The 55,724-nt window shown below is 72.8% G+C and carries 56 protein-coding genes and 1 tRNA gene (1 of these 57 running past the window's edge); 19 read left to right on the forward strand and 38 right to left on the reverse strand.

Annotated features, from left to right (window positions below):
• Both E1212_RS29295 and E1212_RS06505 read right to left on the reverse strand, forming a co-directional pair.
• Positions 1-1,277, reverse strand: a 1,277-nt coding sequence (locus E1212_RS29295) for a CapA family protein (protein WP_162605357.1), incomplete at its 3' end; no start/stop codon positions are given.
• Between the two features lie 46 nt (positions 1,278-1,323).
• Positions 1,324-1,397, reverse strand: a tRNA-Leu gene (locus E1212_RS06505).
• 131 nt (positions 1,398-1,528) lie between these two features.
• Here E1212_RS06505 and E1212_RS06510 point away from each other — a divergent pair.
• Positions 1,529-1,930, forward strand: coding sequence for a J domain-containing protein (locus E1212_RS06510; protein WP_131980534.1), 402 nt, complete (start codon positions 1,529-1,531; stop codon positions 1,928-1,930).
• A 17-nt stretch (positions 1,931-1,947) separates the two neighbouring features.
• Here the strand turns inward: E1212_RS06510 and E1212_RS06515 are convergent, their stop codons facing one another.
• From E1212_RS06515 to E1212_RS06535, 5 genes are all read right to left on the reverse strand, one after another.
• Positions 1,948-2,493, reverse strand: a complete 546-nt coding sequence (locus E1212_RS06515; protein ID WP_131980536.1) for a peptide deformylase — start codon at positions 2,491-2,493, stop codon at positions 1,948-1,950.
• A complete protein-coding gene (locus tag E1212_RS06520) occupies positions 2,490-3,011 on the reverse strand; it encodes a glycine cleavage system transcriptional repressor (RefSeq protein WP_131980538.1) in 522 nt (173 codons plus the stop codon). Before E1212_RS06520 ends, E1212_RS06515 begins: the two co-directional genes overlap by 4 nt.
• Positions 3,008-4,324 carry an SAM-dependent methyltransferase gene (locus E1212_RS06525; protein ID WP_131980540.1) on the reverse strand — a complete coding sequence of 439 codons (1,317 nt, stop codon included), beginning with the start codon at positions 4,322-4,324 and terminating at the stop codon, positions 3,008-3,010. The genes E1212_RS06520 and E1212_RS06525 overlap by 4 nt, the downstream gene beginning before the upstream one ends.
• Positions 4,325-4,454: 130 nt before the next feature.
• Positions 4,455-5,876: an NAD(P)/FAD-dependent oxidoreductase gene (locus E1212_RS06530; RefSeq protein ID WP_131980542.1), complete on the reverse strand. Its 1,422-nt coding sequence runs from the start codon at positions 5,874-5,876 to the stop codon at positions 4,455-4,457.
• A gap of 41 nt (positions 5,877-5,917) precedes the next feature.
• A complete protein-coding gene (locus E1212_RS06535; protein WP_131980544.1) occupies positions 5,918-6,163 on the reverse strand; it encodes a hypothetical protein in 246 nt (81 codons plus the stop codon).
• A 47-nt stretch (positions 6,164-6,210) separates the two neighbouring features.
• Between E1212_RS06535 and E1212_RS06540 the strand changes: the two genes are divergently transcribed.
• Entirely contained in the window at positions 6,211-6,951 is a 741-nt protein-coding gene (locus tag E1212_RS06540; protein ID WP_203416540.1) for an ArsR/SmtB family transcription factor, read from the forward strand.
• On the opposite strand, the gene E1212_RS06545 is transcribed toward E1212_RS06540, so the two are convergent.
• The 11 genes from E1212_RS06545 to E1212_RS06595 all read right to left on the reverse strand — a co-directional run bounded on the left by E1212_RS06545 (position 6,952) and on the right by E1212_RS06595 (position 18,962).
• Positions 6,952-7,800, reverse strand: a complete 849-nt coding sequence (locus E1212_RS06545) for a uracil-DNA glycosylase (protein ID WP_203416512.1) — start codon at positions 7,798-7,800, stop codon at positions 6,952-6,954.
• 144 nt (positions 7,801-7,944) lie between these two features.
• Positions 7,945-9,078, reverse strand: coding sequence for a hypothetical protein (locus E1212_RS06550; RefSeq protein WP_131980550.1), 1,134 nt, complete (start codon positions 9,076-9,078; stop codon positions 7,945-7,947).
• Between the two features lie 167 nt (positions 9,079-9,245).
• A complete protein-coding gene (locus E1212_RS06555; protein WP_131980552.1) occupies positions 9,246-10,175 on the reverse strand; it encodes a Ppx/GppA phosphatase family protein in 930 nt (309 codons plus the stop codon).
• A 10-nt stretch (positions 10,176-10,185) separates the two neighbouring features.
• Positions 10,186-10,698: a DUF501 domain-containing protein gene (locus tag E1212_RS06560; RefSeq protein WP_131980554.1), complete on the reverse strand. Its 513-nt coding sequence runs from the start codon at positions 10,696-10,698 to the stop codon at positions 10,186-10,188.
• On the reverse strand, positions 10,695-11,321 hold the full coding sequence (locus E1212_RS06565; protein WP_131980556.1) for an FtsB family cell division protein: 627 nt from the start codon (positions 11,319-11,321) through the stop codon (positions 10,695-10,697). The genes E1212_RS06560 and E1212_RS06565 overlap by 4 nt, the downstream gene beginning before the upstream one ends.
• Before the next feature lie 8 nt (positions 11,322-11,329).
• Positions 11,330-12,610 carry a phosphopyruvate hydratase gene (gene eno / locus E1212_RS06570; RefSeq protein WP_131980558.1) on the reverse strand — a complete coding sequence of 427 codons (1,281 nt, stop codon included), beginning with the start codon at positions 12,608-12,610 and terminating at the stop codon, positions 11,330-11,332.
• Positions 12,611-12,888: 278 nt separating this feature from the next.
• The gene (locus E1212_RS06575; protein ID WP_203416514.1) at positions 12,889-14,739 is read right to left on the reverse strand and encodes a GH39 family glycosyl hydrolase; all 1,851 of its coding nucleotides are present in this window, start codon (positions 14,737-14,739) and stop codon (positions 12,889-12,891) included.
• A 17-nt stretch (positions 14,740-14,756) separates the two neighbouring features.
• The gene (locus E1212_RS06580) at positions 14,757-15,653 is read right to left on the reverse strand and encodes a carbohydrate ABC transporter permease (protein WP_203416516.1); all 897 of its coding nucleotides are present in this window, start codon (positions 15,651-15,653) and stop codon (positions 14,757-14,759) included.
• A 10-nt stretch (positions 15,654-15,663) separates the two neighbouring features.
• Positions 15,664-16,617, reverse strand: coding sequence for a carbohydrate ABC transporter permease (locus tag E1212_RS06585; RefSeq protein ID WP_131980560.1), 954 nt, complete (start codon positions 16,615-16,617; stop codon positions 15,664-15,666).
• 12 nt (positions 16,618-16,629) lie between these two features.
• Positions 16,630-17,916 (reverse strand): sugar ABC transporter substrate-binding protein, encoded by a 1,287-nt coding sequence (locus E1212_RS06590; protein ID WP_131980562.1) that lies wholly within the window; start codon positions 17,914-17,916, stop codon positions 16,630-16,632.
• The gene (locus tag E1212_RS06595; protein WP_203416518.1) at positions 17,913-18,962 is read right to left on the reverse strand and encodes a LacI family DNA-binding transcriptional regulator; all 1,050 of its coding nucleotides are present in this window, start codon (positions 18,960-18,962) and stop codon (positions 17,913-17,915) included. The genes E1212_RS06590 and E1212_RS06595 overlap by 4 nt, the downstream gene beginning before the upstream one ends.
• Positions 18,963-19,024: 62 nt before the next feature.
• Between E1212_RS06595 and E1212_RS06600 the strand changes: the two genes are divergently transcribed.
• On the forward strand, positions 19,025-20,167 hold the full coding sequence (locus E1212_RS06600; RefSeq protein WP_131980564.1) for a glycoside hydrolase family 15 protein: 1,143 nt from the start codon (positions 19,025-19,027) through the stop codon (positions 20,165-20,167).
• On the opposite strand, the gene E1212_RS06605 is transcribed toward E1212_RS06600, so the two are convergent.
• Positions 20,108-20,479, reverse strand: coding sequence for a hypothetical protein (locus tag E1212_RS06605; RefSeq protein WP_131980566.1), 372 nt, complete (start codon positions 20,477-20,479; stop codon positions 20,108-20,110). The genes E1212_RS06600 and E1212_RS06605 overlap by 60 nt on opposite strands.
• A gap of 95 nt (positions 20,480-20,574) precedes the next feature.
• On the opposite strand from E1212_RS06605, the gene E1212_RS06610 reads away from it, so the two are divergent.
• Positions 20,575-21,195 carry a TetR/AcrR family transcriptional regulator gene (locus E1212_RS06610; protein ID WP_131980568.1) on the forward strand — a complete coding sequence of 207 codons (621 nt, stop codon included), beginning with the start codon at positions 20,575-20,577 and terminating at the stop codon, positions 21,193-21,195.
• On the opposite strand, the gene E1212_RS06615 is transcribed toward E1212_RS06610, so the two are convergent.
• Both E1212_RS06615 and E1212_RS06620 read right to left on the reverse strand, forming a co-directional pair.
• Positions 21,167-21,826 carry an AAA family ATPase gene (locus E1212_RS06615; protein ID WP_203416520.1) on the reverse strand — a complete coding sequence of 220 codons (660 nt, stop codon included), beginning with the start codon at positions 21,824-21,826 and terminating at the stop codon, positions 21,167-21,169. The genes E1212_RS06610 and E1212_RS06615 overlap by 29 nt on opposite strands.
• 7 nt (positions 21,827-21,833) lie before the next feature.
• Positions 21,834-22,169, reverse strand: coding sequence for a TFIIB-type zinc ribbon-containing protein (locus E1212_RS06620; protein WP_131980572.1), 336 nt, complete (start codon positions 22,167-22,169; stop codon positions 21,834-21,836).
• Positions 22,170-22,299: 130 nt separating this feature from the next.
• Between E1212_RS06620 and E1212_RS06625 the strand changes: the two genes are divergently transcribed.
• Together E1212_RS06625 and E1212_RS06630 are read left to right on the forward strand one after the other, a co-directional pair.
• Positions 22,300-23,442 carry a hypothetical protein gene (locus E1212_RS06625; RefSeq protein ID WP_131980574.1) on the forward strand — a complete coding sequence of 381 codons (1,143 nt, stop codon included), beginning with the start codon at positions 22,300-22,302 and terminating at the stop codon, positions 23,440-23,442.
• Positions 23,439-23,984, forward strand: coding sequence for a hypothetical protein (locus E1212_RS06630; RefSeq protein WP_131980576.1), 546 nt, complete (start codon positions 23,439-23,441; stop codon positions 23,982-23,984). The genes E1212_RS06625 and E1212_RS06630 overlap by 4 nt, the downstream gene beginning before the upstream one ends.
• Before the next feature lie 3 nt (positions 23,985-23,987).
• On the opposite strand, the gene E1212_RS06635 is transcribed toward E1212_RS06630, so the two are convergent.
• The 4 genes from E1212_RS06635 to mfd all read right to left on the reverse strand — a co-directional run bounded on the left by E1212_RS06635 (position 23,988) and on the right by mfd (position 29,752).
• Positions 23,988-24,482 (reverse strand): pyridoxamine 5'-phosphate oxidase family protein, encoded by a 495-nt coding sequence (locus tag E1212_RS06635; protein WP_131980578.1) that lies wholly within the window; start codon positions 24,480-24,482, stop codon positions 23,988-23,990.
• A 26-nt stretch (positions 24,483-24,508) separates the two neighbouring features.
• Entirely contained in the window at positions 24,509-25,438 is a 930-nt protein-coding gene (locus tag E1212_RS06640) for a nucleoside triphosphate pyrophosphohydrolase (RefSeq protein ID WP_131980580.1), read from the reverse strand.
• A complete protein-coding gene (locus E1212_RS06645) occupies positions 25,435-26,013 on the reverse strand; it encodes a SurA N-terminal domain-containing protein (RefSeq protein ID WP_162605358.1) in 579 nt (192 codons plus the stop codon). Before E1212_RS06645 ends, E1212_RS06640 begins: the two co-directional genes overlap by 4 nt.
• 64 nt (positions 26,014-26,077) lie before the next feature.
• Positions 26,078-29,752 (reverse strand): transcription-repair coupling factor, encoded by a 3,675-nt coding sequence (gene mfd, locus E1212_RS06650; protein WP_131980584.1) that lies wholly within the window; start codon positions 29,750-29,752, stop codon positions 26,078-26,080.
• Positions 29,753-29,954: 202 nt separating this feature from the next.
• Between mfd and E1212_RS06655 the strand changes: the two genes are divergently transcribed.
• Positions 29,955-30,449 (forward strand): hypothetical protein, encoded by a 495-nt coding sequence (locus E1212_RS06655; RefSeq protein ID WP_131980586.1) that lies wholly within the window; start codon positions 29,955-29,957, stop codon positions 30,447-30,449.
• Here E1212_RS06655 and E1212_RS31025 read toward each other — a convergent pair.
• The 5 genes from E1212_RS31025 to E1212_RS06680 all read right to left on the reverse strand — a co-directional run bounded on the left by E1212_RS31025 (position 30,446) and on the right by E1212_RS06680 (position 36,101).
• Positions 30,446-30,724 carry a hypothetical protein gene (locus E1212_RS31025; RefSeq protein WP_131980588.1) on the reverse strand — a complete coding sequence of 93 codons (279 nt, stop codon included), beginning with the start codon at positions 30,722-30,724 and terminating at the stop codon, positions 30,446-30,448. The genes E1212_RS06655 and E1212_RS31025 overlap by 4 nt on opposite strands.
• A gap of 251 nt (positions 30,725-30,975) precedes the next feature.
• Positions 30,976-33,204: an MMPL family transporter gene (locus E1212_RS06665; protein WP_131980590.1), complete on the reverse strand. Its 2,229-nt coding sequence runs from the start codon at positions 33,202-33,204 to the stop codon at positions 30,976-30,978.
• Positions 33,205-33,595: 391 nt separating this feature from the next.
• Positions 33,596-34,717, reverse strand: a complete 1,122-nt coding sequence (menC, locus tag E1212_RS06670) for an o-succinylbenzoate synthase (protein WP_131980592.1) — start codon at positions 34,715-34,717, stop codon at positions 33,596-33,598.
• Positions 34,718-34,719: 2 nt separating this feature from the next.
• Positions 34,720-35,361 carry an SIS domain-containing protein gene (locus E1212_RS06675; protein WP_131980594.1) on the reverse strand — a complete coding sequence of 214 codons (642 nt, stop codon included), beginning with the start codon at positions 35,359-35,361 and terminating at the stop codon, positions 34,720-34,722.
• On the reverse strand, positions 35,358-36,101 hold the full coding sequence (locus E1212_RS06680) for a GNAT family N-acetyltransferase (RefSeq protein WP_131980596.1): 744 nt from the start codon (positions 36,099-36,101) through the stop codon (positions 35,358-35,360). The genes E1212_RS06675 and E1212_RS06680 overlap by 4 nt, the downstream gene beginning before the upstream one ends.
• 57 nt (positions 36,102-36,158) lie before the next feature.
• On the opposite strand from E1212_RS06680, the gene E1212_RS06685 reads away from it, so the two are divergent.
• Positions 36,159-37,289 carry a M20/M25/M40 family metallo-hydrolase gene (locus E1212_RS06685; protein ID WP_131980598.1) on the forward strand — a complete coding sequence of 377 codons (1,131 nt, stop codon included), beginning with the start codon at positions 36,159-36,161 and terminating at the stop codon, positions 37,287-37,289.
• Here E1212_RS06685 and E1212_RS06690 read toward each other — a convergent pair.
• Entirely contained in the window at positions 37,286-37,735 is a 450-nt protein-coding gene (locus tag E1212_RS06690) for an iron chaperone (RefSeq protein WP_131980600.1), read from the reverse strand. The genes E1212_RS06685 and E1212_RS06690 overlap by 4 nt on opposite strands.
• A 165-nt stretch (positions 37,736-37,900) precedes the next feature.
• Here E1212_RS06690 and E1212_RS06695 point away from each other — a divergent pair, with 165 nt between their 5' ends.
• Positions 37,901-40,102 (forward strand): MMPL family transporter, encoded by a 2,202-nt coding sequence (locus tag E1212_RS06695; protein ID WP_131980602.1) that lies wholly within the window; start codon positions 37,901-37,903, stop codon positions 40,100-40,102.
• Here the strand turns inward: E1212_RS06695 and E1212_RS06700 are convergent.
• Together E1212_RS06700 and E1212_RS06705 are read right to left on the reverse strand one after the other, a co-directional pair.
• Entirely contained in the window at positions 40,060-40,575 is a 516-nt protein-coding gene (locus E1212_RS06700) for a pyridoxamine 5'-phosphate oxidase family protein (protein WP_131980604.1), read from the reverse strand. The genes E1212_RS06695 and E1212_RS06700 overlap by 43 nt on opposite strands.
• The gene (locus E1212_RS06705) at positions 40,572-41,240 is read right to left on the reverse strand and encodes a DUF899 domain-containing protein (protein WP_131980606.1); all 669 of its coding nucleotides are present in this window, start codon (positions 41,238-41,240) and stop codon (positions 40,572-40,574) included. The genes E1212_RS06700 and E1212_RS06705 overlap by 4 nt, the downstream gene beginning before the upstream one ends.
• An 89-nt stretch (positions 41,241-41,329) precedes the next feature.
• Between E1212_RS06705 and E1212_RS06710 the strand changes: the two genes are divergently transcribed.
• The gene (locus tag E1212_RS06710) at positions 41,330-41,785 is read left to right on the forward strand and encodes a winged helix-turn-helix transcriptional regulator (protein WP_131980608.1); all 456 of its coding nucleotides are present in this window, start codon (positions 41,330-41,332) and stop codon (positions 41,783-41,785) included.
• 224 nt (positions 41,786-42,009) lie between these two features.
• On the opposite strand, the gene E1212_RS06715 is transcribed toward E1212_RS06710, so the two are convergent.
• Positions 42,010-43,194 carry a glycine C-acetyltransferase gene (locus E1212_RS06715; protein WP_131980610.1) on the reverse strand — a complete coding sequence of 395 codons (1,185 nt, stop codon included), beginning with the start codon at positions 43,192-43,194 and terminating at the stop codon, positions 42,010-42,012.
• A gap of 13 nt (positions 43,195-43,207) precedes the next feature.
• Positions 43,208-44,239 carry an L-threonine 3-dehydrogenase gene (gene tdh, locus E1212_RS06720; protein ID WP_131980612.1) on the reverse strand — a complete coding sequence of 344 codons (1,032 nt, stop codon included), beginning with the start codon at positions 44,237-44,239 and terminating at the stop codon, positions 43,208-43,210.
• Between the two features lie 324 nt (positions 44,240-44,563).
• Here tdh and E1212_RS06725 point away from each other — a divergent pair, with 324 nt between their 5' ends.
• From E1212_RS06725 to E1212_RS06745, 5 genes are all read left to right on the forward strand, one after another.
• A complete protein-coding gene (locus E1212_RS06725; protein WP_131980614.1) occupies positions 44,564-45,220 on the forward strand; it encodes an NAD(P)H-binding protein in 657 nt (218 codons plus the stop codon).
• A 44-nt stretch (positions 45,221-45,264) separates the two neighbouring features.
• The gene (gene cysC, locus E1212_RS06730) at positions 45,265-46,560 is read left to right on the forward strand and encodes an adenylyl-sulfate kinase (RefSeq protein WP_203416524.1); all 1,296 of its coding nucleotides are present in this window, start codon (positions 45,265-45,267) and stop codon (positions 46,558-46,560) included.
• A 95-nt stretch (positions 46,561-46,655) separates the two neighbouring features.
• The gene (locus E1212_RS06735; RefSeq protein WP_131980618.1) at positions 46,656-47,531 is read left to right on the forward strand and encodes a hypothetical protein; all 876 of its coding nucleotides are present in this window, start codon (positions 46,656-46,658) and stop codon (positions 47,529-47,531) included.
• Between the two features lie 221 nt (positions 47,532-47,752).
• The gene (fdhA, locus tag E1212_RS06740; protein ID WP_131980620.1) at positions 47,753-48,967 is read left to right on the forward strand and encodes a formaldehyde dehydrogenase, glutathione-independent; all 1,215 of its coding nucleotides are present in this window, start codon (positions 47,753-47,755) and stop codon (positions 48,965-48,967) included.
• Positions 48,968-49,053: 86 nt separating this feature from the next.
• Positions 49,054-49,254: a hypothetical protein gene (locus E1212_RS06745; RefSeq protein WP_131980622.1), complete on the forward strand. Its 201-nt coding sequence runs from the start codon at positions 49,054-49,056 to the stop codon at positions 49,252-49,254.
• Here E1212_RS06745 and E1212_RS06750 read toward each other — a convergent pair.
• Positions 49,244-50,029, reverse strand: a complete 786-nt coding sequence (locus tag E1212_RS06750; RefSeq protein WP_131980624.1) for a TetR/AcrR family transcriptional regulator — start codon at positions 50,027-50,029, stop codon at positions 49,244-49,246. The two genes, E1212_RS06745 and E1212_RS06750, sit on opposite strands and share 11 nt — an antisense overlap.
• A gap of 86 nt (positions 50,030-50,115) precedes the next feature.
• On the opposite strand from E1212_RS06750, the gene E1212_RS06755 reads away from it, so the two are divergent.
• Both E1212_RS06755 and E1212_RS06760 read left to right on the forward strand, forming a co-directional pair.
• A complete protein-coding gene (locus E1212_RS06755; protein ID WP_131980626.1) occupies positions 50,116-51,108 on the forward strand; it encodes an ATP-binding cassette domain-containing protein in 993 nt (330 codons plus the stop codon).
• Entirely contained in the window at positions 51,105-51,929 is an 825-nt protein-coding gene (locus E1212_RS06760; protein ID WP_131980628.1) for an ABC transporter permease, read from the forward strand. Before E1212_RS06755 ends, E1212_RS06760 begins: the two co-directional genes overlap by 4 nt.
• Positions 51,930-52,010: 81 nt before the next feature.
• Here E1212_RS06760 and E1212_RS29300 read toward each other — a convergent pair whose 3' ends face one another.
• Positions 52,011-53,318 carry a hypothetical protein gene (locus E1212_RS29300; RefSeq protein WP_162605359.1) on the reverse strand — a complete coding sequence of 436 codons (1,308 nt, stop codon included), beginning with the start codon at positions 53,316-53,318 and terminating at the stop codon, positions 52,011-52,013.
• Positions 53,319-53,514: 196 nt separating this feature from the next.
• On the opposite strand from E1212_RS29300, the gene E1212_RS06770 reads away from it, so the two are divergent.
• Together E1212_RS06770 and E1212_RS06775 are read left to right on the forward strand one after the other, a co-directional pair.
• Positions 53,515-54,066, forward strand: a complete 552-nt coding sequence (locus E1212_RS06770; RefSeq protein WP_162605360.1) for an arsenate reductase/protein-tyrosine-phosphatase family protein — start codon at positions 53,515-53,517, stop codon at positions 54,064-54,066.
• Positions 54,067-54,528: 462 nt separating this feature from the next.
• The gene (locus E1212_RS06775; RefSeq protein ID WP_203416526.1) at positions 54,529-54,861 is read left to right on the forward strand and encodes a hypothetical protein; all 333 of its coding nucleotides are present in this window, start codon (positions 54,529-54,531) and stop codon (positions 54,859-54,861) included.
• Positions 54,862-55,231: 370 nt separating this feature from the next.
• Here E1212_RS06775 and E1212_RS06780 read toward each other — a convergent pair whose 3' ends face one another.
• Positions 55,232-55,724 carry the 3' portion of a MurR/RpiR family transcriptional regulator gene (locus E1212_RS06780; RefSeq protein WP_131980632.1) on the reverse strand. The gene runs 392 nt beyond the window's last position, so only the last 493 of its 885 coding nucleotides appear in the window; its start codon lies off the right edge, out of view — the gene reads right to left on this strand; it ends in the stop codon at positions 55,232-55,234.

A 55,724-nucleotide genomic window follows, 5' to 3' on the forward strand; every position in this document is an offset into this window, starting at 1 on the left:
GGCGGGCCGTCCCCGGGCGCCGCAGGCTCGGGCGCCGCAGGCTCGGGCGCCGCAGGCTCGGGCGCCGCAGGCTCGGGCGCCGCGGCCTCGGGACCGGGCCCGGGAGCCAGGCCGGTGCAGTCGCGCAGGCGTTCCCACTCGCCGTAGGCGGCCGACCCTGCCCTGCTGCCGGTGAGCGGCTCCGGGCCGCCGCCCCCGGGCGGGATGCGGCCCGGCAGCCACTCGTCGCCGACGACCTCGCCGCCGCGGACGGAGAGCCGCAGCACGCCGCTGTCGGGCTCGCGGCCGTGGTACCAGTAGAAGTTCCCAAGCCCGTAGCTGACGTAGGTGGAGCCCTGCAGGCCGGCCCCCAGCGGCGTGTGCGCATGGCTCCCGACGACGATGTCGGCGCCCGCCGTGGCGAGCGTCCGGGCCAGGTTCTGCTGCAGGGGCGTCGGGCAGGCGTTGAACTCCTCGCCCCAGTGCAGGTAGACGACGACCACGTCGTCGGTCTCGGCCGACCGGCGCACGGCGGCCGCGAGCGTCGCCTCGTCCGGCCCGCGCGCCGCCGCGATGCCGGCCCCGGTGCCGGGCGCCGCGGCCCAGATGGCGTCGGCGCTCTCGCGCGGCGAGGCGTCGGCGGCATGGATGGCGATGTCGGTGCCCTTCACCTTCACCCGGTGCGGCGCGAACGCCTGCCGGTCGTTGCGCCCCACGCCGACGACGGCGACGCCGCTGGTCTCAGCGGCCTGGATGGTCTCGCCGAGTCCGGTGGCGCCGTAGTCGGCCCCGTGGTTGTTCGCGATCGACACGACATCGACGCCGGACCGGCCCAGCAGGTCGAGCGCGGCCGGCCCGGTGCGGAACCAGTACCGGTTGGAGGGGTCCTCGAGCTCCTTGGCGGCCGGCTCGCCGCCCACCGCCAGCGCCGACTCGAGGTTGACCATCGCCAGGTCCGCCTGGCGCAGGACGTCCGACATCGGGCCCAGGGTGGAATCGGGGTCGGCCGGCGCATCGGCAAAGGCGCCGGCGAAGTGGACGTCGCCGGCGAACGCGAGCCGCACCGTCTCGCCGCCGGCACTCGGCGCCGCGGCCGGCGGCGGCGTGCTCGGCTCCGCCTCGCTGGTCGGCCCCGCCTCGCTGGTCGGCTCCGCCTCGCGGCTCGGCGCCGCGGGCGGGCGCTCGCGCAGGCCGGTCACCGGCACGGACTCCTCAGGGACGTCGGGCAGCGGCGCGCCGGCGATGACCGCGGCCGCGGCGATGCCTCCGAGGAGAAGGAGGCCGTGACGTCTCCGCATGATCACGATCATAAAAGGCGCGTATCAGAACTCTCTGATGTCGGAGTGCCCCCGGTCGGGTTCGAACCGACACTGTTCGGCTTTTAAGGCCGATGCCTCTGCCAGTTGGGCTACGGGGGCCGCCCATCAGTATCGCGCCCGGCCGGGCGGCTGTCTGCGGGTGACGAAGCCGACATTTGGCTGCCCGATGTCACGATTCGCCGCCGGCCGGGGTCGTATGAGTGTCCGACGCACCATGGAGGGGAGCCATCGTGACCGCCGATCTGAGGGCCCTGGGCGGGGCCGACCCGCACGACGTGCTCGGCGTGCGGCGGGGCGCGAGCCCGCAGCAGGTGACCCGGGCGTTCCATCGCGAGGCGCTGCGCGGGGGCCACCCGGACACCGGCGGCGACGCCCGCGCGTTCCGGCGGTTGGTCGTCGCCCGTGACGCGCTGCTCACCACGCCGGACCCGGGACCGGTCCAGGCCCCGGGCCCCTCGGCCCGCCCGGGTCCGTCCGCGCCGCCGTCGGCGTCTCCGGGGACCACTGCGCGGCCGGCGCCGCCGCCGGCGTCGGCCGACACGAACGTGCTGCCGCTGATCGTCCTGCTCATCCTGTTCCTCGTCGGCGTGCCGCACGTGCTGCTGGCGCTCGTGATCATGCTGGTGCCCTGAGCGCGACGACCCCGGCTCTACTGGTAGGTCTGTCGAGGGAAGACGGCGTGCGCGCCGGCCACGCGGTCGAGGAACAGGAAGCCGCCGCAGTGGTCGATCTCGTGCTGCAGCGCCCGGGCCTCGAAGGCGTCGGTCTCGACCATCAGCTCCTCGCCACTGCCGGGGAGCAGGCCGCGCACCGTCAGCCGGGTGGCGCGCTTGACGTCGCCGGTGAGGTCGGGGACGGACATGCAGCCCTCGCGGCCCTTCTCCTTGCGCGTCGCCTCGACGACCTCGGCGTTGCAGAGCACGAACGTGCCGTGCGACGTGCGGGTCTTGGGATGGGCGCTGACGTCGACGGCGAACACGTGCGCGGCGACGCCGACCTGGCAGGCGGCCAGCCCGACACAGCCGGGCGAGACCCGCATGGTGGCGACGAGGTCGGCGGCCAGCTGCACGATCTCGGGCGCGGCCGGATCGACCAGCGGCGACGGCGACGACAGCACCGCCGACGGGGCGCGGACGACGGGCAGGACGCGGCCCGGCACACCGAGGTCGGCCTCGGTCCAGTCGGCGATGCTCACAGGACGTCGGTCTCCTGCGGCCGCAGCGTGACGCCCACGCCGAGCTCGTCGCCCGCGGCACGCAGCCGGACGGCGACGGCGTCGGCATCGGCGTCGGCGGGGAGGTCGACCTCGGCGATGGCGACGTAGAGGTCGCCGGTCAGCCGGGTCGTGAGGTCGGTGATGTTCCCGCCGGCCGACGCCAGCACGCCGGTGACGGCGGACACGATGCCCGGGCGGTCGCCGCCGTGCACCGTCAGCACGTACGGCCGCAGCGAGCGGTCGCCGGCACCGTCCTCGTCGGGCACCGCGCGGGCCGACACCTGGAGCCGTCCGTCGGCGGTCAGCGACGCCAGGGCCGCCTCGACCTCGGACGGCGACCGGTCGCCGGAGCAGATCAGCATCATGGCGAAATGCCCGCGCAGCAGGGTCATGGTGGAGTCTTCGAGATTGAGGCCGAGCGCGGCGAGTCCGGCGGTGGCGTCGGCGATGATGCCGGGGCGGTCGTGCCCGATGACGGTGACGGCGATGAGGCTCACAGGCTCCATCCAACCGGACGCACCAGGGGCAGGTCACTCCGGCCGTCGCGATGCGGCCGAACGGCCAGCACCTGGTCCACTCCGATGCGCGCGGCGTCGAAGGACACCGCCGACGCGGCCATGTAGAGCCGCCACACCCGCGCCCGGCCCTCGCCGGCCAGCTCGACCGCCCGGTGCCAGCCGCGCTCGAGGTCGCGCACCCAGGCGCGCAGCGTGCGGGCGTAGTGCTCGCGCAGCGCCTGCACGTCGCGGACCTCGAAGCCGCCCGCCTCGAGCCGGGAGACGACGTCGCCGATCGGGATCAGCTCGCCGTCGGGGAACACGTAGGCGTCGATGAAGGTGCGCCGCGGCTTGGTCATCCCGCCGGCGCGCGGCCGCCCCGACCGCACGATCTGGTGGTTGAGCAGCCGCCCGCCCGGGCGCAGCAGGCCGTACAGCCGCGCGGCGTACTCCGGCCACATGGCCGCGCCCAGGTGCTCGGCCATGCCGACGCTGGCGACGGCGTCGAACGGGCCGTCGGTGACGTCGCGCCAGTCCTGCACCCGGATCTCGACCCGATCGGACAGCCCGGCGTCGGCGACGCGCTGCTTGGCGTACTCGGCCTGCGGCACGGAAAGCGTGACCCCGACCGCCTCGACGCCGTGCTCCTGGGCCGCGTGCAGGACCAGCGAGCCCCAGCCGGAACCGACGTCGAGCAGCCGCATGCCCGGCTCGAGGCCGAGCTTCTGGCAGATCAGCTCGTTCTTCGCCCGCTGCGCGTCCTCGAGGGTGCCGCCGCCACCGTCCTCGTCGCCACCGTCGTCGTCGGCCCAGTACGCGCAGGAGTAGACCATGGACGGGCCGAGCACGATCTCGTAGAACTCGTTGCCGACGTCGTAGTGGTGACTGATCGCGGCCTGGTCGCGCCCGCGCGAGTGGCGGTCGCCGGCGAGCACGACCTCTTCGGGCGGCGGCTTCAACGGCGGCCCGAGCGCCCCCAGCACGACGGCGAGGCGGATCACCTCGGTGCGGTCGGCGGCCGTGAACCGGCCGCGGTCACCGAGGTCGCGCAGCGCGGCGTCGAGGCGGACCAGCGCCTCGTCCAGGTCGCCCTCGATGTCGAGCTCGCCGGCCACCCACGCCCGCGCGAGCCCGATCTCGTCGGGCTGCCACAAGAGCCGGCGCAGCGCCCGCCGCGACCGGATGACCAGGACCGGGCCGTCGCCGGGGCCGGCCTGAGCGCCGTCCCAGGTGCGGATGGCCAGCGGCAGCGGCCGCCCCAGCAGCCGCTCGACCAGGCCGGCGATGCGTCCCGCCGCTCCCCCTGTGGACATGGCGACCTCCCGTCCGTTCCCCTGCCACGGTAGTGAGGCCGACGGGTGGCTGCCAGGCCTTCGGTCAGGACCGCACACGGCGGGCGGCGCCGGATCGACCCGGCGCTGCGCCGTACTCCCGCGCGGTGGCTCAGCCGCGCGGGAGCCGGCCGCCCGCCGTGCCGGCGTGCTCCTCCGGGCGCTCGGCCGCCGATCCCTCGACCGGCGGCTGGACCGGCCGTGGCGTGATCGGCTGGGCCGCCCGGCGGAAGTCCTCGCGCGGCATCCGCATGCGGCCGAGCGTGACCACCTCGCGCTTGAACACCAGCGCGAGCGTCCAGTCGACCACGACGCGGAACTTGCGGTTGAACGTCGGCATCTTGCTCATGTGGTACGTGCGGTGCATGAACCAGGCCGCGAAGCCGCGGACCTTGATGCCGTACGTGTGCGCCACGCCCTTGTAGAGGCCGAGGCTGGCGACCGAGCCGATGTACTTGTGCTTGTACGGCTTCGGCAGCCCGCCCTCGAGGTCGGCGATGATGTTCTTGGCCAGCAGCTTCGCCTGGCGGACGGCGTGCTGGGCGTTCGGTGCGGTGTACACGCCCGGCTGGCCGGCGCTGAGGTCCGGGACGGCGGCGTTGTCGCCGGCCGCCCACGCGTCGTCGAGCCCGTCGACGCGCAGCTCCGGCAGGCAGCGCAGCCGGCCCTTCTCGTCCAGCGGCAGGTCGCTGTTGGCCAGCACGGGGTTGGCCTTGACGCCCGCGGTCCAGACGATGGTGTCGGCGTCGAACGGCTTGCCCTTGGACAGCACGACGTGGCCGTCGACGCAGGACTGGAGCAGCGTCTCGAGCCGGATCTCGATGTCGCGCTTGCTCAGCTCGACGACGGTGTACTCACCCATCTCGGGGCCGACCTCGGGCAGGATGCGCCCGGCCGCCTCGACGAGGACCCAGCGCATGTCGCGGGGCTGCAGCTGCGGGTAGTAGCGCAGCGCGTAGCGGGCCATGTCCTCGAGCTCGCCGAGCGCCTCGACGCCGGCGAACCCGCCGCCGACGAAGACGAACGTGAGCGCGCGCTTGCGCACCTCGGGGTCGGTGGTCGAGGCGGCGACGTCGAGCCGGTCGAGCACGTGGTTGCGAAGGGCGATGGCCTCTTCGATCTGCTTGAAGCCGATGCCGACCTCGGCGAGGCCCGGGATGGGCAGCGTCCGCGAGATGGATCCGAGCGCGACGACGATGATGTCGTAGCCGAGCTCGTACTCGTCGCCGATCTCCGGCTTGACGGTGACGGACTTGGTCGCGTGGCTGATGGAGGTGACCTCGCCGGTGATGACGTTGCAGCGCTTCAACACCCGCCGGAGGGGCACGACGACGTGCCTCGGCTCCAGCGCGCCGGCTGCGGCTTCGGGCAGGAACGGCTGGTAAGTCATGTAGGACCGTGGGTCGATCACCGTGATGCGGGCCTGGCTCCGCTTGAGCGAGCGCTGCAACCCGAGCGCGGTGTACATGCCGACGTAACCCCCGCCGACAATGAGGATGTGCGGGGTTCCGGTGCGTCCAGCTCTCCCGTTCATGCTTCCAGCCTAGGTGCTTGTGAACGCATTCACAAGCCCTTTCACGGTGCGCTCGACCACACTCGCGGCGTCTCGGAGCCGAAGCCGTGCCCCAGCTCCTCACCGAGGCCGAAACCGTGCCCGACGTCGTGGACGAGCGGCCGCTCGACCGGCTGCCACTGTGACGGCTCCGGCAGGTTGATCGTCTGGTCCTGCAGGTCGCCCGAGCCGTCCGGGTTGTCGGTGACCGGCAGCACGACCGGCGTGCCGACGTAGCGGACGCCCGGGGCGATCGTCGCGTGGTTCATGCCCGCCGGCGCTGGTTCGGCGCCGGCCGAAGCGTCGCGAGGCGATGATGGTGGACATGACCGACACCGCAGCGACGGGAACCGACCTGGCCGGACTGGCCGGGCTGCTCGCCGACCGCACGCGGGCGACGGTGTGCCTGGCGCTCATGGACGGCCGGGCCTGGACGGCGACGGAGCTCGCGCGGCACGCGGGCGTGGCGCCCTCGACCGCGACGGAGCACCTGAACCTGCTGGTCGCCGGCGGCTTGCTGACCGACGTGCGGCAGGGCCGGCACCGCTACGTCCGGCTGGCCGGCACCCCGGCGGCCGAGCTGGTCGAACGCCTCGCGGCGGCAGCGGGCGAGCTGGCGCCCGCCGACGGCGGCGGTGCGGAGCGGCCGGCGCCGTCGTCACTGACGGCGGTGCACCGGCGCCACGCGCTGGCGGCCGCCCGGACCTGCTACGACCACCTGGCCGGCCGGCTCGGAGTGGCGGTGACGGACGCGCTGACGGCGCGTGGCTACCTCTCCTGGGACCGCGGCCTGACGCTCACCGACGACGGCGACGCCTGGTTCGCGGTGCTGCTCGACGGCGCCAGCTGGCCGCCGGCGTCGCGGCGCCCGGTCGTCCGCTCGTGCCTCGACTGGACGGAGCGCCGGCCCCATCTCGGCGGGGCCGCGGGCGCGGCGCTGTGCACGCACGCCGTCGAGGCGAGCTGGGTCGTGCGGGCGGGGCGGACCCGCGCGCTGCGGCTCACCGACGCCGGCCGCTCGGCCCTCCGCGACGTGCTGGGCCTGGATCTGACCTGATCACGCGGCCGCGGCACGGCGGACGACGTCGTCGAGCATGTCGACGGTGAGCTTGCCGGTGAAGGTGTTCTGCTGGCTCGGGTGGTAGCTGCCGATCAGCCGCACCGCTGCCGCCGTCGTTCCCGGGGGAGCCGACGGCGTCAGCGTCACCTCCGCGCCGTGCCCGAACACCGGCCGCGGCCGTGGCACCAGCAGACCGGCCCGGCCGAGCGTGCGCAGTGCGGCCGCCCAGGCGAACGACCCGAGCGCGACCGCGGCGCGCACCGTCGGCAGCACCAGCTCGACCTCACGGTCCAGCCAGGGCGAGCAGGCGTCGCGCTCCTGCGGAGTCGGCTTGTTGTCCGGCGGCGCGCACCGGACGGCGGCGATGATCCGGGCGCCGGTCAGCTCCAGGCCGTCGCCGGCATGCGTCGCCGTCGGCTGGTTCGCCAGGCCGGCGCGGTGCAGGGCGGCGTAGAGCCAGTCGCCGCTGCGGTCGCCGGTGAACACACGGCCGGTGCGGTTGCCGCCGTTGGCCGCCGGCGCCAATCCGAACACCAGGACGCGCGGGCGCGGATCGCCCCAGCCCGGAGTCGGGCGGCCCCAGTACGGCTGGCCGGCGAACGACTTGCGCTTCTCGCGGGCGACGTCCTCGCGCCAGGCCACCAGCCGCGGGCAGGCCCGGCAGACCGACGAGCGCGCTTCGATCTGCGGCAGCGTCGCGCCGGCCGCGAGCCGGGCCACGTCGTCCGGTGACGCCGCCACTGGTGTCCCCGCGTCTGCCGGGTCGCCGGGCCAGCCGGTCCCCGGCGGAACGGGGCTGGGGAACGGCCGGGCGGTGAGCGGATGGGGCAGCAGCACGTGGCTCATTCTGCCGGGCGGCCGCTTCGGGCCGCTGCGCGCCTCGGACGCTGGAGCTCTGCCGTCGCTTCCGACCGCAAAGCGCCAACGCGCGCGCGAGAGCTCTGCCGTCATTCCCGACCGCAAAGCTCCAGCGCGGCCAGGCGGTCTCGGTCAGCGCCTGATGACGCCGGTCAGCCGGTCGTAGCGGATCACCGTCGAGACACTCTCGCGCGGGTCGGCCAGGCCGGTCACCTCGAAGGCGGTGACGCCGTGGCGCACCCGGTCGATGGTGGCGATGCGCAGCCACTGAACGTTGTCGCGCAGCACCGTGACCTCGTCCAGCAGCGTGCCGTCGCGGCCCGCGGCGATGGCGAAGGTCGGCCCGTCGGGCGCGGCGATGTCGATGCCCCCGTCCTCGCGCAGCGTCATCGTGCAGGTGAGGTTGCCGCGGCCGCCGTTCGCCGTCCCGATGAAGTCGTACATCGGGGCCGGGTCGCCGACGTAGTAGCGCAGCCGGCCGAGGCCGGTCACGTCCATGCCGTTGTAGAAGTTCTTGCCCTCGCGGTCGAGCCAGAAGTGCGGGTTGTGCGTCTTGGCGTTGAAGTTCGGACCGGAGTTGTACGAGATGTGCCAGTGCGGCGGGTTGTCCGCGTGCAGGGTGTTGTTGGTCTCGAAGCCCATCAGCACCCACCGGTGGCCCTTCGCGGCCGCCGTCGCGACCAGGCCCGACGCGTGGCAGATGTAGTTGGCGGCGACCAGCTGGTGCACCACGGACCTCACCTCGCCCGCCGGCCACGGCACCGACGTCCACGGCCCGGCGACGCGGTCGGCGTCGTTGTGCTCGATGCGCCAGTTCATGCCCGGCACGTTCTCGGGGAAGCTCCACACCTGCAACGTCGGCTGGTTGGCATCGGCGGATGTCTGGGTCACCGGGAGCGTGAAGCTGAAGCGGTCGCCGTCGGCGGGGTCGGGCCGCAGCGCCAGGCGGGTGTCCTGGTGCACGACCGTCTCGACGGCGACGTCCGGCCAGCGCACGGCGATCTCGATGCCGGTGCTGCGCGGGCCGACGACGAACGTGTAGTACTCGGCCCGGCTGGCCACCGAGTAGCGGGTGCCGGCCAGGATGCTGTAGCCCGGCGGCAGCGTGATCTCCGGGACGCTCGGCGTGTCGGGCCGGGTGCGCACGATGCGGAAGGCGGCGTACGCGGTGGGTTCGGCGGACGAGGCGGCCGACGGGAGCGTCAGCGCCAGACCCGCAGCGGAAGCACCGGCGATGAGCGCGCGTCGGGTCAATGGTCCGGGCATGTGATGGCCTTTCGCTCGTGGAGTCGACGGCGATGTCAGGACCGGATCCTCACCGTTCCATATGAAATGTCATCAGCGTGGCGACTGAACGGCAGTTGAAGACTCACGCTGGTGACGTCCGCCGCATGGCGGGTGCGCAGCATCACCTGACCGGCAGTCCGCCGCCGTCAGCCGCTGACGATGCTCCAGGCGATGCCGTCGAGGATGTCGTGCTCGCTGACCAGCACCTCGTCGACGCCGGCGCGGTCGACCACGCAGCGCAGCACCAGGGCGCCGGCACCGATCACGTCGGCGCGGCCCGGGTGCATCGGCCCGATGGCCAGCCGCTCGTCGTGGGTGAGCGTGAGCAGGTGCTCGCTGATGGCCCGCACCTCGGCGGCCGGGACGCGGCGGTGGTGGATGGCGGCGGAGTCGTACTCGGCCAGTCCCAGATGGATCGCGGCGACCGTGGTGACCGAGCCGGCCAGCCCGACCAGGGTGCGGGCGTCGGCGATGGGCACGACGGCGGCGGCGTCGTCGAGCGCGGCCTCGATGTCGGCACGGGCGGCGGCGACCTGATCGGAGGTGGGCGGGTCGGTCAGGAACCGCCGCTCGGTCAGCCGGACGCAACCGACGTCGACGCTGCGGGCGGCGGTGACCCTGCCGGTGGACCCGAGCGCGAGCTCCGTCGATCCGCCGCCGATGTCGACCACGAGATAGGGCGGCTCGCCGTTGCCCGGCAGACCGCGGACGGCGCCCTCGAACGAGAGCCCGGCCTCGGCCGCGCCGGACACCACCTCGGGCTCGACACCCAGGACCCGGACGACGCCGGCCACGAACTCGTCGCGGTTCGCGGCGTCGCGGGTGGCGCTGGTGGCGACCATGCGGACGTGCTCGGCGCCGAGCTCGTCGATGACGGCGGCGTACTCGGCCAGCGCCTCGAACGTGCGGGCCAGCGGCTCCGGCGCGAGCACGCCGGTGCGGTCGACGTCCTTGCCGAGGCGGACGATGCGCAGCCGGCGGTCGAGGTCGTGCTGGCTGCCGGCCGCCGGGTCGAGCTCGCTGACCAGCAGCCGGACCGAGTTGGTGCCGCAGTCGATGGCGGCGACGCGGGTCATGCGGCGTTCCTCATGCGGGCGTCCAGTCGCAGCGGGCCGGGGTCCACGTCGCGCTCATGAGGTCCAGCGCGCGGTCGCCCAGCGGGTTGACGCCGGGCCCGGCGGCCAGGCTGTGCGCGACGAGGACGTGCAGGCACTTGACGCGGTCGGGCATGCCGCCGGCCGAGACCCCGGCGATCTCCTCGACGTGTCCGGCCGCCTCGCGCCGCGCCAGGTAGGACGCGTGCGCCGCCCGGTAGGCCGCGGCCAGCTCGGGGTCGGCGGTCAGCTCGTCGGTCAGCTCGCGCATGACGCCGACGGACTCCAGCGTCGACGTGGCGGCGACGGCGCGCGGGCAGGTCAGGTAGTACAGCGTGGGGAACGGTGTGCCGTCGGGCAGCCGCGGCTCGGTCTCGACGACGGACGGGTGGCCGGCGCCGTCGGGCCCGCACCTGGCCGCCACCGCACGGACGCCGCGGACAGGGCGGCCGAGCTGCTGGGTGACGGTGTCGAGGTCGGTCTGCGTGGGCGGGATGAGGCTCACTCGCCGGTGTCTCCGTCGTCGACCGGTGCCTCGGGGTCGGGCGGCGGGCTGTCGGCGAACGTGACCGACGCCCAGAGCCGCTCGTACCAGGTGCCCTCACCGGCCGGCGGCAGGCCGTCGGCGGGACCCGAGGTGGTCTCGTCAGGGGCGTCCGGGTCGGGCAGGACGATGTAGCTCTGCTCGCCCGGCAGCACGAACCCGAGCCGCTCGCGCGCCTGGGCGGCCACGTAGGCGGGGTCCTCCCAGAGCCGCAGCTCCTGCTCGAGCTGCTCGACCGACGCCGTCAGCTCGTCCTGCTCGCGCTCGAGCTCGACCCGTTCGCGGTGCTGGTCGAACCAGGCCCGCAGCGGGTAGGCGTAGGACACCAGCAGCACCGCCAGCACCAGCGCGAGCACCGCGGCCCGGCCGGTGACCGAGGGACGGCCGCCCTTGGGCTGCGGGCGCCGCGGCGGCGGTGGGGGCGGCGGACCGTCGGCGGAGTCGGTACGGGGCCGGGCCGCCGCCGTCGTTCCCCCCTTGGGCGCACGGGCCGCGGGCCGAGCGGCCCGGCCCGCGCCGGGACGCCGCGCCGTGCCAGCGCCCGCCGCGGGGCGGGCGCTGGGCGAACGACGCGACGTGGCCACGGCGGCTCCTACGCCTGGAACCGCGGGAAGGCCGACGCGCCGGCGTAGCGGGCGGCGTCGTCGAGCTCCTCCTCGATGCGCAGCAGCTGGTTGTACTTGGCGACCCGCTCGGACCGGGCCGGGGCGCCGGTCTTGATCTGGCCGGCGTTGGTGGCGACGGCGAGGTCGGCGATGGTGGTGTCCTCGGTCTCGCCCGAGCGGTGGCTGATCATGCAGGTGAAGCCGGAGCGCTGCGCCAGCGAGACCGCGTCGAACGTCTCGGTCAGCGAGCCGATCTGGTTGACCTTGACCAGCAGCGAGTTGGCCGCGTGCTCCTTGATGCCACGCTCGAGCCGCTCCGGGTTGGTGACGAAGAGGTCGTCGCCGACGATCTGCAGCTTCGAGCCCAGCACGTCGGTGAGCGCCGCCCAGCCGGACCAGTCGTCCTCGGACAGCGGGTCCTCGATGGACACCAGCGGGTAGGCGCCGGCCAGCTCCTCGTAGTACTCGGTGAGCTCGGCGGCCGAGATGCTCTTGCCCTCGAAGGCGTACTTGCCGTCCTCGAAGAACTCGGTGGACGCGACGTCGAGCGCCAGCGCGATCTGCGAGCCGGGGGTGAAGCCGGCCTTCTCGATGGCGGTGACGATGATGTCGAGCGCCTCGCGGTTGCTCGGCAGGTTCGGCGCGAAGCCGCCTTCGTCGCCGAGGCCCGTGGCCAGGCCGCGCCCCTTCAGCACGCCCTTGAGCGTGTGGTAGACCTCGACGCCCCAGCGCAGCGCCTCGCGGTAGGTCTCGGCGCCGATGGGCGCGATCATGAACTCCTGGATGTCGACGTTGCTGTCCGCGTGCGCGCCGCCGTTGAGGATGTTCATCATCGGCACCGGCAGCAGGTGCGCGTTCGGCCCGCCCAGGTACCTGAACAATGGCAGAGCGGCCGATTCGGCGGCGGCCTTCGCGACCGCGAGCGAGACGCCGAGGATGGCGTTGGCGCCCAGCTTGCCCTTGTTGGGCGTGCCGTCGAGGTCGATGAGCGCCTGGTCGATGAGACGCTGGTCGCTGGCCTCGAAGCCGAGCAGCTCCGGGGCGACCTCGTCCATGATGGCCGTGACGGCCTTGTCGACGCCCTTGCCGAGGTACCGGGCCGGGTCGCCGTCGCGCAGCTCGACCGCCTCGAACGCGCCGGTGGAGGCGCCGGACGGGACGGCGGCACGGGCGATGGTGCTGTCGTCGAGAGCCACCTCGACCTCGACCGTCGGGTTGCCCCGGGAGTCGAGGATCTCGCGTGCTCCGATTGCTTCGATCGTGGCCACGTATCGTCTCCTGCGGTGGGTCGCTGTCGTCGTCGTACGTGGGCGCAGTGACGACGGCGGCGCTGCACGCTCGTACGACCGCAGCCTACCCGGACCAAGCACCCGAACCCGGACCGACGGGCCGAGCAGCGCTCGGCACCCCGACGCCTTCTCGTCTCTGCGTGAACCGACTCCTGAGTACGGGGACGTCCTCACCCGCCGTCGGCGCACCCCGAGCGGCCGGCATGGTGGGCGAAGCCGGGGGCCGCGCTCCCTGGACGGCCGCGGCCCCCGGCCGGTCAGTGGGTGGACGGGACGAGCTCGACCAGCGACATCGAGGGGTTGGGCAGGTCGAACTCGACCTCGACGACGCCGCCGGCGGACGTGATGCGGCGGGGCGGGTGGAGCTCGTCGAGCCGGTCCGCGGCACGCAGCTCGGCCCACCGCGCGTCGGTGGGCCAGGCCGCCCCGCCGCCGATCCGGCGCCAGACCGCGGGGACGCACGAGTGGTCGTCGTCGACGCGATGGTGGCGCAGCTCGTACTCGCCGCCCGGCAGGCCGGTGAACCGCAGCGACACCCGTCGCCCGAGCTCCGCCGACCCCGCGGCCTTCGACTGGTCCAAGGTCCCGTTCCACACCAGCGCGGCCACCCGCCCGGATGACGCGTCGACGGCCGCCAGCGACTCCACCAGCGAGTCCGCCCCGTCCCCGGACGCCCGCACGGACAGCCGCCGCGACGGCAGCATCGAGAGCAGCTTCAGCGCCCACCACCGGGGTTTGCGCAGCTCACCCACCGTGCGCAGGCCGAACCCGCCGTGGAACAGCGCCGGTGGCCGGCCGAGCTCCTCGAAGTGGTCCGACACCACCCAGTACGACAGCGCCTCGATCCGGCCCATCGCCGAGCGCATGCCGCGCAGCAGGAACACCGCCGCGAACACCGACTCGCTGACCTCGTTGAAGTGCGTCGGCGTGACGCCCCACTCCGTCCACCAGATCGGCAGGCCCGCGTAGCCGTGCCGCGCGAGCACCGGCCGCAGGTCCAGCGGCGGCGACCCGTAGGTGTGCGTCGACACGAAGTCGAGCGGCTCCTTCGTCGACGCGAGCAGCTGGTCGACCCATCCGGCCGCCGCCGACGACGGGCCGCCGACCCGCAGGCCCTCGTCGACGTCTTTGACGGCGCGGGCAGCGGTGTCGTGCAGGCGGAAGAACTCCTCAGGGGTGCCGGACCAGAAGACCTCGAGGTTGGCCTCGTTCCACACCTCGAACGCCCACCGGTCGCGCACCTCCTCGAGTCCGTACCGCTCGACCAGATGCGCCACGAACGTCCGCACGAGGTCGTACCAGCGGTCCCAGTCCTTCGGCGGCGAGATGATCGCGCCGTACTCGAACACCGTCGACGACGGGTCCGTGGCGAGGTCGCGCGGCATGAACGAGATCTCGACGATCGGCCGCAGCCCGAGTTCGAGCATGAGGTCGTACACGCGGTCGACGCCGGTGAAGTCGTACACGGGCTCGCCGCCGACCTCGCGGTACACGCCGAGGTCGTCGCAGAGGATGCCGTGTGCCCGCACCGTCTCGACGCCGAGCTCGTCGTGCGCCGCCTTCAGCGCGGCCCGCAGCTCCGCGCCGATCTCGTGCCCGCCGGTGCGGTCGGTCGACAGCGCGTGCGAGAGGTGCTCGCTGCCGATCATCGTCTGCCACGGCCGGTCCAGCTCACCCAGGTCCGACCCCGCATCGACGACGACGGCGACCGGCTCGCCCGCCGCCGCGGCCGGGGCGCCGAGAGAGGTCGCCGCGACCGGGGCGCTCAGCGGGCCGACGTGCTCGACCGACGCGACGGCGGCGACGGCGTACCAGCGCTCCACGCCGGGCGTGCCGGTGGTGTCGGCGTACGGGCCGTGCGGGACGGAGAGCACGTCGCGGCCCTGGTGGTCCAGCGGCTCGAACGGGCCCTCGGGCGAGTCCGCCACGTGCAGCAGGTACCCGGCCGCGCCGTCGACCGGGTCCCACGACAGCGTGACCTGCGCCCGCCCGGGTCTCGCCGTCAGGCCACCGGGCGCCGGCAGCGAGACGTCGATGCCGCCCGCCTCCCCGCTGGCCCGGCCGAGCCTGGTCTCGAAGTCGGTTCGGGCGTCGATCTCACTGCTCACGCGTCTCCTTCCGTACATCATTTGATGCCGGTCATCGCGATGCCTTGGACGAAGTACCGCTGCACCGCGAGGAACAGCACGATCACCGGCACGACGACGACGACGGCGCCGGCCAGCAGCAGCCCGTACTGCGTGGCGTTCTGGCCGACGGAGTACAGCGCGAGCGCGACCGGCAGGGTGTACTTGTCCTCCGTCTGGGCCACGACCAGCGGCCAGAGGAAGTTGTTCCACGACGTCAGGAACGTCAGGATCCCGAGCGTGGCCAGGGCGGGCCCGGCCAGCGGGAGCATGACGCTCCAGAAGATCCGCAGCTCGCCGGCGCCGTCGACGCGCGCGGCCTGGATCAGCTCGTCCGGCAGCCCCACGAAGTACTGCCGCATGAGGAACACGCCCAAGGGCGCGACCAGGTACGGCAGGATCAGCCCTGGGAAGGTGTTCGTCAGTCCCATGTTGCTGACCAGCACGAACAACGGCACGAACGTCACCATGCCGGGCACCATCAGGGTGCCGAGCACGATCACGAACACCAGCCGCCTGCCGCGGAACTCCAGCTTCGCCAGGGCGTAGCCGAGCATCGAGCCGAACAGCAGGTTCCCGAGGGTCACGACGACGGCGACGATCGTCGAGTTGAGGAAGTACGTCGGGAAGTTCAGCCGGTCGAACAGCTCGCCGTAGTTCTCGAGGGTGAACGTCTCGGGCAGCCAGGTGGGCGGGATGGAGCGCACCTCCGACTCCGGCTTCACCGACGACAACAGCATCCAGATGAACGGCAGCGCCATGACGATCACGCCCAGCGTCAGCACGACATAGAGCCAGCGCGACGGCGAGCGCTCGGCGTCGCGGCGCGGCGGGCCCACAGCGGGCATCGCGTCGGCGTCGTCGACGCGGGACGGGGGCGGGGTGTAGGTGGTCATCGCGGGCACCTCAGGCCTTCGGCCGCAGCAGCCGGAACTGCAGCACCGTCATGACGACGATGGCCACGAACAGCACGTAGCTGGCCGCCGCGGCGTATCCGTAGTTGCCGAAGCTGAACTGGTCGTAGATGTAGTACGAGACCGACCGCGTCGCGTTGAGCGGCCCGCCGTTGGTCATGACGAACGGCTCCTCGAAGACCTGCAGGTAGCCGACGCCGGTGATGACGGCGCCGAACAGCAGCACGGGGCGCAGCAGCGGCAGCGTGACGTGCCGGAACCGCTGCCAGCGCCCGGCGCCGTCGACCTCGGCCGCCTCGAGCAGCTCGCGCGGCACCGTCTGCAGCCCGGCCAGGAAGATGACCATCAGCGTGCCGAGGTTGCGCCACGTCGCCATGACGATGAGCGACGGCAGCGCCAGCGACGGGTCGCCCAGCCAGTCGGGGCCGTCGATGCCTGCTACGCTCAGCAGCTGGTTGATCGGCCCGGTGTCCGGCTGCAGCAGGAACCGCCAGACCACGGCGACGGCGACGATGCTGGTGACGACCGGCAGGTAGTAGCCGAGCCGGAAGAACGCCTTCAGCCGGGTGATGCGGTTCAGCCCGACCGCAGCCGCCAGCGCCAGCACCATGGTCAGCGGCACGCCGACGACCACGAAGATCGCCGTGTTGACCGCGACCTTGCGGAACAGCTCGTCCTGGAAGAGCGCCGTGTAGTTGTCGAAGCCGGCGAGGTCGACGGCGAACGGCGTCCGCACGTCGGTGCTGCGCATGTCGGTGAAGCTCATGAACAGCGAGGCGAAGACCGGTCCGACGGTGAAGGCGGCGAACAACAGCAGGAACGGCAGCGCGAGCAGCCAGGCGGTCCGGGCCTGCCGGCGTTGCAGCAGGGACCGGCGGCGCCGGCCACCCGGCGTGCCGCCCGCGGGGGTCGGGCGGCCCGCCGGAGCCCTGGTGGCGGTGGCCATGGTCGCCGGCTCCTACTGGAGCCCGGTCCCGATGGACGACGCCTGTGACTGCATGTCGGCGACGGCGTCGCCTGCGGGCATGGTGCCGCGGACGGCCGCCTCGATGTTGCCGTCGATGACCGTGGCGACCTGCTCCCACGTCGGGACGGCGGGCGGCGCCTCGGTCTGCTCGAGCTGCTCGCCGAAGACCGCGACCAGCGGGTCCTCGGTCAGCGGCCCGTCCTCCCAGGCGTCGGGGCGCGACGGCAGGCCGGTGGCGGTCTCGTACCAGCTCTGCTGCACCTCGGCCTCGGTGAGGTACTGGATGAGCTTCCAGGCGCCGTCCTTGTTGTCGGAGTCGGTGAAGACGGCGAGGTTGCCGCCGCCGACGAACGACGTGCCGGGCGCGTCGTCCTTGCCGGGCAGCGGGACGACCTCGAAGGTGTCCGTGGCGCCGGCGTCGCGGACCAGGCCGATGTGCCAGGGCCCGGAGATGAACGAGCCGATGCTGCCGTCGGCGAACATCTGCTCCAGCGCTCCCGGCTGCAGGACGGTGTCCTGCGACAGGCCCTCGGAGAAGTAGGACATGTAGTACTCGAGCGCCTCGGTCATCTCGGGGCTGTCGAGCGTGTACGCGTCACCGTCGGTGAGCGTGGCGCCGTTCTGCCAGGCGAACGGCATGAACGTCTGCCACGAGCCGCTCTGGCCGGGCTGCAGGTAGATGCCCTGCTGGGCGCCGGCCTCCTGCAGCCCCTGCGCGAACGCCTTGAGGTCGTCCCAGGTGGTCGGCGGCTCGAGGCCGGCCGACTCGGCGAGGTCGGTGCGGTAGAACAACGCCCGGGTCTCGACGTACCAGGGGACGCCGTAGGACGTGCCGTCGACGACGGTGGACGCCCACGGGCCGGGGAAGAAGTCGTCCTCGGCGAACACGTCCGTCGGGGTCGGCTCGAGGCCGCCGGTCGCGGCGAACTCGCCCATCCAGGTGGTGCCGATCAGGCTCACGTCGGGGGTCTCGCCGGCGGCGATGGCGGTGGCGATGCGGTCGTGCGCGCCCTCCCACGGCACCGGCGTGACCTCGACGGTGACGTCGGGGTTGGCCTCCTCGAAGTCGGCCAGGAAGTCGCCGAGGAGCTCGCCCTCGGTGCCCATGGCCCAGACCTCGACGGTGCCGGTGGCGGGGCCTTCGCTGAGGTCCGCGGACGGGGCGGCGTTGCCGTCGTCGCCGCCGGACCCGGAGTCGTCCTCGCGCCCGCAGGCGGTGAGGGCGAGCGCGGTCGCCGCGGCCAGTGCTGTTGCGGCGGTGATGGGTCGTCGACTCATCGATGAGCCTCCTTCGAGTGCGGCCCGCAACTGCGGCGGACCACGAGCTGGGTGGTCAGGACGTCGTGACGTGGTTCGGAACGGTCCCCGCTGATCCGGGCGTCGAGCAGCTGCGCCGCCCGGCCCCCCATCTCGCGCATCGGCTGACGGACCGTCGTCAGCCCCGCGTAGCGTGCCGCCATGACGTCGTCCCACCCGGTGACGGCGACGTCCCCCGGTACCTCGATCCCCTCTTCGGCCAGCGCGACCGTGAGGCCGAGCGCCAGCTCGTCGTTCGCACAGACGACCACGTCGGGCAGGCCGTCGGCGATGAGCGCGCCGGCCACGCGGGCGCCGTCGTCCTCCTTGAAGCCGGCCAGGACGGTGCGGTCGGGCACGTCGACGCCGGCCTGGGCGAGCGCGCCGCGGAACCCGGCCCATCGCTCCGCCACATCGGTGGACTCGACCGGGTCGCCGAGGAACGCCATGCGCCGGTGCCCGTCGGCCAGCAGGTGGTCGACGACGGAGGTCGCGGCGACGACGTTCTCGGTGCGGACGGAGTCGGCGCCCTCGATCTCGGTGCGCGCCATGAGCACGACGGGGACACCGCGCTGCAGGATCTCCGCGACCACGTCGTCGTGCACCGTCCGCCCGAACACGGCCAGCCCGTCGACCCTGCCGGCGAGCTCGAGCACCATGTCGTCGGCGGACTCGCGGTTGTGCGTGCTGAGGATGAGCACCGATCGGCCGAGCGTGGCGGCGACCTCCTCGTAGCCCAGGACGACCTCGGCGTAGTAGGGGCCGGACAGGTCGGGGAAGACGATGCCGTTGGCGGCGTGCCGTCTCTCGGCCAGGGACCGGCCGAGCTGGCTGGGGGTGAAGCGCAGCTCCTCGATGGCGGCGTCGACCCGCTCGCGGGTGGCCGGATGGACGAGGTCGCTGCCGCGGAGCGCGCGCGAGACGGTCGCCACGGAGACGCCCGCGTGCCGCGCGACGTCGCGGATGGTCACGCTGGCGCGGGAGGACGTGCGGCGACGCTGGGTGCCCTTCTGCTCCGCGCTGTCCATCGTCTGCTCGCTCCTTTGGTACCGGTTACATAAACCGGTTACATCGGCTACATTCGGGCATCATGGCCGAGCCTGTCAACCCATTGTCCGTAGCCGATGCCGCTGACCTGCGACGACTCGCTGAGTTGGCCGAGGTCAGCGTCTCGCTCATCGCCGGTGCGCAGGATGCGTCCGGTGCGTACCCCGCGGCGGTGGGGTTCACGCCGTACGGCTTCTCCTGGTTCCGCGACGGCGCGTTCATCGCCGAGGGCATGAGCCGGGCGGGCGCCGCCTCGTCGGCGACGGCGTTCCATGAGTGGTGCGCGCGCGTGCTGGTGCGCGAGTCGGCCGCTGTCGACGCCCTGGTGGCGCGGGTCTCGGCGGGCGAGCAGCCCACGGACGCCGAGCTGCTGCCGGCGCGGTACACGCTGGCCGGCGAGCGCCACGAGGACGACTGGTGGAACTACCAGGTCGACGGCTACGGCACGTGGCTGTGGGCACTGCGGACGCACCTGTCGCGCTGGGGTGGCTCGGCCGCGCCGTACACGGCGGCCGCCGAGACGGCGGCGCGCTACCTCGCCGCCGTCGGCGACCGGACCTGCCGCGACTGGTGGGAGGAGCACCGCGACCAGACCCACGTGTCGACCCTCGCCTCCGTGTACGGCGGCTTGCGCGCCGCCGCCGAGCTGGGGATGTCGCCGTCGACGGCGTCCGCCGCGGCCGCCGCGGCCGAGCGGGTGGAGGCGCTGGTCGTGCGGTCGGGGACCCATGAGGGCGCGCTGCGCAAGTGGCTGGGGTCGACGGAGGTCGACGCGAGCCTGGTGGTGGCCGGGGTGCCGTTCGGGCTGGTCGATCCGTCCGGGCCGGTGATGACGGAGACGGTCGCGCGGGTGACGGCCGAGCTGACGACGCCCGGCGGCGGCGTGCACCGCTACGCCACGGACACCTTCTACGGCGGCGGGCAGTGGCCGATCCTGGCCGGCTTCCTCGGCTGGCACCACGCCGTCGTCGGTGAACGGGAGCGAGCGATGGAGCTGCTGCGCTGGATCGCCTCGACCGCCGACCCGTCCGGCCGGTTGCCCGAACAGCTGCCGCCGACGCTCGCTCCCGACGTGCTGCCGGAGTGGCTCGAGCGGTGGGGTCCCAGCGCCCGCCCGTTGCTGTGGTCACACGGCATGTACCTCGTCCTCGCGGCCGAACTGGGTGTCCTGGGACCCGCCCGCTGACCGGTCCCGGCCCAGCAGCACCGTCATCGCCGCGCAGCCCACCGCTCCGGCGAGGCTCGGGACACCCAGCTCTCCGTCGACGGCGTACGACGACACCGACGTGCCGAACACGCCCGCGGCCAGCGCGAACCCCGACAACAGCACGGTGCCCGCCCAGGCCGGAGGCAGGACCGCGCCGACGAGGAGCACCGCGCACAGCACGAGGTCCGGCACCAGGAAGACGTTGTCCGCCCGCCAGGAGTCGTGCAGGAACAGATAGACGAGCGTCACGATGCTCGTCCCGGTCGCGACGACGCGGGCGACGGTGATCACGAGGACTCCTCCCAGTGGTGTGTCTACAGCGTAGACTTTCGCGCATCGGTGTGTCTACGCCGTAGACAGGGCGGCGCCGGCGGGAGGATGGCCAGGTGGCGCGCACCCCGTTCCTGACGCCGTCGGCCATCGCCGCCGCCGCACTGCGGCTGGGCGATCGCGAGGGCGCCGACGCCATGACCATGCGCCGCATCGCCGCCGAGCTGGGCTGCGACCCCATGGCGCTCTACCGTCACTTCGCCGACCGGACGGCGCTGCTCGACGCCGTCGCCGATCTCGCGCTGGCGACCGTGCCGGCGCCGGACCCGCAGCAGCCGTGGGACGAGCGGCTGCGGCGGGTCGCCGACGACATCCGGTCGGCGGCGCTGGCGCACCCCGGGATCGCCTTCCACGTCGCCGCTCGTCCGCCGCTGGGCGAGCAGGGACAGCGGATCGCGGCCGGGGTGTTCGCGGCGCTGGCCGAGGCGGGCCTGACGCCCGGCGAGGCGATCCGGGCCGCGCAGGCGCTGGTGGCGACCATCGCGGCCGGGCTGGCCATGGCCGTGCGGGCCGGCACCCGCGACGAGCGCTGGCACCAGGTGAGCGACGTGCTGGGCGGGCTGACGTCGGCCCCGACGGAGGGCGATCTGCACACCGTCGGGTCCGAGGAGCAGTTCGGCTACACGGTGCGGCTGCTGGTGGCGGGGATCATGGCGGAGGCGGAGTCGCGGCCCTGAGCGTCGTCGACCGTTCGTCCAGCCAGGCGGCGACCGCGCGCGCCGTCTGCTCGACCGGCGCGCCGGTGGTGTCGAGCAGCGTCATCGGCGGGTCCATGGTGGCCGCGTTCGCGCCGATCCAGGCGGCGAAGTCGAGGGTCTCGGCGATGCGCGGCTCGTCCCACTCGCGCCACTTCGGCCGCGCGCGGAGGCGTGCCGCCAGCACGCCGGGGTCGCAGGTGAGGCAGAGATACTCGATGCGCTCGAACAGCGCCCGTTCCGGCAGCGGCTCGAACTCCGGCGGCACCACCGTTCCGCACAGCACGACCGGACGGCGGCTCTGGTTGATCATGGCGGCCACGCGCAGCCAGGTGGAGCGGAACGGCCGGTGCTCGCCGCCGTCGTCGCGCAGCCCGGCGACCCACAGCACGTCCTGCTCGAGGACGACGAACCGGTCGGCCAGCCGGGCCTCGGCGGCGAGAAGGCGCTGGACGGTGGACTTGCCGGTCCCGCTGGGGCCGGTGAGGCAGTAGAGCGGGAGGCGGAGGAAGGGCCACCGGTGGCCGCAGTGGGCGCACCGGATGACCGCCTCCGTCTCGACCTGCGGATGGTCGGCGCGCTCGCCGCAGCGCTCGCAGATCAGCAGGTTCACGCGTCGATCAGTCGAAGAGCTGGTCGAGGAAGCTCTTCTTGCGCTTGCGGCCGCCGTACCCGTACGGGCTCGGCGAGTCGGAGTAGCCGCGGCCATAGGGGGCCGGGCTGTCGGGACGGCCGCGGTACGGCTGCTGCGGCTGCTGGTACGGCTGCTGCGGCGGGGGCGCCTGACGGCTGTAGTCGAGCGGCGGCGGCGGCGCGTTGTACTGCTCCTCGGCGGCGACGATCTGCTCGAGCTCGCCCTTGTCGAGGAAGATGCCCTTGCAGTTCTCGCACTGCTCGACGTGCACGCCCAACCGGTCATACGTCTTCATCTGACCGTTGCACTTCGGACAGGTCACGGATCTCGTCCTTTCGCCGACGACCTCGTCGTCGCTGGTAGTCGTTATCTGGTGACAACGCTACCGGCCGGGCGCAGGTTCCGTGGCGACCCGACTGCATCGGCGCAAGGTGGCCGGTAGTGTCGAACGGGTGACGCAGCAGCCCGCCCAGCCCCATCGCGGCTCCCTGCGCGCGGCCATCGAAGGCCTCCTCCGCACGTGCGTCGACCTCGAGCGCCAGGCGGAGGGTGTGAGCACCGACACCGGGAAGCGGGTACGCGGCCTCGCCGAGACACTGATCGCGGTGCAACTGCCCCGCGCCGTTCTCGACGTCCCCGCCCTCGTCCAGGAGGTCGGCGGCCTGGGCCGGCAGCTGGATGCGGACCTGAACGGACGCCTCGCCGAGGCCCGGCGACCGCTCGTCACGGAGATCCACACCCTGCTCGCCCTGCTTGCTCCCGTGCACGGGCTCGCGGCCCTTCCGCCGCTGGTCCCAGTCGGCCCCGGCGCCGCTCTGGCCGACCACTTCCCCACCGGCTTCGCCCGCGAGTACGTCGACGACCTGCTCGGCACGGTCGACACGAGCGTCACGCTCACGACGCAATCGGCCGTTGGCGTCCCGGTCGAGTCGGAACGGGCGACCGATGCCGTCAAGCTCCTGGTGGGGCAGCATCTGCCCGAGAATTTCCGGGACGAGGGCGTGAGGATGCTGCGGAACGGCCTCTGCCACACCGTGGAACGGCACGGGCATCACATCGCGCCGGAGACCCAGCTCGCGAGACTCGTGTGGCGCAAGGATCCGTCCGGGCACCAGGCCTGGCAGGTCCTGCCCGGCGGCGGCATCGCCACCAGCCACGGCTGTGGCCCCGCCGCAGGCGGCTTCACCTCGGCCGAAGCACTGGCCAAGACACTCGCCGCCTTCCTCCGCTGGGCACACGACCACGCCGGTGGCGTGAACGAGCTGATCAAGAACCACACGTCGAAGAACGCCAAGCGGATCGGCATCCACATGAGCGCGACTCTGGCCGGCCTGACGCCGGGAGAGACCGACGGTTTCCGAGGCACTGCCACGGGAAGCGCGGAGAAGGTCGACGACTGGCTGGCGGCGCGTCGATACGCAGTGGCGCACGGCAAGCCCCCCGTCTACGGCGTGCCCTACGATCCGATCGCCGAAGGAGAGGATCCCGGCGTGACACTCGCCTTCAAGCGCGTCGGGCACCAGTGGCATCTCGTCACGTGCTATCCCGTCGACGAGCCGGACCCGAGGAACAAGCGCCTGGAGGACCTTGCATGATCCCGGAGAGCGAGAACTTCAAGGAGTACTTCGGCGGCGGATTCGGCATGGCCGACAATCTGCCGGAGTTCTACATCGAGGCATGCGAGGAAGTCGCCGAGATGCTGGCCGACGACGAGGACGGCAGCTACCACGCCTTCCGAGACGAGTTCGCCGCCCACATCCGCGACTCGTCCTTCTCGCCCCTGCCGCGGACGTCGCAATGGATCACCGATGAGTGGCTGCGCAATGTCTGGTACGACGCCTTCGGGCCGGAGCCGCCGCCGGAAGACCCGTATCCCGTCCCGACCCAGGACTGGGGCCGGCGTCGGCTCACGCGGTACATGCTGCACGCCGTCAACCAGACGCCGGAGGTCAGCTCGCCCGGAGCTCCGGCGTGGCTGGCGGCGCGCGGGCTGACGTTCGCGGATGTCGCCGCTGGGGTGGAGTGGTCGGCGACGGCGCAGTCGGTGAGTTTCCGGCCGGCGCCGGAGGGGTGGCTGGAGCGGCTGCACGACCTCACCGCGCGCGGCCTCCGAGCCGAGCAACCCGGCGAGCGCTGAGGGTCAGAACGTGTAGCGGGTCTGGCTGTACGGCTCCTTGGTGAAGGCCAGCACCTTGGCCGGGGTCAGCGCGAAGACCACCGCCTCGTGATCCGGATTCCCCTCGTCGAGGAACACGCCGTCGCCGACGGTGAACTCCCAGCCGAGCTTGTCCTTCCAGAGCCGGACCAGCCGGGCGAGTCGGTCGTTGCTGGTCTCGCGGGTCACCGGGCCCTCGACCACGACATCGATCCCCGAGGTGAACGAGTTCGTCCCGGTGGTCAGCACCACGTCGCGGTTGACCTCGATGTTCTTCGCCTTCTGCTCATGCGCCCCGGTGCAGAAGTACAGCCCGCCCTCCAGCCACATGGCCGGCAGCGGGGCCACGTGCGGGCGGCCGTCGCGGCGCACCGTGGACAGCCAGAACATCTGCGCCGACTCGATCACCTCGAGCGCCCGCTCCCAGGGCAGCGCCTCGGCCCGAGGGTCGCTGAACTCGCCGACGATCGACGTCTCCATGGGCAGCACCCTAGACCGGTCGAGCGCTACCCGGCGGCGGCCTCGGCCGCCTTGACGGCGGCGACGTAGCGGCGGGCGGCGTCGCGGAGGGCCTGTTCGGGGTCGATGCCGCGCTCTCGGGCGGCTGCGGCGAGCGCGAACAGCGCGTCGCCGACCTCGTCAGCGGACGAGGGGACGCCCCGCGGGACGGGGACGTCCACGGCCACGCCGGCCTTCTCGGCCCGGTGGACGAGCTTCGCGGCGAGCGAGAGCGCCGGCTGGGCGAGCGGAACGCCGTCGACCGCGGAGGAACGGCCCTTCTCCTCGCGCTTCAGCCGCTCCCACCGCTCCCCCACGTCAGACGCGGACGACGCCTGGACGTCACCGAAGACGTGCGGGTGACGGCGGACCAGCTTGGCCGCGATGCCAGCCGCCACCTCGTCGATGCCCCACGGTCCCGCAGAACGCTCCTCGGCCAGCCGCGCGTGGAACACCACCTGCAGCAGCAGGTCACCGAGCTCCTCGCGCAGGTCGTCGTCGTTGCCGGACTCGATGGCCTCGAGGGTCTCGTAGGTCTCTTCGAGCAGGTACGTCGCCAGGCTGCGGTGGGTCTGCTCGGCGTCCCAGGGGCAGCCGCCGGGCGAGCGGAGCCGGTCCATGACGGCGACGAGGTCGAGCAACCGCGACCCCGGCAGGTCCTCCGAGCCCACCACGATCGACGCCGAGGCCGACCCCGACGGCGACCGCAGGCTGCCTCCGTGGTCGCCCGGCGGGAGCAGCCACACCACGTCACCACCCTCAGCGGGCGGCGAAGGCGCCACGCTCACCGGAACACCCGCCGCCCGAAGCGCCGCCACCTGCGGGTGCGCCTCGTCGGCGACGTACACGGCGGCGGCCGAGCGCAGGGCGTCCCACGCCGCCGCGGAGAGCAGCCCGGGTGCGACCCGCGGGCTGGTGACCAGGAGGACCAGGCTCACGAAGCCGGTTCGGAGATCGAGCCGGTGTCGGCGCTGACGGCGAGGTCGTCGCCCCAGGTGCCGTAGCGCGGGTTGACCTCGACGCCCAGCTCGTTGCCGAGGTCGACGAGGGTCTCGGTGAGGGCGGCGTTGTCGGCGCCGTTCTCCTCTGCGAACGCCTGCGCGATCAGCTGGTCGGCGACGCCGGCGCGGAAGGCGTCCTCGGTGTAGCCGGCCTGCGCGAGCGCGGCGTCGAGGTCGCCGCCCGGCGCCTGCGCCGAGATGCCCTCGATGGCGTCGTCGATGTCGGCCTCGCTGACCTGGATGTCCTCGTCCTCGGCCAGCCGCAGGAAGATCTCGTGCTGGATGTGCCGGGTGAGGACGGTCCGCTGGAACGCCGGCATGCCGCCGGCGGCCTCGACGTCGAAGCCCTCGAGCCGCTGCGCGCGCTCGACCTGGTTCTGCAGGTCGTCGACGGTGAACCGGTCGCCGTCGATGACGACGGCGGAGCCGATCTGCTCGGAGTCGCACGCGGTCAGCGCGAGGGCGCTGGCCGCCGCGAGGGACGCGATGACGATGCGTCGGATGGTCGACACGGTGATCCTCTTCGTCGGTGCTCGAGTTTCGGCTACAGCGGAACGGACGATGCCCGCGCGCATCTTATCCAGCCCGGCTTCCGGCCACGTCGGGCTGGTGGGCGATGACGTCGTCGATGACGGTCTTCGCCCATGCCAGGAGCTCGACGCCGCGCAGTTGCGGCCCGCCGATCTGGGTCGGCCGCGGCCGGGGTACCAGCATGGTCCCGACGGCGTCCTTGACCAGCGACTTCGGGTACAGCCGGCTCAGCCGCACCCGCTGCCAGTCGGCCAGCTCGACGTGCGCGAACCGGATGTAGGTGCCCTGGACGGTGACCTCGGAGAGCCCCGCCCGCCGCGCGTGCGCCCGGAACCTGGCCACGGCCAGCAGGTTCTCGACCGGCTCCGGCGGCTCGCCGTACCGGTCGACGAGCTCTTCGAGCACGGCGTCGACGGCGGCGTCGTCGGCCGCCTCGGACAGCCGCCGGTACGCCTCGAGCCGCAGCCGCTCGCTGGCGACGTAGTCGTGCGGGATGTGCGCGTCGACCGGCAGCTCGATGCGGACCTCGGGCGTCGCGTCGGCGCCGTCGCCGCGGTACTCCGACACCGCCTCCCCGACCAGCCGCACGTAGAGGTCGAACCCGACGTCGGCGATGTGGCCGGACTGCTCGCCGCCGAGCAGGTTGCCCGCGCCGCGGATCTCGAGGTCCTTCATGGCGACCTGCATGCCCGAGCCGAGGTCGGAGTGCTGGGCGATGGTCGCCAGCCGCTCGTGCGCCTCTTCGGTCAGCGGCGTCTCGCGAGGGTAGAAGAAGTACGCGTACGCCCGCTCGCGGCCACGCCCGACCCGGCCGCGGAGCTGGTGCAGCTGCGACAGGCCGAGCCGCTCGGACCGGTCGACGACGAGGGTGTTGGCGTTGGAGATGTCGAGGCCGGTCTCGACGATGGTGGTGCAGACCAGGACGTCGACCTCACGTTGCCAGAACGCGTTGATGACCTGCTCGAGAAGGTGCTCGCCCATCTGGCCGTGCGCCGTCGCGATGCGCGCCTCGGGCACCAGCTCGCGCAGGTGCGCCGCGACCTTCTCGATGGTGTCGACGCGGTTGTGCACGAAGAACACCTGGCCGTCGCGCATCAGCTCGCGCCGGATGGCCGCGCCGACCTGCTTCTCGTCGTAGCCGCCGACGTAGGTGAGGACGGGGTGACGCTCCTCGGGCGGAGTGGTGATGACGCTCATGTCGCGGATGCCGGTGATGGACATCTCCAGCGTCCGCGGGATCGGCGTCGCCGACATGGTCAGCACGTCGACGTTGGCGCGCAGGTGCTTCAGCTTCTCCTTGTGCTCGACGCCGAAGCGCTGCTCCTCGTCGACGATGAGCAGGCCGAGGTCCTTGAACCGGACGTCGCCGGTGATGAGCCGGTGCGTGCCGATGACGACGTCGACCGTGCCGTCGTGCAGCCCTTCTATCGTCTCGGCGGCTTCACTATCGGATTGGAACCGCGACAGCGCCCGGACGGTCACCGGGAACGGCGCGAACCGCTCCGAGAAGGTGGAGAAGTGCTGCCCCACCAGCAGCGTCGTGGGCACCAGCACGCCGACCTGCTTGCCGTCCTGGACCGCCTTGAACGCCGCTCGGACGGCGATCTCGGTCTTCCCGTAGCCGACGTCGCCGGCGATGACGCGGTCCATGGGGATCTCGCGCTCCATGTCGCGCTTGACCTCGTCGATGGTGGACAGCTGGTCCGTGGTCTCGACGTACGGGAACGCGTCCTCGAGCTCGCGCTGCCACGGGGTGTCGGGACCGAACGCGTGGCCCGGCGCGGCCTGGCGCGCGGCGTAGAGCTTGATCAGCTCGGCGGCGATCTCCTTGACCGCCTTGCGGGCGCGGCCCTTGCGCCTGGCCCAGTCGCTGCCGCCGATGCGGTCGAGGCTGGGCGCGTCGCCGCCGACGTACTTGGTGACCTGCTCGAGCTGGTCGGTGGGGACGTACAGGCGGTCGGCCGGCTGGCCGCGCTTGGACGCCGCGTACTCGACCACCAGATACTCGCGGGTGGCGCCCTGCACCGTCCGGCTGGTCATCTCGATGTACCGGCCCACGCCGTGCTGGTCGTGCACCACGTAGTCGCCCGGCTTGAGCTGGAGCGGGTCGACCTGGTTGCGGCGACGGCTGGGCATGCGGGTGGTGCCCTTGGTGGACACCCGCTGGCCGGTGAGGTCGTCCTCCGTGAGAACAGCGAGGACGGCCGAACTCGCGACGAAGCCGTGCTTGAGCCCGCCGGTGGTGACGAGGACGACGCCCGGCTCCGGCACGGTGTCGACGTGCTCGACGTAGCGCGCGGGGACCTCGGACTCGCCCAGCACCTCGACGACGCGCTCGGCCGTGCCGTGGCCGCCGGTGACGAGGACCGCGCGGCCGCCCGTGGCCAGCCAGCCGGACAGGTCGGCGACGGCGCGCTTGGTGTCGCCGCGGTAGGTCTCGGCCGGGCGCACGTCGAGCTCGCGGGTCTCGACGGCGCCGGCGGTGACCAGGTCTTCGCCGAGGTCGACGGCGTACAGGTCGGCGTCGAGGTCGACCTTCTCGGGCCGCGCGGGGCGCGAGCCGTCGCCGTCGTCGATCGAGCCCAGTCCGAACGAGCTGAGGCTCCACCACGGCAGCCCCCGCCGGATCGCCTGCGCCCGTACGTCGCCGAGCGTGCGGTACGCCGCCGCGCCGAGGTCGATGGGAGCCTTGCCGCCGCCGGCCGCCGCGGCCCACGACGCGTCGAGGAACTCCCGGCTGGTGGCGACCATGTCGTGCGCCCGGGTGCGGACCCGCTCGGGGTCGCAGACGAGGACGTGCGTGCCGGCGGGCAGGAGGTCGATCAGCATCTCCATGTCGTCGACCAGCGCCGGGGCCAGCGACTCCATGCCCTCGACGGCGATGCCGGCGGCGATCTTCTCGAGCATCTCGCCCAGTTCCGGGTGCTCGTGCGCGAGGGCCGCCGCGCGCCGCCGGACGTCGTCGGTGAGCAGCAGCTCGCGGCACGGCGGCGCCCACAGCCCGTGCTCGGCGACGTCGGTGGAGCGCTGGTCGGCGACGGTGAAGTAGCGGACCTCCTCGACGGTGTCGCCCCAGAAGTCGACCCGCAGCGGGTGCTCCTCGGTGGGCGGGAAGACGTCGACGATGCCGCCGCGGACGGCGAACTCACCCCGCCGCTCGACGAGGTCGACGCGGACGTAGGCGGCCGCGGCCAGCTGCTCGACGACGGAGTCGAGGCTGACGTCGTCGCCGGGGCGCAGCGCGACCGGGCGCAGGTCGGCCAGCCCGGCGACCTGCGGCTGCAGCACACTGCGCACCGGCGCGACGACGACCTTGATCGGCCCGCCGGACTCGAGGTCGGGGTGGACCAGCCGGCGCAGCACGGCCAGCCGGCGCCCGACGGTGTCGCTGCGCGGCGACAGGCGCTCGTGCGGCAGCGTCTCCCAGGCCGGGTACTCGACGACGGACTCCGGCGGCAGCAGGCAGCGCAGCTCGGTGGCGAGGTCTTCGGCCTCGCGGCCCGTGGCGGTGACGGCGAGCACCGTGCGGCCCGCGCCGACACCGTCACCGTCGCCCGCCCCGTCGGCCGCGATGGCGCCCGCCACGAACGGGCGCAGCGCCGGCGGCGCGGTGAGGTCGAGGGCGGTGACCGCAGCCGAGCGCGCGTCGGCGACGGCCGAGCGCAGGGTGGGGTCGCCGTCGTCGCCGAGCAGGGCGGACAGCAGGCCGCTGAGACTCATGGTGGAACCTTCCGGGCACGCAGACATGCCCCCGCACCGGCTGGGGTGGGGGGTCACTACGAGCTTACGACGTCTCGCCGACAACGTCGGTGTGCTTCGCGAGTGGCGTGACGGAGCGGGTGGTGTGAGAGTGGGGCGAGGGCGCCTGACGACACCGTGTCGTCGCCGCGGACGGCGGAGTGTGGTCCCGTGTGGAGTTTTGATGACGAGCCGTGATTCCGGCCAGTGGTCTCCCCTTCCGCCCGAGTTCGTCGAGAGCCACCCGGCCGCCACCCCTACACAGGAGGAAGCGGCGACGGTCGACGAGCCGGCCGAGGTGGTCGGGCTGGGTGCCGTGTGCGATCTGCACCGGGTGTCGGCCGACGGCCGGACCGTGAGCTTCTCGGTGAGTGAGTTCGCACTGGTGAAGGACGGGCGACGAGTGGTCCTGCGCGGCGCACTCGGGTTCACGACCGCCTGGGGATCCGGCGTCCCGGCCACGTCGCCCGTCTGGAGCTCCTTCACCGTGCAGTCCCTGACGCAGGAGGTCCTCGCCGTCGTCCTCCCCGATGACGACGACGGCGAGGACCACCCCTGGGAATGGCTGGCCGAACTGGCCCGTGACCGTGGGATCGTCGTGACCGCCGACGACCTGCGGGGCGTCCCGTACGAGGTGGAGCTCACCGACCGCGTCCTCGCACTGATGGCGCCGGCCTAGACATCCCACGGCTCTAGCTCGTCAAGCGGCTGCTTGGCGGGCGTGACGGGCCAGGACGACTCGTTTGGTTCCCGAGGCGCGGGTGACCGGCGCCATCCCGGAGCGTTCTTCCGCGCCCGTGCATCGGCGTAGCGGTGCGGGTCGTCGCCGAACTCGGCGAGTACCCGGGCGCCGAGGATCTGACCCAGCCCGGGTTGGGACTGGTAGCTCTCAACGTCCGGGTGACGGCCGAAACCCGCCTTCACCTTCTCTTCCATCACACCGATCTGGGCCACGATCTCGGAGGTGACCCGCGACCGGCGAGCTGATCGCTGCGGCATAGGCGTCGACCACGCCACCGCGGGGGTGGGAGCTGGTCGCTGCGCAGGGCCTGGACGATCTGCTCGGCCCGGCCGTCCGGATCGTCGGGCTGGCGTCGAACACCAACGACTACTCGCGGCTGATGGAGGTCCAGGCCTTCACGTCCTGAGACGCGACGCGACCGGGCCGCCCCAGTGGACGGCCCGGTCGCGTGCGTTCCGGCTCGTCAGTGCTCGAGCTGCGGCAGGCGCTGCAGCGGCTTCGGGAGCCACCAGTTGCGCTCCCCCAGCAGCACCATGATCGACGGCAGCAGCACGGCCCGGACGATGGTCGCGTCGATGAGGATCGCCGCGGCCAAGCCCACGCCCATCTGCTTGAAGTCGATGGCGCCGAGCGTCGCGAAGATCGAGAAGACTGCGACCATGACGACGGCGGCGCTGGTGACCACGCCGGCGGAGCGGATGATGCCGGTGCGGACCGCCTCCCGCGTCGTCATGCCGGCCTTGGCGCCCTCGCGGATCCGGCTGACGACGAAGACGTGATAGTCCATCGACAGGCCGAACAGGATCACGAAGAGGAACAGCGGCAGCCAGGTGATGATCGCGCCGGTCGACTCGAAGCCCAGCAGCCCCTCGGCCCAGCTGTTCTGGAACACCAGCGTGAGCAGGCCGTAGGACGCGGCGACGGAGAGCAGGTTCAGCCCCGCCGCGGTGAGCGCCACCGCCAGCGACCGGAACGCCATCACCAGGACGACGATGGTCATGAGCAGCACGAACCCGATGACGATCGGCATCCGGTCGGCCAGCAGGCCGCGGAAGTCGACGTTGCCCGCCGTCATGCCGGTGACGCCGCTCTCGACGCCGTTCAGGTCACCGAAGGTCGCCGGGACCAGGTCGTCGCGCAGCGTCTGCAGCGACGCCTCGGCGCGGTCGTCGTCGTGCTCGTACGGGACGGGGACGACGATCTCGGCGACGGAGCCGTCGGTCGAGTACTCGGCGGTGAGCCCGTCGCTCGCGGCGAACTCCGGGTCGGCGGCGACGGTGTCGCTCAGCGTCGCGACGGCGGCGTCGACGGAGGTGCGGTCGAGCGGCGAGCCGTCCGCCGTCCAGACGGCGATGTCGTGCGCGGCGCCCTCGGCCGGGAAGGCCGTCGTGATGGCGTCGTAGGTCTGCACCTCCGGCACGTCCTTGGACAGGTCGGAGACGCCGGGCTGCGAGAGCTTCATGCCGATCGCCGGTGCGGCCAGAGCGAGCAGCGCCAGCAGGCCCGCCGTCAGCGCCGTCTTCGGGTGCCGCAGCACCGGGCCGAGGATCGCGCGCCACACGCGGGGCTCGCCGCCGTCGCGCCGGCGCAGCCGCCACAGCAGCGGGATGCGCGGCCGGTCGATCCAGCGGCCGAAGATCGCGAGCAGCGCCGGCAGCGCCGTGACGGAGCCGACGACGGCCACCGCGACGACCAGGATCGTGCCCACGGCCAGCGACTGGAAGGTCGCCTCGCCGGCGAAGAACATGCCCGCCATCGCGATGATGACGGCGAGCCCGGACACGACGACGGCCCGGCCGGAGGTGGCGGCGGCGACCGCGACGGCGTCCATGGTGCCGCGGCCCTTCTCGCGCTCCTCACGCTCGCGGCGGACGTAGAACAGCGAGTAGTCGACGCCGACGGCCATACCGACCAGCAGCACGACCGAGGCCAGGATGTCGGTCGACGGAACGACGTACGACGCGAACGCCGACAGCCCCATGGCCGCGACCACGGACGACAGCGCCAGCAGCACCGGCACCGCGGCGGCGATCAGCGCGCCGAACACCACGAGCATGATGAGCAGGCTGACCGGCAGCGACAGGTACTCGGCGCGCTGCAGGTCGTCCTCGTAGACCTTGTCGAGGGCGTCGCCCAGGGAGGCGTCGCCGACCTGACCCACCTCGAGGCTGCCGTCGGCGCCGTCGACCACCTGGCCGATCTCGGCGGCGGCCGCGCTCGCGGCGTCCTCCTCCTCGGCGTCGGTGCCCTCGGGGACGTCGAGCGTCACCTCGTAGAGCGCCGCGGTGCCGTCCTCGGACACCTGCGGCTCGGACACGGCGGTGACACCGGGCGCGGCCCCCAGGTTCGCGGTGAGCGTCGTGACGGCGTCCGATCCGGTGTCGACGGCGCCGCCGCCGGCGGCCCGGACCAGCACGGACTCCGTGACCGGGTCGTCGAAGTCGGCCTGGATGAGCGCCCTGTCGGCCGCGGCGGAGGCGCCGACCCCTTGGTCGCCGTCCTCCACCTCCTTCGTGCCGACGGCGCCGCCACCGACGATCGCGGCGGCGACGAAGGCGAGCCAGAGGACGAGGGCCAGCCACTTGTGGGTCGCGCTCCAGCGGGCGACGCGCACGACGAGGCCGCGGCTGGGCGGCGGAGGTAATGGCGGGGTCGGTGCGGGCGGTCGGTCGAGAGGGAGGGTCGTGGTCATGGTGCATCCCGTCGGCAAGATGTCGGTGAGGTCGGCTCTCACTCTCGCCGTGCGGGGATCACGCGGTAACCCGGAAAGCCCCCGATTCGCCCTGGGGGAATCCCCCGGTTGCGTACGGGGGACATCCCAGAGAAAGACCGCTGACCAGCGGGTTCAGCAGTCGGCCTCACCGCGGCCGACGTCGGGAGGCTTCGTCCGTGATCGGGCTTCTTCGCGGTCGCCGAGGCGCCGCGAGGGAACACGATCACGGCGGGAGACGAGCGGCCGGTGCCGATCAAACAGCACCTCACTCGCCTGAGGGCCGCATCGCGGCCCCAAGTCTGCGCCATCCGGTCGGGCGGGGTGGCGTGCACCGCCGCCAGTGAGGACAGCGGCCCAGTGCCGCAAGCGCTCAGCTGTCGGCGGCGATCTCCGCGGAGCGGACGGTGACCGAGGCGATGAACTCCTCGTCGACCTCGTGGCCGAGGCCGGGCGCCGTCGGCACCGTCACGACGCCGCCGGCGGCGGTGACGGGCGGGGTGACGACGTCGCGCTCGTAGTACTTGTCCGAGGCCGACACGTCGGACGGGAGGGTGAAGCCGGGCAGACTCGACAGCGCGACGTTGGCGGCCCGGCCGACGCCGAACTCGTGCATGCCGCCGCACCAGACCGGGATGTCGTGCTCGGCCGCGAGGTCGTGGGCGGCCACCGCGGGCCCGAGCCCGCCCAGGCGCGACACCTTGATGTTGAGCACTCTGAGCGCCCCGAGCACAACCGCCGTGCGCAGGTCGTCGAGGGTGTCGATGGACTCGTCCAGACACACCGGCGTCGAGATGTCGCGCTGCAGGGCGGCGTGTGCGAGCAGGTTCCGCGGCGCGAACGGCTGCTCGATCATCGTCAGTCCGTGCTCGTCGAGCGAACGCAGCGCGCGCACCTCGTCCTCGGACTCGCCGTAGGCGCCGTTCGCGTCGACGTGCAGCAGCAGGTCCGGGAACGCCGCCCGCACCGCCCGCACCGGCTCGACATCCCAGCCGGGGGCGATCTTCAGCTTCGCCCGCGGGTAGCCGGCCTCGACGTGCTTGGTGACCTCGGCGAGCAGGTCGCCGATGGTCGGCTCGATGCCCAGCGACACCCCGGCCGTGACCGTCGCACGGGTGCCACCGAGCGCCGTCGCCAGCGACACCCCGCCCGACAGCGACCACAGCGCCCATGCCGCGATGTCGACGCCGGCCTTGGCGAACTGGTGGCCGCGCACGTTCGCCCACAGCCCGGCCACCTCGGCGGGGTCGTCCCACCGCACCCCGGCGACAGCCGGCAGCAGGTACCGCTGGGCCACCAGCCAGCAGGTGTCGGCCGTCTCGGGCGAGTAGTACGGGTCCGAGGCCGACGCGATCTCGCCCCAGCCGACGGCGCCGGATTCGTCCGTGAGCCGCACCAGGATGTGGTCGAGGTGGTCCTTGGCGTGCGAGCTGGTGCGGAACCGGTGCACCAGCGGCAGCCGGACCAGGTGCAGCGACGCGTGGGTGACGCGCACGGTCAGTCCTCCCAGTAGAGGTCGAGGTCGCGGGCCAGCCGGTCGCGCTCGGCCAGCCGGCGGCGGGCGCCCTTGGCGCTGGCGGTGGTGAGCGTGGCGAGCAGGTGCACGACGGCGGCGACGGCGGTGGGCGAGTCGGTGAACGAGGCGCTGGCGGTCGGCACGACGATCGACTGGCCGGCGGCGGCGACGAGGGGCGACTCCGCGGTGTCGGTGACGGCGACGACGGCGCCACCGGCGGCCGCGAACCGCTCGGCCAGAGCGACGGTTTCGCGGCGGTACCGGCGCAGCGAGACGGCCACCAGTACGTCGGTGTCGCGCACGTCGGCCAGTACGTCGACGTGGCGGACCAGGGTGCCGTCGATCAGCGTGACGTTGGCCAGGCCGGCCGAGAGATCGACCGCGAGCAGCGACGCGTAGGCGAAGGACTTGCCGGTGCCGGCGACGAACCGCCGCCGGGCCGCGACCACCGTCGCCGCGGCGGCGGCCACGGAGCCGTCGGCCGCGACCCGCTCGAACGCGTCGGCCAGCGTCCGCGTCTCCTGCTCGATGACCCGTGCCTGCAGCGCCGCCGCCGACGACGGCCGCTGCAGCCGCGCACCGAACCGCTGCGACTGGCTCGAGAGCTGTTCCGCCGCGCTCATGCGGCCGCCCGGACGAAGCGGTAGACGGCGGTGGAGTCGGAGACCCGGACACAGGAGGTGGCGACCGAGCCGCCGCCGACGAGCCGATCGATGACGGCGCCCAGCTCACGCCGCTGCTCGGGCCCGGCCTCGAGCGGCACCGGCAGCCAGGTGTCGGGGCCGGCCGCACGGGGCCGGAGCCAGCCGGCGGGGTCGGCGAGGTCGGCGGGCAAGCCGGCCGGCGCCGGGGCCTCGCGGGCGCGCCGCTCGTCGTCGAGGTCCCAGTCGACGATCAGGCGGTCGGTGCCGGGGAGCCCGAAGAAGTCGGCCCGGAACCAGCGGCCGACCGCGCCGAGCACGTCGAAGTTGAAGTGCGCGTTGCGGGTGACGGCCGGGTCGAACGACCAGCGCATGCGGGTCTGCCCACCGGCCAAGGCGACCTCGCGCTGGCCGCGCTTGAGCGCCCGGCCGAGGCCCAGCCCCTGGTGCTTCGCGTCGACCACGGCGGCCTGCGAGTAGTGGTAGACCTCGCCGCCGTCGATGCCGACGAACCCGTACGCGAACGCGACCAGCTCGCCGTCGTCGCCCCGGACGCCGACCACCGAGCCCCCGTTGGCCGCCAGCGACGCGAGCAGCCGCGGGTTCACCGAGTGGGCGGGGTCCTGGTAGCCGAAGACCTCGCGGTAGAGGCGGGCGGCACCGGCGAGATCGGCCGCGGACGTGAGCCGCTCGACGCGCGGACCATACGGTTCATAACTCATCGACAAGCCACCCTATTGACGACCACATGACAAGGATACGAAACGTATAGTGGCGAGATGAACGGTACCGCACCTGATCTCGGCGCGATGCTCGGCCGGCTCGAGTCCTACGTCCGGCACGAGACCCCCACCGGCGACGCCGAGCGCATCGACGCGCTCGGCGAGATCCTGCTGGCGCGGCACCGCGAGCTGGGCGCGACGGTGCGCCGAGTGCCGTCGGCCGCGGGCGACCACCTGGTCATGGAGCACCCGGGCCGGGGCGCGAAGGCCGGCGGGGCGCCGGTGCTGTTCCTCGGCCACCACGACACCGTGTGGCCGGCCGGCCGGCTCGACGGCCCGATGCCGTGGCGGGTGGACGACGGCGTCGCGTACGGCCCGGGCGTCTACGACATGAAGAGCGGCCTGGTCGTCATGGAGACCGCGCTCGAGCTGGCACGCGACGGTGGCGCGGGACACCCGCCCGTCCGCGTCGTCGTCGTGGCCGACGAGGAGGTCGGGTCGCCCACGTCGGCCGCGCTGGTCGCTGAGGCCGCATCGGACGCCGTCGCCGCCCTGGGGTTCGAGTCGCCGCACCCGGACGGCTCGTTGAAGTCGGGCCGGCGCGGCAGCACGCGGCTGCGGCTCGGGGTCGAGGGGGTCGAGGCGCACGCCGCGCTGGACCCCGAGGCCGGCGTCTCCGCCGTCGACGAGCTGGTCGACCAGCTCATCCTGGTGCGCTCGATCGTCCGGCACGCACCGGGGAACGTGCTGTGCAACGTCGGCACCGTCGCCGGCGGCGGCCGCACCAACGTCGTCCCGGCGGCGGCGTACGCGGACCTCGGCCTGCGATTCGCCGACGCCGAGTCCGAGCGGGTGGTCCTCGACGGCGTGACGTCGCTGCGGGCGATCCGGTCCGGCGCGACGGTGACCGCCGAGGTCATGTCGCGGCGGCCCACCTGGGCGCCCGGCGAGGCGACCGCCGGGCTGCTCGCCACGGTGCGCCTGGCGGCGGCGAGCGTGGGCCAGCGGGTCGACGGCGCGCCGGCCGCGGGCGGCGCCGACACCAACACCACCGGCTCGCGGGGAGTTCCGACGCTCGACGGGTTCGGCCCGCGCGGCGCCGGTGCGCACGCCACCCACGAGCAGGTCGTCGTCGCGTCGCTGGCCGAGCGCGCCCGGCTCGTCGCCGCGGTCCTCGCCGCGCTCTAGTCCAGCGCGGCGGCCTTCTTCACCAGCGACACCAGCAGCTTCTCGTCGGCGGCCGTCAGCTCCCGGATGCCGAACGACGTCGGCCACATGGTGCCGTTGTCGAGCAGCGGCGCCTCGTTGAAGCCGAAGGTCGCGTACTCCGTGCCGAACTTCGCCGCGGCCTGGAAGAAGCAGAGGACCTTGCCGTCCTTGGCGTAGGCGGGCTGTCCGTACCAGGTCCGCGGGGCGAGCTCGGGCACCTCGGCGCTGATGAGGGCGTGGATGCGCTCCGCGATCACGCGGTCCTCGTCGGACATCTCGGCGATCTTCTCCAGCAGGTCGACCTCCGGATCGACCTTGCCCTTCGCGCCCTTCTTGAGCTCCTTGGCCCGCTCCTTCATCGCGGCGCGCTCGGCCTCGTCGAAGCCGTCGTAGCTCTTCTCCGTGCCAGCCTTCTCGGTGCTCATCGCTGCGTCCTCTCTGCGTTCGGCCTGACAACGCTCACGCTACGGAGCCAGCGGCGGCCACCGCTTCTCGAAATCTGATCGATCGCCGCATTGTGCTCCGCACAATATGACAGTTACTCTCAGAAAGGAGGAGCGGTCTACATCGAGTCACTGCCGGAGGCTGTCGTGGCAACCCTGCTGTACCGCATCGGGCGGTTCTCGTACCGCAGCCGCCGCCTGGTCGGGGCGATCTGGCTGGCGGTGGTCGTGGTCGCCGGCGTCGCGGCCACCACCCTGTCCAACCAGACGTCGGACTCGTTCGCGATCCCCGGCACCGAGTCGCAGCAGGCGTTCGACCTGCTGCAGGAGCGGTTCCCGGGCTCCTCGCCCGACGGCGCGGCGGCCCGGCTGGTGTTCGCGGCGCCCGGCGGCGGCGCCGTCACCGATCCCGCGCACGAGCGGGCGATCACCGCCGCCGTCGCCGAGATCGAGGCCGGCCCGCAGGTCGCCGAGGTCGTCGACCCGTTCGCGGCCGGCCTGGTGTCCGAGGACGGCCGCATCGCGCTCGCCGAGGTCACCTACGCCGTCGACTTCCTGTCGCTGGAGCCGCAGACCCGCGAGACGCTCGATGACGCCGCCGAGACCGCGCGCCAGTCCGGCCTGCGGGTCGAGCTGGCCGGCACCGCCGTCGAGCCGGAGCCGGAGCTGGGCAGCGAGCTGCTCGGCATCGCCGTCGCCGCGCTGGTCCTGGTCATCACGTTCGGGTCGCTGATCGCGGCCGGCATGCCGCTGCTGACCGGCATCGTCGGCGTGGGCGTCGGCGTCGCGCTGGTCACCGCCGCGACGGCGTTCGTCGACCTCAGCACCATCACGCCGATCCTCGCCACCATGCTCGGGCTCGCCGTCGGCATCGACTACGCGCTGTTCATCGCCTCGCGCTACCGGCACGAGCTGGGCGCGGGCGTCCCCGGCGACGAGGCGGCCGGCCGGGCCATCGGCACCGCCGGCACCGCAGTCGTGTTCGCCGGGCTCACCGTCATGATCGCGCTGGCCGGGCTGTCCGTCGCGGGCATCCCGATGCTGACTGAGATGGGACTGGCCGCCGCCGTCACGGTGGCGATCGCCGTCGTCATCGCGCTGACCCTGCTGCCGGCGCTGTTCGGCTTCGCCGGACGGCGGATGCTCGCGCGCCTGCCGGGGCTGCGGTCGCGGGCCACCGACCCGGAGGACGACGACGCACCGCGCCTGAGCCGCCGCTGGGCCGGGTTGGTCACCAGACACCCGGTCGTGGCGCTGACGGCGAGCGCCGCCGGACTCGCGGTGCTCGCCCTTCCGGTGCTGGACGTCCGGTTCGGACTGCCCGACGAGGGCACCTACCCGGCTCACACCACGCAGCGGCAGGCCTACGACCTCACCGCCGAGGGGTTCGGGCCGGGCTTCAACGGCCCGCTCCTGGTGGTGGTCGACGGCGGCAGCGGCGGCGCCGAGGCGGCGGCCGCGTCGGTGGCGGAAGGGCTGCGCAATCTCGACGGCGTCGCGCTCGTCACGCCGCCGGAGCCGGACGAGTCCGGGCGGACCGCCGTCGTCACCGTCGTTCCCGAGAGCGGCCCGTCGAGTACGCAGACCGAGCGGCTGGTCGAGGCGATCCGCTCGTCGCTCGGCGACGGGAACGCGCCGGCCGGTGCGCGCGTGCTCGTCACCGGCACGACAGCGCTGTTCATCGACTTCTCCGAGCGCATGGCGGGCGCCCTGCTGCCGTACCTGCTGGTGGTGGTCGGGCTGTCGTTCGCACTGCTGATGCTGGCATTCCGGTCGCTGGTCGTGCCGCTGAAGGCGACACTCGGGTTCCTGCTGACGATGGCGGCGACGTTCGGCGCGATGGTCGCCGCGTTCCAGTGGGGCTGGCTGACCGGCATCGGCGTCGAGGAGGTCGGCATGATCAACAGCATGCTGCCGATCCTCATCGTCGGCATCGTGTTCGGCCTGGCCATGGACTACGAGGTGTTCCTGGTGACCCGCATGCGCGAGGCGTTCGTCCACGGTGAGCCGGCGGTCCGCGCGGTCACGACGGGGTTCGGCCACGGCGCCCGGGTGGTCGCCGCGGCGGCGATCATCATGATCAGCGTGTTCGGCGGGTTCGTGCTCAACGAGGCGGCCGACGTCCGGCAGATCGGCTTCGCATTGGCCGTCGCGATCGCCGTAGACGCGTTCGTGGTGCGCATGACGATCGTGCCGGCCGTCCTCGCTCTGGTCGGCGACCGCGCCTGGTGGCTGCCGCGCCGGCTGGACCGGCTGCTGCCGAACGTCGACATCGAGGGCGCCCGGCTCACCGACGCGCTGGCCGATCAGAACCGCCAGCGGGTCGCCGTCAGTCCGTCGGGACCGTAGCCGAACCCCTTCACCGGCACGATCTCGAAGAACGCGTACTCCGGTGACCCGGGCAGGCTGTCGTCGTAGGCCCGGCCGTCTCGCAGCCCGAACCGCCAGTCGTACTTCGCGACGAACGCTGCCGCCGCCTCGCGCTGCCGCGCGACGTCGGTGACCCGACCGGCGTCGCCCTCGAGCACCAGGTCGCCGAGCTCGGTCGTCGCCGTGACGACGCACCGGCCGTCGCGCAGCAGGTTGCGGCCCTTCACCGTGCCCGGCCGGCTGCTGACGGTGAGCGTGCTGCCCAGCCAGACGCCCATGACGGGCATCACGTGCGGCCGGCCGCTCGCGCGCCCCGTCGCCAGCCAGTACTTCGCCAGGGTGGCCAGCTGTTCCGCCGCCACGGGCCAGGCCAGCACGTCTGCCTCGTCGGTGCTCATCGGGACGGCGTCCTCGGGCCGGAAGAGCGGCTCGGCGATCGGGGTCGGGGTCATGGCGTCTCCTTCGCGGGGTACTCGTCGTGCAGCCGCCACCACTCGTACGGCGGCGTCTGCGGCCGGCCGGCCGGCGTGTCCTCCCAGGTCTCCTGCCGGCCGAACGGCGTGAGCTCGAGGATGTTGAAGTCGAAGCGCAGCCGGTCGACGCCGCGCGCCGTCGTGACGTAGGTGCGGTAGACGTCATCGCCGTCGCTCAGGAGGACGCTGAGGGCGAATCCGCCGCCGGCGCCGATGTCGGCGCTGAACCGGCTGCCGCGCGACGAGTAGACCGGCACCGTCCAGCCCATCCGCCGCCAGTACGCGGTCAGCTGCATGATCGGCATGTCGCTCACGACGGCGAAGCCGGTGTCGCGGGCGTTCAGGTGCGCGAGGTGGCCGACGTTGTCGACGACGCCCGCGCAGCCGGAGCAGTAGTCGTCCGGACCGTTGTCCATCATCTGGTAGACGACCAGCTGACGGCGCCCGTCGAAGAGGTCTGGCAGGCTCGCCGGGCCGTCCGGCCCGGTGAAGGCGTAGTCGCCGGCGAGCCGGGTCATCGGCAGCCGGCGTCGCTCGGCGGCCAGCGCGTCGAGCGCCCGGGTGGCCGCCTTCTCCTTCTCCAGCAGGCGGTCACGGGCCGCCTGCCACTCATCGGGTGACACGATCGGCGGCAGCAACGACATGATCCCTCCTCGTCCTCGCGTGTGAGTTTCTTGAGGGAACTGACGCTAACGTAGTAAGTTCCTTCAAGCAACTGACAGGAGGCGGGAACATGCAGCGGACCGACTTCGGCGACATGGCCTGCTCGATCGCCCGGACGCTCGACATCGCCGGCGAGCCGTGGTCGCCCCTCATCATCCGCGACGTGTGGGTCGGCATCCGCCGCTTCGACGAGTTGCAGCGCGACCTCGGCATCTCGCGCAAGGTGCTGACCGAGCGACTCGGCCGGCTGGTCGGACACGGCGTGCTGGAGCGGCGGCAGTACTCCGACCGGCCCCCGCGCTACGAGTACGCGCTGACGCCGAAGGGGCTCGAGCTCACCGAGGTGCTGATGGCGATCAGGACCTGGGGCGATCGCTGGACCGCGGGCGAGGCCGGGCCGCCGACGCTGCTACGGCACCGCTCATGCGGGGAACACGTGGACGCCGAGGTGCGGTGCTCGCGCTGCGGCGAGTTGCTCCACGGCGACGAGGTCGACGTCGAGGACGGCCCCGGCGCGCGAGCGTGATCGGACGACGGGTTCGCCGGCGAAGAGGTTGGCCCGCCTCGCCCTTCACTCCGGTCCGCCCGCTCCGAGATGATCACGTTCAGTACGAGATCTCGTGTCGCACTACGCCTGCAACCGTGTTGCGGCACAGGTCATCGTGGTGGGCGGTCCAGTTGACGCCGCCACATCCCACCACGTGGACGGCAGCAGGCCCGCCGACCCGCACCCGTCGCCAGACTCCCCCGTCAGCCCAACGCCTCCCGGGCGCGGACGAACGCCTGCGTCGCGGCGCGGAGGTCGTCCAGGGAGTGCGCCGCGGAGACCTGCGTGCGGATGCGGGCGGCGCCGTGCGGGACCACGGGGTAGCTGAAGCTGACCGCGTAGACCCCCTCGGCGAAGAGCAGCTCCGACAGGCGGGCGGCCCGGGACGCGTCGCCGATCATGACCGGGACGATGGGATGCGTCCCCGGGAGCACGTCGAAACCCAGCGCCGTCATCTCGGAGCGGAAGAACTCGGTGTTCTCGCGCAGCTTCGCCCGCAGCTCTCCGCCCGACACGAGCCGTTCGAGCACCGCATGCGCCGCCGTCACGATCGACGGTGCGACGGAGTTCGAGAAGAGATAAGGGCGCGAGCGCTGCCGCAGGTACTCGACGATCTCCGCCCGGCCGGACGTGTAGCCGCCGCTCGCCCCTCCGAGCGCCTTGCCGAGCGTGCCGGTGACGATGTCGACGCGGTCGGTGACGCCGAAGTGCTCGGGGGTGCCGCCGCCGTTCTCGCCGATGAAGCCGACGGCATGGGAGTCGTCGACCATGACCAGGGCGTCGTACTGCTCGGCGAGGTCGCAGATGGTGTCCAGCGGCGCGAGGTAGCCGTCCATGGAGAACACGCCGTCGGTGGCGATGAGCCGGAACCGCGCGTCCTGCGACTCCTTCAGCCGCGCCTCGAGCTCGGCCATGTCGGCGTTGGCGTAGCGCAACCGGCGCGCCTTCGAGAGCCGGATGCCGTCGATGATGCTGGCGTGGTTGAGCGCGTCGGAGATGACGGCGTCCTCGGCCCCGAGCAGCGTCTCGAACAGTCCGCCGTTGGCGTCGAAGCAGGAGCCGTACAGGATGGTGTCCTCGGTGCCGAGGAAGTCGGAGATGCTGCGCTCCAGCTCAGTGTGGATGAGCTGGGTGCCGCAGATGAACCGCACCGACGCCATGCCGAAGCCCCACTGGTCGAGGCCGCGCTTGGCCGCCTCGATCAGGCCGGGGTCGTCGGCCAGGCCGAGGTAGTTGTTGGCGCACAGGTTGAGGACGGTGCGCCCGTCGGCCAGGGTGACCCGGGCGCTCTGCGGGCTGCCGATGACGTGCTCGGGCTTGTAGAGCCCGGCCGACCGGATCTCGTCGAGGTTCTTGCGCAGCTCGTCGCGCATCGATCCATAGACCATCGCCCGCACCCTCCTACTTCTCGGCCCACTCGATGATGACCTTGCCACTGTGCCCGCTGCCGGCCGCCTCGAACGCCGCCTCGTAGTCGGCGGCGGTGAACCGGTGCGTCACCACCCTCGAGATGTCGACGCCCGCCGTCACGAGCACGGACGCCTGGTACCAGGTCTCGTACATCTCGCGGCCGTAGATGCCGCTGATCGTGAGCATGCGCAGCACGACGCGCGACCAGTCGACGCTGCTCTCCTTCGACGGCAGGCCGAGCATGGCGATGCGCCCGCCGTTGGCCATGCCCTCGATCATGTCGTGCAGGGCGGCCGGGTCGCCGGACATCTCCATGCCGACGTCGAACCCCTCGGCCATGCCGAGCTGCTGGCGAACCTCTTCGAGCGTGGTCTTCCGGACGTCGACGGTGGTGCCCGCGCCCAGACGGCCGGCCAGCTCGAGGCGGTAGGGGTTGACGTCGGTGATGACGACGTTGCGCGCGCCGGCGTGGCGGGCGACCAGGGCCGCCATGATGCCGATGGGTCCGGCGCCGGCCACCAGCACGTCCTCACCGTGCACCGGGAACTTCAGCGCGGTGTGAACCGCGTTGCCGAACGGGTCGAAGACGGCAGCGGCGTCGAGGTCGATGCCGTCGGGGTGCCGCCATAGGTTGCCCGCCGGCATGGCGATGAACTCCGCGAACGCGCCGTCGCGGTGCACGCCGATGCCCTCGGTGTTGGGGCACAGGTGCCGCTGCCCGGCCCGGCAGTGCCGGCAGCGCTCACAGACGATGTGGCCCTCGCCGCTGACGATGTCGCCCACCTGGACTCCGCGGCTGCCCGGCCCGACCTCGACCACCTCGCCGACGAACTCGTGCCCCACGATGAGCGGCGGCGTGATGTTCGCCTGGGCCCACGGGTCCCAGTTCACGATGTGCAGGTCGGTGCCGCAGATGCCGGTGCGCAGGACACGGACCAGCGCCTCGCCCGCGCCGACCGCCGGCATCGCGACGTCCGTCAGCTCCAGCCCGGCGCCGGGTCCGGCCTTGACGAGTGCTCTCACCCGCGCGAGCGTAACGCACGGTCGCCGAGGCAACGGCGCTGGTCGGCGGAGGCTGTCGGTACCCGCCCGTAGGGTGGGGACCCCACCCGGACAGGCGGGTCATCGGAGGGGACCTGACTGATCGGCCGGCGGGTCATCGGGCGGGACCTGCCGCCTCGGCCGGCGAGTCATCGGGCGGGACCTGCCGCCTCGGCCGGCCGCCATCGGGTGGGACCTGTCGCCTCGGCCAGCGGGCGGGCGAGCTGGCCCGCCGGCGGGTGTCGAGCACCGTGTGGTCGGGGCTCGAGTCCACCCCGTGAGACGGCGTCGGCTAACCTACGCCGAATGCAGGTGGTCATCGCAGGCGGACACGGGCAGATCGCGCTCCGGCTGGAACGGCTGCTCACACTGCGCGGCGACAGCGCGGTGGGGCTCATCCGCAACCCCGACCAGGCCGGCGACCTCGCCTCCGCGGGTGCCACGGCCGTGGTCCTCGACCTGGAGAAGGCGGCCGTCGACGAGGTGGCGAGCGAGGTACGCGGAGCCGACGCCGTCGTGTTCGCCGCCGGCGCCGGGCCGGGCAGCGGCACCGCCCGCAAGGACACCGTCGACCGCGGCGCGGCGGGCCTGCTGGCCGACGCCGCCGAGCGGGCCGGGGTGAGGCGCTACGTACTGATCTCGTCGATGGGTGCCACGACGCAGGAGCCGGCCGACCCCGAGGACGTCTTCCAGGTCTATCTCAAGGCCAAGGGCGACAGCGAGGCGGACCTGCGCCGACGCGACCTCGACTGGACCGTCCTGCGTCCCGGCGGTCTGACGAACGATCCCGGAACCGGCCGGGTGAGGCTGGCGCCGTCGGTCCCGCGCGGCAAGGTGAGCCGCGACGACGTCGCCGCGGTGGTGGTCACGCTGCTCGACGACGCTCGGACGGCGCGCCTCACGCTCGAGCTGGTCGGCGGCGACACGACGATCGACGAGGCGGTCGGCGCCCTGGTGGGCTGAGACGGATTCCGGCTCGGCCGCGCCACAGCCCTAAGCTGGGCGCCGTGGCCGCCGAACCGACCCCCGGTCCTGCTCTGACTCCCGATCCGATCACCCTCAGCACTCTCGAGCTCGCCCTGCTCGGCATCGCCGTGCCGGGCGCCGCCGCGCAGCCGCCCACGGTCGCCGTCGACCTCGATCCGCCGCACGGCAAGAAGCCCGGACCGGGCGCCGAGCTCACGCTCACCGACCCCGAGGGCGCGCCCGTCGCCGTCGTCACCGTCGAGTCCGCGGCCACCCGCAAGCGCCGTCTGTCGGTGACGGGTAGCGTCCGGCGGGCGGTCGCCCCGGCCGCCGACGACGAGCCCCGCGGCCCGTACCCCGAGCTGCGGCGCGCCCCGGGCGACGTCGAGCTGGCCAACGCCGCCGCAGTCATCACCCGCGACCCGATCGACCAGCGCACGCTCGAGGCGGCGACGACCAAGGCCGGCCAGCCGGTCCTGCTGATCGTGCTCGACGGGCCGCGGGTCGTGCCCGGGCCGGACGCCGCCACCGTCACCGCCGCATCGCTGACCCTGCGCGACCGGCTGCGCCGCGACGGCCGCAAGGCGGAGGTCGTCGTGGTGCCGGCGCCGCAGTACGGCGACGAGCGCGACGACGACCTCGCCGAGCGGATCGCCGCGGCCTACGGCGGTACCCGGGTGGTTCCGGCCACGCCGCCGTCGGCCGACGCTCTGGCCCAGTGGCTCGACGGCACCGCCGCGGAACCGGCCGACTGGCCATCGGCGAGCCGGCACGCCTGGCGCCGGTGGCGGCCGCTGCCGCACGAGCGCGGGCTGGTGCTGCTCTTCACCGGATTGTCCGGCTCGGGCAAGTCCACCGTCGCGCGCGCGGTCACCGACCGCATCGCCGAGATCGGCACCCGCACCGTCACCCTGCTCGACGGCGATGTCGTCCGCGGGCACCTGTCGGCCGGCCTCGGGTTCTCGAAGGAGGACCGCGACCGCAACGTCGAGCGCATCGGCTTCGTCGCCGCCGAGATCGCCAAGCACGGCGGGCTCGCGGTGTGCGCGCCCATCGCGCCGTTCGCCGCCACCCGAGCCCGGGTCCGGGCGATGGTCGAGGCGCACGGCGACTTCCTGCTCATCCACGTCGCCACCCCGCTCGCGGAGTGCGAGCGACGCGACCGCAAGGGCCTCTACGCCAAGGCGCGGGCCGGCGAGATCGCCGAGTTCACCGGCATCTCCAGCCCCTACGAGGCACCTGACGACGCCGACCTCGTGCTCGACACCACGAGCCTGACGATCACCGCCGCGCGCGACTCCGTCATCACGCTGCTCGACCAGGGCGGCCGCCTCTAGAACCAGCCGGGCAACCATTGCCCTGCAGCTCACGGGCTCGAGGGCAAGTCCGCGGGCAAGTCCGCGGGCAAGGGTCGCCGCCCAGCCTGAGACGCATGAGCGTCACGATCACAGGAGCGCGGCGGCAGTCCGGAACCGGCGTGGCCGGCCGGCTGAACGACGAGTGGGACCGGCTGTGCGCCGACGGCCGCAGTGCCGCGGTCGCGCGCTGGGCCGCCGCGCACCCGGCCCTGGCCGGCTGCCGCGAGCTCGGCGACATCGAGGCGACGGTGACGGCCGCGGGCTCCGTGGCAACGACGGCGGCGGGCTCCGCAACCGCGACGGCGGCGGCCGCCACGATCGGCCGGCCGGGCGCCGACGCCGTTCTGCTCGCTCTGCTGCGGCTGGCCCACGACGGTGACGCGCTGGCCGGGCGGACCGTGCTGCAGTTGATGCTCGGCAAGGCGATCCGGATCGCCGGCGGGCACGCCGGGCGCGATAGCCGCGACAGCCTGGAGCACGCCGCCGTCGCCGCACTGTGGACGGTCATCGCGACCTACCCGACCGAGCGGCGGCCCACCAAGGTCGCGGCGAACATCGCCATGGACACGCTCGGCGTGGTCAGCCGCGAGCTCGCGCACCGCCGGGCCGAGACGCCGACGGAGCCGGACACGCTGGCCGCCCTCCTCGGCTGCGCCCCGGGCACCGGTCCGGGCGGCGGCGCGAGCGACGGCGACCTCGCCGAGCTGCTCGCGTGGGCGGTCGACGCCGGCGTGGTCACCGCCGCCGACGCCGGCCTGCTGCTCGACATCTACGCGCCCGCTCCAGGCCTCGCGGGCGGCTCGGCGGCCGCCGATCGGGCCGGCATCAGCTGGCCGGCCGCCCGCCAGCGGGCCAGCCGCGCGGTGCGCAGGATCGCCCTCGCCGTCCGCGCCGACGCGTTCGCGGACGCCGTCGGCGCGACCCTCGGCGACGACCGCGCCGCCGCCTGACCGCACCACCCCGCCCAGCGCGATTGACCGCCTCCGGGGGCGGGTCTACGTTGGAAATTCGGGCGAGCGAGACGCCCACCCCTGCGAAGCGATCTCCATGCCCGTGCCGTCCGCCCTGATTCCTAGGGGCACGGTGACGAGTTCGGACGGCCCCGCCACCGTGGCCGGAGAGGCAGGCGACCTCCCGTCACATCCGTTCGGTCATGGAGGGGAGCAGGGAAGTGCCAGGCAACAGAGCAGTCGTCTATCGGGGTGCGGGCCACGTCGAGGTCGAGGACGTCGAGTATCCGGCGTTCGAGATCAAGGACGGACCCGGGGTGAACCCGGACAACGTGGGTCGCCAGCTGCCCCACGGCGTCATCCTCAAGGTCGTCGCCACCAACATCTGCGGCAGCGACCAGCACATGGTACGTGGCCGGACGACGGCACCGGAAGGGCTGACGCTGGGCCACGAGATCACCGGCGAGGTCATCGAAACCGGCCGCGACGTCGAGTTCATCAAGACCGGTGACCTCGTCTCGGTGCCGTTCAACATCGCCTGCGGGCGGTGCCGCAACTGCAAGGAGGGCAAGACCGGGGTCTGTGAGAACGTCAACCCGGACCGTGCCGGCTCGGCCTACGGGTACGTCGACATGGGCGGCTGGGTCGGCGGCCAGGCGGAGTACGTCATGGTGCCGTACGCGGACTGGAACCTGCTGAAGTTCCCCGACCGCGACCAGGCGATGGAGAAGATCCGCGATTTGGCCATGCTCGCGGACATCTTCCCGACCGGGTTCCACGGCTGCGTGACGGCCGGGGTGCGACCGGGCTCGACCGTCTACATCGCCGGCGCCGGACCGGTCGGCCTGGCGGCCGCGACGTCTGCGTTCCTGCTGGGGGCTGCCGTCGTCATCGTCGCTGACCTGCAGAAGGAACGGCTGGACCAGGCCCGCGGTTTCGGCTGCGAGACGATCGACGTCTCGCAAGGGGAACCAGCCGACCAGATCGAGCAACTCGTCGGCGAGCCCGAGGTCGACTGCGCGGTCGACGCGGTCGGCTTCGAGGCGCGCGGACACGGTGGTGAGGCGCAGACCGAGCACCCGGCCACCGTGCTCAACGCCGTCATGAGCGTCACCCGCGCCGGGGGCGCTGTCGGCATCCCCGGCCTGTACGTCACCGGCGATCCGGGTGCCGCCGACGACGCCGCCAAAGTGGGCTCGCTCTCGATCAGGCTGGGCCTCGGCTGGGCGAAGTCGCTGTCCTTCACGACGGGACAGTGCCCCGTCATGCGGTACAACCGCCAGCTGATGATGGCGATCCTGCACGACCGCACGGAGATCGCCCGCAACGTCAACGCCACGGTGATCCCGCTCGACCAGGCGCCCGAGGGCTACACCGAGTTCGACAAGGGAGCCGCCCGCAAGTACATCTTGGACCCACATGGAATGATCAGTTGACGCTGGCCGCCGGCGCTCGTGTGATACTGGAGATGTCCGCAATGTCGCGGTCTGTCTGCCCGCACGTTGCGAACGTGGTGATCCACATGAGCACTGACGAACGTCTCGATCTGGAGTTCGCGTACACCAACTACAGCGACTCGTGCCGCGACGTCTACTCGCTCGCGTACCGCTGCCGGCGACCGCACGGCCACGACGGCGCCCACGCCGCCGGCTTCGGTACGCATCGGGTCCGCTGGGCGCACCACCCGGACCACGGGCCCGACGCGCCGCCCGTCAATCACTAGTCCGGGCGCGCCCAGCACCCTCGACCACCACGGCCAGACCGTCGAGCACGACCTTCAGGCCGAACTCGAACACGTCCTCGTAGGTGAACGTGAACGTGTTCTCGTGCAGCGCCGCCAGGGTCGGAAACCGGCCCGACTCCATCATCTTGATGAGCACGGGCTCCTGCGCGGCCCAGAACTCCTCTTCGGTGATGCCGGTGCGCTGCTCGGCCTGCATCGCGTTGACCTGAGAGCGGGCGACCGCCGACACGAAGCCGTCGACCACCGAGATCATGAGAACCCGCTCGCGGTCGCCGAGGCCGGTCGGCTGGAGCCGCCGTATGAGCGCGTCCATGCCGGCCATGTTGTTCGGCCCGAGCAACGGCCGCACCTGGTCGACCAGCGGATACCAGGGGTGGTCGAGGCACATCCGCCAGACGCCGCGAGCCATCTCCTCCAACGCCGCGCGCCAGTCGCCCGGCTCCGCGCGGGCCGGCTCGCCGGCGGCCGGCTCCTCGGTGACCGGCCCGGCGACGTGGTCGAGCATGAGGTCGAGCAATTCGGCCTTGCCGGGCACATACCGGTAGAGGGACATGGTGCCGACGCCCAGGTGCGCGGCGACGCGTCGCATCGAGAGCGCGGCGAGCCCCTCGGCGTCGGCCACTGCGACGGCGGCTTCGACGATGCGCTCGAGCGTGAGCCCGGGCTTCGGCCCGCGGGTGGGACGCTGCTGCATCCCCCACAGGAGCTCGAGGCTCTTCGAGACGTCGCCGCCGCCGCTGTAGTCGGTTGTCATCAGGGGAAACACTAGTCCGGGAATGAACTGCGCAGGGTGTACGCTTCAATGCGTACGACGTACCCGGTTCAGCGGAAGGGACTCCCTTGAGCGCCTCCAGCCACGCGATCCTCGCCCAGGGACTGCAGAAGAGATACGGCGAGAAACACGCCCTCGACGGGTTCGACCTGGCCGTGCCGCAGGGCACGGTCTACGGCCTGCTGGGCCCGAACGGCGCCGGCAAGACCACCGCCGTGCGCATCCTGGCCACACTGGTCCGGCTCGACGGCGGCCGCGCCGAGGTGGCCGGCTACGACGTCACCCGCGACCCGCGCAAGGTCCGCCGGCGCATCGGCTTCACCGGCCAGTTCACCGCGGTCGACGAGATCCTCACCGGCCGGCAGAACCTGCGCATGTTCGGCCGGCTGTTCCATCTGAGCCCGGCCCGCGCCGCCGCGCGGGCCGACGAGCTGCTCGAGCGGTTCGACCTCACCGAGGCGGCCGACAAGGGCACCAAGGAGTACAGCGGCGGCATGCGGCGCCGGCTCGACCTCGCCGCCAGCATGATCCTCGCGCCGTCGGTGCTCTTCCTCGACGAGCCGACGACGGGGCTCGACCCGCGCGGGCGCAACGAGGTGTGGACGGCGGTCCGCTCGCTCGTGGCCGGCGGCACGACGGTGCTGCTCACCACGCAGTACCTCGACGAGGCCGACCAGCTGGCCGAGCGGGTCGCCGTCATCGACCACGGGAACGTCATCGCCGACGACACCCCGGCCGCCCTCAAGCGGCGCATCGGGGGCGACCAGCTGGAGGTCGTCCTCGACGAGGCGGTCGACCTGCCGGTGGCCGTCCAGGCCGTCGCGAAGGTCGCGGCCGGCGAGCCGGAGGTCGACGAGGAGAGCCGCCGCGTCACGGCCGCCGTCGACCAGCGGGTCAGCGCTCTCACCGACGTCGCGCGCACCCTGCAGGACGAGGGGATCGGCGTCGAGGACATCGGGCTGCGCCGGCCCACGCTCGACGAGGTGTTCCTGCGCCTCACCGGGCACCGGGCCGAGGCTTCCGCCGTCGGCGACCAGGAGCACACGGAGGTCTCCGCATGAGCACCCTCGACCAGGGACTGGACGCGCCCGAGCGGCGGATGTACTGGGCGGTGACCGACGGCTGGACCGTCGCCCGGCGCACGCTCACCCACCTGGTCCGCCAGCCGGCCAACATCGCCTGGCAGCTCGGCTTCCCGATCGTCTCGGTGCTGCTGTTCGGGTACGTGTTCGGCAGTGCGATGAGCGTGCCGGGCGGCGGCGACTACCGCGAGTACCTGATGCCCGGCATGTTCGGCATGACCATGGCCATGGGCTTCATGAACACCGCCTACGCCGTCGTCCTCGACACCACGAAGGGCGTCACCGACCGGTTCCGCTCGATGCCCATGGCGCCGTCGGCGCCGGTGACCGGCCGCGGCCTGGCCGACATCGTCAGCGCCGGGCTGGACCTCCTGGTGCTGGCGGTGACGGCGCTGGTGATCGGCTGGCGCTCGGACGGCGGATTCTGGGCGACGCTGGCCGCGTTCGCTCTGCTGCTGTGGCTGCGGTTCGCGCTGATCTGGATCGGCATCTGGATCGGGCTGATGACGCCGAACGAGGAGGCGGCCGGCAACCTGTTCGCCGTCGCGTTCCCGTTCGCGATGATCTCCAGCGTGTTCGTGGCGCCGTCGCAGATGCCGGACTGGCTGGGCGCCATCGCGGCCTGGAACCCGGTGTCGTCGACGGTGACGGCGGCCCGCGAGCTGTTCGGCAACCCGGCGGCACTGGGCGACAGCTGGATCGAGCAGAACGCCATGGTCATGGCGGTCGTCTGGCCGCTGGTGCTCACGCTGGTGTTCGTGCCGCTGGCGGTCCGGAGGTTCCAGCGGCTCAGCCGGTGACTTCGGGTGGGTCCTGACCAGCCGCTCGCGCGAGTACGCCCCCGGCGCCTCGGTGCCGGGGGCGTCCTCGCGTCCTGCGGATCAGCTGGTCAGGCTGCGCCGGTAGCGGGCGAAGAGCGCCGCCAGGCCACCCAGCACCAGCAGGGCGGTGCCGGCCCAGAGCAGCGAGCCACCGGTGCCGGTGTCCGGGAGGCTGCCGTCGTCGTCACCGGTTCCGTCGTCGTCACCGGAGCCGTCGTCGTCGCCCGTCGCCTCGCAGCCGGCGCCGTCGTCGTCGCTGTCGAGGAGGAACGGGTCGTTCGAGGCGTCGACGAGCTGGACCGGCTTGTGCGCGTCGTCGATCTGCGAGCAGTCGTAGTCGCCGTGCGCGGGGTCGCACCAGGCGGCCGAGCCCACGTAGGCGTCGCAGTCGCCGGCCGACGGCGTCGGGCTCGGCGAGCCGTCGTCGCCGCCGCTCTCGGTGCCGTCGTCGGTCCCGGACTCGCCACCGTCGTCGGTACCGGACTCACCGCCGTCGTCGGTGCCGGACTCACCGCCGTCGTCGGTGCCGGACTCGCCGCCGTCGTCGGTGCCCGCTTCGCCACCGTCGTCCGTGCCATCGTCGTCGCCAGAGCAGCCGGTCGGCTCGTCGGCCGTCAGCGTCCACGTCTGGACGACGGCGTCGAGGCTCGCCGTCACCTCGTGGGCGCCGATGGCCACCTGGTGGTCGCCGGCCGGTGCGGCCGTGCCACCGATGGCGTAGTCGTAGCCAGTGCCGGCCGGAACGGTGACGACGCCCTCCGGCTTGTCGCACGTCGGCTGCGCGATGGTCGGCGCGGCCGGCGGGACGAACAGGACCGGCTCGCTGCCGACCGTGAGGTCCGTGAACCGAACGGTCCCCTCCACGCCCCCGTTGCTGGTGTCGTAGACAAGACCCATGTGCCCGACGGTGCCGTCGGCGGGCACCGTAAGCGAGAGCGAGCCGGACCCCGTCGCGTCGGCCGGCGCCGCCGCGACGAGCAGCGGTGCGGCGCCGACGCCCGCGAACAGCCGGACCGACCCCGCGGCCGGGCTGGCCCCGTCGATCAGTTCGAAGTCGACCCTGATGACGTCGCCCGCGACGACAGCGGCGCCGAGGTCGGTGGTCTCCGCCGACGTGCCGAGTGACGCGCCTTCGATCTCGCCGGACCAGGTCAGGTCGACGGCGGTCGGGCCGTCGAACGCCGAGAGCTCGGACGGGTGCTCCAGACCCGGGGTCCAGACCAGCCCGGGTCCGGTGTCGAGTGTCTTCCACGGACTGGCGGCGAGGATGAACGCCTCACCAGCCGTGTCTTCTGCAAATGCCGCCGGTGCCAGCCCCCCGACCGAGAGGGCCACCGCACCGACCGCTGCGCCGATGATCTTGCGCACGGTCGATCCTTTCGTTGGCCATGCCGCGGCAGTGGCCTGCCGCCGACGCGCGGACCGTAGCGCACATTCGGCCAATGTATGGTGAAAGTCACATGAGAGAACGATCATCCCGGGTTTCATCTTCGGGACCCAGGGTGCATATTCGCCGGTTCGGCCGCCGTAGGATTCGGAGGGTCGTTGACCGGATCGGGCACTGGTGGGGGCCAGCATCGACGTTCTCTTCGTCTGCACGGCCGGCCGCTGCCGCTCGCCCATCGCCGCCGCCGTTCTCGACGCCTACGCCCCGCGGGCCGGGTCGCCGCTGCGCGGACGGGCCGGCGCCCTGGTCGGCGCGCACGGTTCGGTGCCCCCGGTGGGCATCACGGTGATGCGTGAGCGCGGCCTCGAGCTCGGCGGGCACCGCAGCCTCCCCGTCACCGCCGGGTCGGTCGGGTCGGCCGCGCTGGTGCTGGGCATGGAGCGCGAGCACGTCCGTGCCGTCGTCGGCGAGCATCCCGACGCCTGGGTGAAGACGTTCACGCTCAAGGACTTCGTGCGCCGGGCCGAGAAGGCCGCGGTCCGGGGCCGGCACCAGCGCTTCACCGACTGGCTCGAGCACGTCGGCGAGGGCCGCACCCGCGAGGACGTGGCAGGCGAGAGCCCCGAGGACGACATCGTCGACCCCTACGGCCAGCGCGCCTCGGTGTGGCGTGAGGTCGTCGACGAGCTGGACGACCTGATCCGCCGGATGATCCCCACGGTGAAGTGACGCCGTCACAGTCGGCGGTTCGATGTCACGACCGCGACCTTCGGGGCGACGAGACCCGCCCCGGCCCGATAGACAGGTGGGCGCGCCGAACCGGGCCGGACCGGCCTCCGCAGTTCGTTGCCGCAGCACAGACCGGGTTTCGATCAGTGAACCGCCAGGCCCGCCGACGGCCGCGCCGACCCCGGTCCCAGCGGGCCGACTGACGCCGGATATCCCAAATGTCCGTTGTGATGCGCGTCTCGTGCCGGCCGATGTTTCAACGTGTCACACGTCACGCGGTGACGCTGCATCGCGGCTCGGACGGTGTCACTCTGGTGACATCTCCTAGAGAGTGCGGAGGGCGGACATGGTCGGCCGGGGTGGCCGCAGCAGCGTCCTCGCACACCACAGGCCGGCGTGGCGGCCGGTCGGACCAGCCAGGTCCCGGCCGCCACGCCTGATCAACGAACGGGGAAACAGAAGGTGAGCCAGCCCGCTCAACTCCCGCGCCGCTTCGCCCTGCACCGCCGCTACGACGTCACCGGTGTCTCCGGCACCGGCATCGTCGCCTACGGCACGCAGTACCCGACCGGCCGCACCACCCTCGCCTGGTGCTGCTCCGACGTGCAGTCCGTCGCCGTCTACGACGACATCGACCACGTCACGGCCATCCACGGCCACGGCGGTCTCACCGAGATCCGCTGGATCGACCCGCCCCACCCGTCCGAGCCGGTCATCGGCAGCGCCCACCCCGCGGGCGTCACGGTCCTCAACGGCCGCGCCCGCTGCGCCACCGCCGCCCAGCAGACCGCCTGACGCCTCGGACCGCGACTCCCCGCAGTAGCGGGGAGGGATGAGTGCGCGTCTGCCCACTCATCGGGCACCCGTGCGATGGGCGAGGGATCGAGCCGCTAGGACACCACCGGTCCCTCCCCATCGCCCCCTTCAGCCCTGGACGCCGCCGGCCGCGCCACTCGCACCACCGCCGCCCACGTGACCGCCGCCGTCCCGTGGCACCCGCCGGCCGAAGCCGGCGTCGAGAGCGCAAGCGGGGCTGACCAGGTGGCGGAGGCGGTGGATGTGGAGCCGGCGTCACGTGCGCACGCGGCATGCTTCACCGCCGCGAAGCGGAGCCGGCGCAACATCCACCGCCTCCGCCACCGGAACCCCGCGCGGACGCGACAGATCACGCACCGGCCGGCTCACCGCGGACGGCGGCGTAGGTCTGGCCGAGCGCGGTGATGGAGCGGTCGTACGAGGCTTGCGCGACGCCGGTGAACAGGCAGTCCGCCACCATGAGCTGCGCGATCCGGCTGCCCAGCGCGCCCGGGCGCAGCCGTGACTCGCGCGCGGCGGTGGTGAGGACGATGTCGGCGGCGCGGGCCACCGGGGCGTCGGCATGGTTCGAGATCGCGATGGTGGTCGCGCCGGCGCGGGCGGCCAGGGTGAGGAACCGGACGGTGCCCGCCGTCGCGCCCGTGTGGGAGACGCCGACGGCCACGCAGTCGGCGTCGAGGACCACGGCCGAGGTCCAGGCGGAGTGCGGGTCGGCCCACGTCAAGGCGGTGCGGCCGATGCGCACCAGCTTCTGCTGCAGGTCCAGGCCGACGAAGGCGCTCGCCCCCACGCCGAACAGGTCGACTCTGCGGGCGGCCGCGACCGCCGCCACCGCGCGCGCC

It is taken from the genome of Jiangella ureilytica (assembly GCF_004348545.1).
Classification (GTDB): Bacteria; Actinomycetota; Actinomycetes; order Jiangellales; family Jiangellaceae; genus Jiangella; species Jiangella ureilytica.

What these genes read in the sequence shown, in the direction of transcription:
- E1212_RS06540 (WP_203416540.1), top strand. Translation starts at nt 6,211, where the DNA reads ATGGTGGACATGACCGACACCGCAGCGACGGGAACCGACCTGGCCGGA.
- E1212_RS06590 (WP_131980562.1), bottom strand. Translation starts at nt 17,916, where the DNA reads ATGAGTCGACGACCCATCACCGCCGCAACAGCACTGGCCGCGGCGACC.
- E1212_RS06585 (WP_131980560.1), bottom strand. Translation starts at nt 16,617, where the DNA reads ATGGCCACCGCCACCAGGGCTCCGGCGGGCCGCCCGACCCCCGCGGGC.
- E1212_RS06555 (WP_131980552.1), bottom strand. Translation starts at nt 10,175, where the DNA reads ATGACCCGCGTCGCCGCCATCGACTGCGGCACCAACTCGGTCCGGCTG.
- E1212_RS06700 (WP_131980604.1), bottom strand. Translation starts at nt 40,575, where the DNA reads ATGACCCCGACCCCGATCGCCGAGCCGCTCTTCCGGCCCGAGGACGCC.
- E1212_RS06635 (WP_131980578.1), bottom strand. Translation starts at nt 24,482, where the DNA reads ATGGAGACGTCGATCGTCGGCGAGTTCAGCGACCCTCGGGCCGAGGCG.
- mfd (WP_131980584.1), bottom strand. Translation starts at nt 29,752, where the DNA reads ATGAGTCTCAGCGGCCTGCTGTCCGCCCTGCTCGGCGACGACGGCGAC.
- E1212_RS06725 (WP_131980614.1), top strand. Translation starts at nt 44,564, where the DNA reads ATGCAGGTGGTCATCGCAGGCGGACACGGGCAGATCGCGCTCCGGCTG.
- E1212_RS06705 (WP_131980606.1), bottom strand. Translation starts at nt 41,240, where the DNA reads ATGTCGTTGCTGCCGCCGATCGTGTCACCCGATGAGTGGCAGGCGGCC.
- E1212_RS06525 (WP_131980540.1), bottom strand. Translation starts at nt 4,324, where the DNA reads ATGTCCACAGGGGGAGCGGCGGGACGCATCGCCGGCCTGGTCGAGCGG.
- E1212_RS06680 (WP_131980596.1), bottom strand. Translation starts at nt 36,101, where the DNA reads ATGAGTTATGAACCGTATGGTCCGCGCGTCGAGCGGCTCACGTCCGCG.
- E1212_RS06595 (WP_203416518.1), bottom strand. Translation starts at nt 18,962, where the DNA reads ATGGACAGCGCGGAGCAGAAGGGCACCCAGCGTCGCCGCACGTCCTCC.
- E1212_RS06710 (WP_131980608.1), top strand. Translation starts at nt 41,330, where the DNA reads ATGCAGCGGACCGACTTCGGCGACATGGCCTGCTCGATCGCCCGGACG.
- E1212_RS06535 (WP_131980544.1), bottom strand. Translation starts at nt 6,163, where the DNA reads ATGAACCACGCGACGATCGCCCCGGGCGTCCGCTACGTCGGCACGCCG.
- E1212_RS06545 (WP_203416512.1), bottom strand. Translation starts at nt 7,800, where the DNA reads ATGAGCCACGTGCTGCTGCCCCATCCGCTCACCGCCCGGCCGTTCCCC.
- E1212_RS06685 (WP_131980598.1), top strand. Translation starts at nt 36,159, where the DNA reads ATGAACGGTACCGCACCTGATCTCGGCGCGATGCTCGGCCGGCTCGAG.
- E1212_RS06745 (WP_131980622.1), top strand. Translation starts at nt 49,054, where the DNA reads ATGAGCACTGACGAACGTCTCGATCTGGAGTTCGCGTACACCAACTAC.
- E1212_RS06580 (WP_203416516.1), bottom strand. Translation starts at nt 15,653, where the DNA reads ATGACCACCTACACCCCGCCCCCGTCCCGCGTCGACGACGCCGACGCG.
- E1212_RS06550 (WP_131980550.1), bottom strand. Translation starts at nt 9,078, where the DNA reads ATGCCCGGACCATTGACCCGACGCGCGCTCATCGCCGGTGCTTCCGCT.
- E1212_RS06600 (WP_131980564.1), top strand. Translation starts at nt 19,025, where the DNA reads ATGGCCGAGCCTGTCAACCCATTGTCCGTAGCCGATGCCGCTGACCTG.
- E1212_RS06665 (WP_131980590.1), bottom strand. Translation starts at nt 33,204, where the DNA reads ATGACCACGACCCTCCCTCTCGACCGACCGCCCGCACCGACCCCGCCA.
- E1212_RS06735 (WP_131980618.1), top strand. Translation starts at nt 46,656, where the DNA reads ATGAGCGTCACGATCACAGGAGCGCGGCGGCAGTCCGGAACCGGCGTG.
- E1212_RS06750 (WP_131980624.1), bottom strand. Translation starts at nt 50,029, where the DNA reads ATGACAACCGACTACAGCGGCGGCGGCGACGTCTCGAAGAGCCTCGAG.
- E1212_RS06675 (WP_131980594.1), bottom strand. Translation starts at nt 35,361, where the DNA reads ATGAGCGCGGCGGAACAGCTCTCGAGCCAGTCGCAGCGGTTCGGTGCG.
- E1212_RS06530 (WP_131980542.1), bottom strand. Translation starts at nt 5,876, where the DNA reads ATGAACGGGAGAGCTGGACGCACCGGAACCCCGCACATCCTCATTGTC.
- E1212_RS06655 (WP_131980586.1), top strand. Translation starts at nt 29,955, where the DNA reads ATGACGAGCCGTGATTCCGGCCAGTGGTCTCCCCTTCCGCCCGAGTTC.
- E1212_RS06760 (WP_131980628.1), top strand. Translation starts at nt 51,105, where the DNA reads ATGAGCACCCTCGACCAGGGACTGGACGCGCCCGAGCGGCGGATGTAC.
- E1212_RS06690 (WP_131980600.1), bottom strand. Translation starts at nt 37,735, where the DNA reads ATGAGCACCGAGAAGGCTGGCACGGAGAAGAGCTACGACGGCTTCGAC.
- E1212_RS06630 (WP_131980576.1), top strand. Translation starts at nt 23,439, where the DNA reads ATGATCCCGGAGAGCGAGAACTTCAAGGAGTACTTCGGCGGCGGATTC.
- E1212_RS06715 (WP_131980610.1), bottom strand. Translation starts at nt 43,194, where the DNA reads ATGGTCTATGGATCGATGCGCGACGAGCTGCGCAAGAACCTCGACGAG.